Source organism: Streptomyces sp. NPDC059850 (assembly GCF_042731515.1).
Lineage (GTDB): Bacteria > Actinomycetota > Actinomycetes > Streptomycetales > Streptomycetaceae > Streptomyces.
In genome coordinates, this window is the sequence record NZ_JBHWJI010000059.1 from 1 (window position 1) to 55,765 (window position 55,765).

At 71.2% G+C, this 55,765-nt stretch carries 53 protein-coding genes (1 of these 53 cut by a window edge); 26 read left to right on the plus strand and 27 right to left on the minus strand.

What is annotated here, in order from left to right; genetic code table 11:
- Positions 1-125 precede the first annotated feature (125 nt).
- Positions 126-788 carry an endonuclease NucS gene (gene nucS / locus ACFV9T_RS34490; protein WP_039937600.1) on the minus strand — a complete coding sequence of 221 codons (663 nt, stop codon included), beginning with the start codon at positions 786-788 and terminating at the stop codon, positions 126-128.
- 211 nt (positions 789-999) lie between these two features.
- On the opposite strand from nucS, the gene ACFV9T_RS34495 reads away from it, so the two are divergent.
- Positions 1,000-1,392: an SCO5389 family protein gene (locus ACFV9T_RS34495; protein ID WP_055547655.1), complete on the plus strand. Its 393-nt coding sequence runs from the start codon at positions 1,000-1,002 to the stop codon at positions 1,390-1,392.
- Positions 1,393-1,429: 37 nt separating this feature from the next.
- Here ACFV9T_RS34495 and ACFV9T_RS34500 read toward each other — a convergent pair whose 3' ends face one another.
- Complete coding sequence (locus tag ACFV9T_RS34500; protein ID WP_385446453.1) at positions 1,430-2,461, minus strand: LLM class flavin-dependent oxidoreductase; 1,032 nt, start codon at positions 2,459-2,461, stop codon at positions 1,430-1,432.
- A gap of 203 nt (positions 2,462-2,664) precedes the next feature.
- Between ACFV9T_RS34500 and ACFV9T_RS34505 the strand changes: the two genes are divergently transcribed.
- On the plus strand, positions 2,665-2,982 hold the full coding sequence (locus ACFV9T_RS34505; protein ID WP_385446454.1) for an ATP/GTP-binding protein: 318 nt from the start codon (positions 2,665-2,667) through the stop codon (positions 2,980-2,982).
- Positions 2,983-2,990: 8 nt separating this feature from the next.
- Here ACFV9T_RS34505 and ACFV9T_RS34510 read toward each other — a convergent pair whose 3' ends face one another.
- From ACFV9T_RS34510 to mce, 7 genes are all read right to left on the minus strand, one after another.
- The gene (locus tag ACFV9T_RS34510) at positions 2,991-3,980 is read right to left on the minus strand and encodes an ABC transporter permease (protein WP_385446455.1); all 990 of its coding nucleotides are present in this window, start codon (positions 3,978-3,980) and stop codon (positions 2,991-2,993) included.
- On the minus strand, positions 3,980-5,215 hold the full coding sequence (locus tag ACFV9T_RS34515; RefSeq protein WP_385446456.1) for an ABC transporter ATP-binding protein: 1,236 nt from the start codon (positions 5,213-5,215) through the stop codon (positions 3,980-3,982). Before ACFV9T_RS34515 ends, ACFV9T_RS34510 begins: the two co-directional genes overlap by 1 nt.
- Positions 5,216-5,295: 80 nt before the next feature.
- Positions 5,296-5,883 carry a hypothetical protein gene (locus ACFV9T_RS34520; protein WP_385446457.1) on the minus strand — a complete coding sequence of 196 codons (588 nt, stop codon included), beginning with the start codon at positions 5,881-5,883 and terminating at the stop codon, positions 5,296-5,298.
- The gene (locus ACFV9T_RS34525; protein WP_385446458.1) at positions 5,880-6,047 is read right to left on the minus strand and encodes a hypothetical protein; all 168 of its coding nucleotides are present in this window, start codon (positions 6,045-6,047) and stop codon (positions 5,880-5,882) included. The genes ACFV9T_RS34520 and ACFV9T_RS34525 overlap by 4 nt, the downstream gene beginning before the upstream one ends.
- Before the next feature lie 296 nt (positions 6,048-6,343).
- Positions 6,344-7,282, minus strand: a complete 939-nt coding sequence (locus tag ACFV9T_RS34530; protein ID WP_009714987.1) for a cellulose-binding protein — start codon at positions 7,280-7,282, stop codon at positions 6,344-6,346.
- Between the two features lie 196 nt (positions 7,283-7,478).
- Entirely contained in the window at positions 7,479-11,480 is a 4,002-nt protein-coding gene (gene scy, locus ACFV9T_RS34535) for a polarized growth protein Scy (protein ID WP_385446459.1), read from the minus strand.
- A gap of 251 nt (positions 11,481-11,731) precedes the next feature.
- Complete coding sequence (gene mce, locus ACFV9T_RS34540; RefSeq protein WP_385446460.1) at positions 11,732-12,172, minus strand: methylmalonyl-CoA epimerase; 441 nt, start codon at positions 12,170-12,172, stop codon at positions 11,732-11,734.
- 154 nt (positions 12,173-12,326) lie between these two features.
- Here mce and ACFV9T_RS34545 point away from each other — a divergent pair, with 154 nt between their 5' ends.
- From ACFV9T_RS34545 to ACFV9T_RS34560, 4 genes are all read left to right on the plus strand, one after another.
- A complete protein-coding gene (locus tag ACFV9T_RS34545) occupies positions 12,327-13,508 on the plus strand; it encodes an acetyl-CoA C-acetyltransferase (RefSeq protein WP_385446504.1) in 1,182 nt (393 codons plus the stop codon).
- 76 nt (positions 13,509-13,584) lie between these two features.
- Entirely contained in the window at positions 13,585-14,550 is a 966-nt protein-coding gene (gene meaB / locus ACFV9T_RS34550; RefSeq protein WP_385446461.1) for a methylmalonyl Co-A mutase-associated GTPase MeaB, read from the plus strand.
- A gap of 57 nt (positions 14,551-14,607) precedes the next feature.
- Positions 14,608-15,264 (plus strand): response regulator transcription factor, encoded by a 657-nt coding sequence (locus tag ACFV9T_RS34555; RefSeq protein WP_385446462.1) that lies wholly within the window; start codon positions 14,608-14,610, stop codon positions 15,262-15,264.
- Positions 15,257-16,639, plus strand: a complete 1,383-nt coding sequence (locus tag ACFV9T_RS34560) for a sensor histidine kinase (protein WP_385446463.1) — start codon at positions 15,257-15,259, stop codon at positions 16,637-16,639. Before ACFV9T_RS34555 ends, ACFV9T_RS34560 begins: the two co-directional genes overlap by 8 nt.
- Before the next feature lie 31 nt (positions 16,640-16,670).
- Here the strand turns inward: ACFV9T_RS34560 and ACFV9T_RS34565 are convergent, their stop codons facing one another.
- Both ACFV9T_RS34565 and ACFV9T_RS34570 read right to left on the minus strand, forming a co-directional pair.
- Positions 16,671-17,147: a MarR family winged helix-turn-helix transcriptional regulator gene (locus ACFV9T_RS34565; RefSeq protein WP_385446464.1), complete on the minus strand. Its 477-nt coding sequence runs from the start codon at positions 17,145-17,147 to the stop codon at positions 16,671-16,673.
- A gap of 94 nt (positions 17,148-17,241) precedes the next feature.
- On the minus strand, positions 17,242-17,922 hold the full coding sequence (locus tag ACFV9T_RS34570) for an AIM24 family protein (RefSeq protein WP_385446465.1): 681 nt from the start codon (positions 17,920-17,922) through the stop codon (positions 17,242-17,244).
- Positions 17,923-18,029: 107 nt separating this feature from the next.
- Here ACFV9T_RS34570 and ACFV9T_RS34575 point away from each other — a divergent pair, with 107 nt between their 5' ends.
- A complete protein-coding gene (locus ACFV9T_RS34575; protein WP_385446466.1) occupies positions 18,030-18,962 on the plus strand; it encodes an RNA-guided endonuclease InsQ/TnpB family protein in 933 nt (310 codons plus the stop codon).
- A gap of 34 nt (positions 18,963-18,996) precedes the next feature.
- Here ACFV9T_RS34575 and ACFV9T_RS34580 read toward each other — a convergent pair whose 3' ends face one another.
- Positions 18,997-19,647: an AIM24 family protein gene (locus tag ACFV9T_RS34580; protein ID WP_385446467.1), complete on the minus strand. Its 651-nt coding sequence runs from the start codon at positions 19,645-19,647 to the stop codon at positions 18,997-18,999.
- On the minus strand, positions 19,647-20,285 hold the full coding sequence (locus ACFV9T_RS34585; RefSeq protein ID WP_385446468.1) for an AIM24 family protein: 639 nt from the start codon (positions 20,283-20,285) through the stop codon (positions 19,647-19,649). Before ACFV9T_RS34585 ends, ACFV9T_RS34580 begins: the two co-directional genes overlap by 1 nt.
- 139 nt (positions 20,286-20,424) lie before the next feature.
- Between ACFV9T_RS34585 and ACFV9T_RS34590 the strand changes: the two genes are divergently transcribed.
- From ACFV9T_RS34590 to ACFV9T_RS34610, 5 genes are all read left to right on the plus strand, one after another.
- Positions 20,425-20,769: a DUF3817 domain-containing protein gene (locus tag ACFV9T_RS34590; RefSeq protein ID WP_385446469.1), complete on the plus strand. Its 345-nt coding sequence runs from the start codon at positions 20,425-20,427 to the stop codon at positions 20,767-20,769.
- Positions 20,766-21,086 (plus strand): MTH1187 family thiamine-binding protein, encoded by a 321-nt coding sequence (locus ACFV9T_RS34595; protein WP_385446470.1) that lies wholly within the window; start codon positions 20,766-20,768, stop codon positions 21,084-21,086. The genes ACFV9T_RS34590 and ACFV9T_RS34595 overlap by 4 nt, the downstream gene beginning before the upstream one ends.
- Positions 21,087-21,129: 43 nt before the next feature.
- Positions 21,130-21,654, plus strand: a complete 525-nt coding sequence (locus ACFV9T_RS34600) for a MarR family winged helix-turn-helix transcriptional regulator (RefSeq protein WP_385446471.1) — start codon at positions 21,130-21,132, stop codon at positions 21,652-21,654.
- Between the two features lie 52 nt (positions 21,655-21,706).
- Positions 21,707-22,042 carry a DUF3817 domain-containing protein gene (locus ACFV9T_RS34605; RefSeq protein WP_385446472.1) on the plus strand — a complete coding sequence of 112 codons (336 nt, stop codon included), beginning with the start codon at positions 21,707-21,709 and terminating at the stop codon, positions 22,040-22,042.
- Positions 22,043-22,152: 110 nt separating this feature from the next.
- The gene (locus tag ACFV9T_RS34610) at positions 22,153-23,853 is read left to right on the plus strand and encodes a methylmalonyl-CoA mutase (protein ID WP_385446473.1); all 1,701 of its coding nucleotides are present in this window, start codon (positions 22,153-22,155) and stop codon (positions 23,851-23,853) included.
- Here ACFV9T_RS34610 and ACFV9T_RS34615 read toward each other — a convergent pair.
- A complete protein-coding gene (locus ACFV9T_RS34615) occupies positions 23,829-24,533 on the minus strand; it encodes a TetR/AcrR family transcriptional regulator (RefSeq protein WP_385446474.1) in 705 nt (234 codons plus the stop codon). The genes ACFV9T_RS34610 and ACFV9T_RS34615 overlap by 25 nt on opposite strands.
- A gap of 135 nt (positions 24,534-24,668) precedes the next feature.
- On the opposite strand from ACFV9T_RS34615, the gene ACFV9T_RS34620 reads away from it, so the two are divergent.
- From ACFV9T_RS34620 to ACFV9T_RS34650, 7 genes are all read left to right on the plus strand, one after another.
- A complete protein-coding gene (locus ACFV9T_RS34620; RefSeq protein WP_385446475.1) occupies positions 24,669-25,634 on the plus strand; it encodes a tetratricopeptide repeat protein in 966 nt (321 codons plus the stop codon).
- Positions 25,635-26,202: 568 nt separating this feature from the next.
- Positions 26,203-26,820, plus strand: a complete 618-nt coding sequence (locus ACFV9T_RS34625) for a DUF6230 family protein (RefSeq protein WP_063727948.1) — start codon at positions 26,203-26,205, stop codon at positions 26,818-26,820.
- A 139-nt stretch (positions 26,821-26,959) separates the two neighbouring features.
- Entirely contained in the window at positions 26,960-27,490 is a 531-nt protein-coding gene (locus ACFV9T_RS34630; protein ID WP_385446476.1) for a DUF6114 domain-containing protein, read from the plus strand.
- 73 nt (positions 27,491-27,563) lie between these two features.
- The gene (locus ACFV9T_RS34635) at positions 27,564-28,844 is read left to right on the plus strand and encodes a hydrogenase expression protein HypF (protein ID WP_385446477.1); all 1,281 of its coding nucleotides are present in this window, start codon (positions 27,564-27,566) and stop codon (positions 28,842-28,844) included.
- A gap of 191 nt (positions 28,845-29,035) precedes the next feature.
- A complete protein-coding gene (locus tag ACFV9T_RS34640; protein ID WP_385446478.1) occupies positions 29,036-29,392 on the plus strand; it encodes a hypothetical protein in 357 nt (118 codons plus the stop codon).
- A 2-nt stretch (positions 29,393-29,394) separates the two neighbouring features.
- Positions 29,395-30,699, plus strand: a complete 1,305-nt coding sequence (locus ACFV9T_RS34645; RefSeq protein WP_385446479.1) for a tetratricopeptide repeat protein — start codon at positions 29,395-29,397, stop codon at positions 30,697-30,699.
- A complete protein-coding gene (locus ACFV9T_RS34650) occupies positions 30,699-32,348 on the plus strand; it encodes a Clp protease N-terminal domain-containing protein (protein ID WP_385446480.1) in 1,650 nt (549 codons plus the stop codon). Before ACFV9T_RS34645 ends, ACFV9T_RS34650 begins: the two co-directional genes overlap by 1 nt.
- A 55-nt stretch (positions 32,349-32,403) precedes the next feature.
- Here the strand turns inward: ACFV9T_RS34650 and pyk are convergent, their stop codons facing one another.
- The 3 genes from pyk to pta form a co-directional block, all read right to left on the minus strand.
- Positions 32,404-33,831, minus strand: coding sequence for a pyruvate kinase (gene pyk, locus ACFV9T_RS34655; protein WP_385446481.1), 1,428 nt, complete (start codon positions 33,829-33,831; stop codon positions 32,404-32,406).
- Positions 33,832-33,892: 61 nt separating this feature from the next.
- A complete protein-coding gene (locus ACFV9T_RS34660; protein ID WP_385446482.1) occupies positions 33,893-35,038 on the minus strand; it encodes an acetate kinase in 1,146 nt (381 codons plus the stop codon).
- Between the two features lie 49 nt (positions 35,039-35,087).
- Positions 35,088-37,193 (minus strand): phosphate acetyltransferase, encoded by a 2,106-nt coding sequence (gene pta, locus ACFV9T_RS34665; RefSeq protein ID WP_385446483.1) that lies wholly within the window; start codon positions 37,191-37,193, stop codon positions 35,088-35,090.
- A gap of 199 nt (positions 37,194-37,392) precedes the next feature.
- On the opposite strand from pta, the gene ACFV9T_RS34670 reads away from it, so the two are divergent.
- The 3 genes from ACFV9T_RS34670 to ACFV9T_RS34680 all read left to right on the plus strand — a co-directional run bounded on the left by ACFV9T_RS34670 (position 37,393) and on the right by ACFV9T_RS34680 (position 40,893).
- Positions 37,393-38,418 carry an ATP-dependent 6-phosphofructokinase gene (locus tag ACFV9T_RS34670; protein WP_385446484.1) on the plus strand — a complete coding sequence of 342 codons (1,026 nt, stop codon included), beginning with the start codon at positions 37,393-37,395 and terminating at the stop codon, positions 38,416-38,418.
- A gap of 73 nt (positions 38,419-38,491) precedes the next feature.
- The gene (locus tag ACFV9T_RS34675) at positions 38,492-39,766 is read left to right on the plus strand and encodes a hypothetical protein (RefSeq protein WP_385446485.1); all 1,275 of its coding nucleotides are present in this window, start codon (positions 38,492-38,494) and stop codon (positions 39,764-39,766) included.
- A complete protein-coding gene (locus ACFV9T_RS34680) occupies positions 39,757-40,893 on the plus strand; it encodes a hypothetical protein (protein WP_385446486.1) in 1,137 nt (378 codons plus the stop codon). Before ACFV9T_RS34675 ends, ACFV9T_RS34680 begins: the two co-directional genes overlap by 10 nt.
- A gap of 21 nt (positions 40,894-40,914) precedes the next feature.
- Here the strand turns inward: ACFV9T_RS34680 and ACFV9T_RS34685 are convergent, their stop codons facing one another.
- The 5 genes from ACFV9T_RS34685 to ACFV9T_RS34705 all read right to left on the minus strand — a co-directional run bounded on the left by ACFV9T_RS34685 (position 40,915) and on the right by ACFV9T_RS34705 (position 47,343).
- Entirely contained in the window at positions 40,915-41,739 is an 825-nt protein-coding gene (locus tag ACFV9T_RS34685) for a carbohydrate ABC transporter permease (protein ID WP_385446487.1), read from the minus strand.
- A 76-nt stretch (positions 41,740-41,815) separates the two neighbouring features.
- Complete coding sequence (locus ACFV9T_RS34690) at positions 41,816-43,438, minus strand: LCP family protein (RefSeq protein ID WP_385446488.1); 1,623 nt, start codon at positions 43,436-43,438, stop codon at positions 41,816-41,818.
- Between the two features lie 69 nt (positions 43,439-43,507).
- Positions 43,508-45,604: a glycosyltransferase gene (locus ACFV9T_RS34695; protein WP_385446489.1), complete on the minus strand. Its 2,097-nt coding sequence runs from the start codon at positions 45,602-45,604 to the stop codon at positions 43,508-43,510.
- A 278-nt stretch (positions 45,605-45,882) separates the two neighbouring features.
- Entirely contained in the window at positions 45,883-46,281 is a 399-nt protein-coding gene (locus tag ACFV9T_RS34700; RefSeq protein WP_385446490.1) for a hypothetical protein, read from the minus strand.
- Between the two features lie 150 nt (positions 46,282-46,431).
- Entirely contained in the window at positions 46,432-47,343 is a 912-nt protein-coding gene (locus ACFV9T_RS34705) for an RNA polymerase sigma-70 factor (protein WP_385446491.1), read from the minus strand.
- Positions 47,344-47,514: 171 nt separating this feature from the next.
- On the opposite strand from ACFV9T_RS34705, the gene ACFV9T_RS34710 reads away from it, so the two are divergent.
- On the plus strand, positions 47,515-48,000 hold the full coding sequence (locus ACFV9T_RS34710) for a carboxymuconolactone decarboxylase family protein (protein WP_385446492.1): 486 nt from the start codon (positions 47,515-47,517) through the stop codon (positions 47,998-48,000).
- Between the two features lie 6 nt (positions 48,001-48,006).
- Here ACFV9T_RS34710 and ACFV9T_RS34715 read toward each other — a convergent pair whose 3' ends face one another.
- Positions 48,007-49,263 (minus strand): serine hydrolase domain-containing protein, encoded by a 1,257-nt coding sequence (locus tag ACFV9T_RS34715; protein WP_385446493.1) that lies wholly within the window; start codon positions 49,261-49,263, stop codon positions 48,007-48,009.
- A 253-nt stretch (positions 49,264-49,516) separates the two neighbouring features.
- Between ACFV9T_RS34715 and ACFV9T_RS34720 the strand changes: the two genes are divergently transcribed.
- The gene (locus ACFV9T_RS34720) at positions 49,517-50,854 is read left to right on the plus strand and encodes an SGNH/GDSL hydrolase family protein (RefSeq protein ID WP_385446494.1); all 1,338 of its coding nucleotides are present in this window, start codon (positions 49,517-49,519) and stop codon (positions 50,852-50,854) included.
- Here ACFV9T_RS34720 and ACFV9T_RS34725 read toward each other — a convergent pair.
- The 3 genes from ACFV9T_RS34725 to ACFV9T_RS34735 all read right to left on the minus strand — a co-directional run bounded on the left by ACFV9T_RS34725 (position 50,841) and on the right by ACFV9T_RS34735 (position 52,700).
- Complete coding sequence (locus tag ACFV9T_RS34725; protein WP_385446495.1) at positions 50,841-51,293, minus strand: nuclear transport factor 2 family protein; 453 nt, start codon at positions 51,291-51,293, stop codon at positions 50,841-50,843. The genes ACFV9T_RS34720 and ACFV9T_RS34725 overlap by 14 nt on opposite strands.
- Positions 51,294-51,367: 74 nt before the next feature.
- A complete protein-coding gene (locus tag ACFV9T_RS34730; protein WP_385446496.1) occupies positions 51,368-51,877 on the minus strand; it encodes a hypothetical protein in 510 nt (169 codons plus the stop codon).
- A gap of 58 nt (positions 51,878-51,935) precedes the next feature.
- Positions 51,936-52,700: a DUF1963 domain-containing protein gene (locus ACFV9T_RS34735; RefSeq protein WP_385446497.1), complete on the minus strand. Its 765-nt coding sequence runs from the start codon at positions 52,698-52,700 to the stop codon at positions 51,936-51,938.
- A 107-nt stretch (positions 52,701-52,807) separates the two neighbouring features.
- On the opposite strand from ACFV9T_RS34735, the gene ACFV9T_RS34740 reads away from it, so the two are divergent.
- Positions 52,808-54,262: a hypothetical protein gene (locus tag ACFV9T_RS34740; protein ID WP_385446498.1), complete on the plus strand. Its 1,455-nt coding sequence runs from the start codon at positions 52,808-52,810 to the stop codon at positions 54,260-54,262.
- A 9-nt stretch (positions 54,263-54,271) separates the two neighbouring features.
- Here ACFV9T_RS34740 and ACFV9T_RS34745 read toward each other — a convergent pair whose 3' ends face one another.
- Entirely contained in the window at positions 54,272-54,793 is a 522-nt protein-coding gene (locus ACFV9T_RS34745; RefSeq protein ID WP_385446499.1) for an NUDIX domain-containing protein, read from the minus strand.
- 209 nt (positions 54,794-55,002) lie between these two features.
- Between ACFV9T_RS34745 and amcB the strand changes: the two genes are divergently transcribed.
- A protein-coding gene (gene amcB, locus ACFV9T_RS34750; RefSeq protein WP_385446500.1) for a cyclophane-forming radical SAM peptide maturase AmcB crosses the window boundary here: on the plus strand, positions 55,003-55,765 show its 5' portion. 389 nt of this gene lie beyond the right edge of the window; 763 of the gene's 1,152 nt are visible here — the first part of the coding sequence; the start codon lies at positions 55,003-55,005; the stop codon falls past the right edge of the window.

The window sequence follows — 55,765 nt, forward strand, 5'->3', positions numbered from 1 at the left end:
GAGACAGGTTTGAGACACACGCCCGAAGGGCGTACGGGGTCCAGGGGCGGGGCTGGGGAACAGACCGCCGGGAACCGGCCAGCGGCAGGCGGCCGCCGTGGCGGGAAGTGGTGGGTTCCGGCGCGTCAGAAGAGGCGGAGCTTGTCGTCCTCGATGCCGCGAAGGGCGTCGTAGTCCAGGACGGCGCACCCGATGCCACGGTCAGTGGCCAGCACCCGCGCCTGCGGCTTGATCTCCTGCGCCGCGAACACACCCTTCACCGGCGCCAGGTGCGGATCCCGGTTGAGCAGTTCGAGATAGCGGGTGAGCTGCTCGACGCCGTCGATCTCACCGCGCCGCTTGATCTCGACCGCCACCGTCGTGCCGTCCGCGTCCCGGCAGAGAATGTCCACGGGGCCAATGGCAGTGGGGTATTCACGCCGAATAAGCGTCCAGCCATCGCCCAGTGTCTCGATACGATCGGCGAGCAGCTCCTGCAGATGGGCCTCGACGCCATCCTTGATCAACCCGGGGTCCACGCCGAGTTCATGCGAGGAATCATGGAGAACGTCCTCCATGGTGATGATGAGCTTCTCGCCCGCTTTGTTCACGACCGTCCACACATTGTCATCGCCTTCCTTCAGCGTGCACGGCGGAGACATCCAGTTGAGGGGTTTGTAGGCCCTGTCGTCCGCGTGAATGGACACGCTGCCGTCTGCCTTGACGAGGATCAGGCGGGGCGCCGAGGGAAGGTGGGCGGTGAGGCGGCCGGCGTAGTCGACGGAGCACCGGGCGATGACGAGACGCATGGTCCGCAACGCTACTCGACCGCGAAGGCTCCACGCGATTCGTCCGGCGATGGACCCGTTCAGCATTGGCTGGTTGTGTGCCCGTATCGGTGGTGCGCGCACAGTGGCCGGAATACCGTTGAATCGGGCGGTCGCCGGACGCGTACGCTGCGTCGCCGTCCGCCCATCCCATCCCTGAGACCCCGCATCCGGGGTCGCGAGAGGAGAACCCATGTCGCTCGACGTCTCACCGGCCCTTCTCGAACAGGCCGAGCGAGGCGAGGTCGACGAAGCCGCATTCGTCGACTGCGTCCGGAACTCCCTACCGTACGCATGGGAGATGATCAGCTCTCTGGTGGCCCAGCTGAAGGTCGACGGCGGGGAGTTCGCCGACAACCAGACGCCGCCGCCGGACGAGCAGGCCCGCGGACAGCTGCTCCGCGCGCTGGCGAGTGACGCGATACGTGGCGCGCTGCAGCGCCACTTCGGAGTGCGGCTGGCCTTCCAGAACTGCCATCGGGTGGCGGTCTTTCCGCTGGACGCGTCGTCCGATGACCGCCTGGCCCGCTTCACCTCGATCCGGGGCCAGCTGCTGAACCAGTCGCCCACCCTGCGCGACTGCTGACACGATGTCCGCTGCCGCTCCACCAGGGGGAGGTGTCTCAGCGCAGGAGCGGCAGCACTTCACCACCGAGCCGCCGCACGTTCTGCTCGGTGGCGGCCAGATCGCCCGACCCCTCCACCAGCAGCGCGAAGCGCGTGATGCCGGTGCGCTCGGCGGTCGCCGCCAGCCGGTCGGCGCACAGCCGGGGCGGGCCCACCGGGTGCAGCTCGCACAGCAGCTCCGCGTAGCGGTGCGGGTCGCGCATCCGGCGCTCCCGGCCGTCGACGGTGACATGGGCGCCCAGCCCCTGCCGTAACCATCCCGGCATCGCCTTGATCAGGGTCTCCGCCGCCGCGGGGCGCGCGTCCTCGATCTGCACCACCCCGGCCGAGACGTGCTCCGCGGCCAACGCCGCGACCTCGTCGGGGGAGTGGCCCGCGGCCAGCGCGGACTTCTTCCACAGCCCGACCGCCTCGGCCTTCTCCTCGTCCCCGCAGTGCATGCCCAGCAGCATCGGCAGCCCGCGCTCGGCGGCCAGCCGCACACTGCCGGGCGAGGTGCAGGCCATGACCACGGGCGGGGTCCCCGTCGTGGCCGGGTCGTCCGGGCGCGGTACGACGGGGACCTCGCGGAAGGCGAACCGCTCGCCGTCCGCCCCCACCCGGGGCTCCCGCAGCCAGCGCAGCAGCAGGTCGAGCGCCTCGGGGAAGCCGTGCTCGTACGCCCGCAGCCCGGCGCCGAAGACCTCCAGGTCGACCCAGGGCCCGCCACGGCCGACGCCGAGGGTGAAGCGGCCACCGGAGCTGAGATGAAGCAGTGCCGCTTGCTCACCCAGTGCGACGGGGTGCGCCGTCGGAAGTACGCTCACCGCAGTACCGACGCCTATGCGCCGGGTACGCCCCAGCAGCAGCGCGGCCAGGGTGACGGCGGACGGACAGACGCCGTACGGCACGAAGTGGTGCTCGGCGAGCCACACCGCGTCGAGCCCGGCGTCCTCGGAGAGTTCGGCCGAGCGGACCGCCCGGTGCAGCGCCTCCTCCTGTCCTTGGCCGGGAAACTGAGCGGCCAGAATGAAAGCCCCCACACGCATGCCATCTGCCTCCTTGTCGCGGCTCCATCGCCGACGCGGGCATCCCCTATTGGCATTAACGTCTGACACGTGCCAAGGGCACGGCCTGGCAAGTATTTTTCATGATGATCTGAGGGTGGGTGTGGAAGACGACTTACCAGGTGCGTGACCGCAGCGCGTACGCTGGTCACAGTCAGTAGCTCCCAGCCCTGTCGAGGTGCCCCGTGTCTCCACGCCGAAACCGTCCCCGAGGTGGCGAGAAGTCCGAAAACCGCGTGGGCACGGACCGTTACGGACTGGAGCGCACCGAGACCTGGCAGGGCGAGGAGTGGGTGGTGCGGCTGGTGGGCGGCGGGACGGGCGCCAAGCACTACCGCTGCCCCGGATGCGATCAGGAGATCCCGCCCGGGGTGCCGCATGTGGTGGCCTGGCAGCAGCACATGGGCGTGGACGACCGCCGCCACTGGCACAAGGCCTGCTGGAACGCGCGAGACCGCCGGAGCGCCAAGCTCCAGCGGTCTCGTAACGCCCCGCGGTACTGAGCGTTCCGTTACACGTCGCGCTTCTCCAGCAGGGCGTACGCCGCGACGAAGGCCGCCGCGGTGACGACCGCCAGCACGCCCAGCTGCGACCAGCCGGAGCCCACCGAGTCGTCGATCCGGAAGAGCGCGGCCAGCGCGAAGGGCGAGGAGTACTTCTGCATCTCCACGCCCAGATCCGCCAGGCTGGGCGACATCATCAGGAACGCGGGGAGGATCGACGGGAGCAGCACCACACCCAGCATCGTGGTGATCGCACCGGCCGAGTGCCGCAGCATGCTGCCGACGGCGAGCGAGAGCAGTCCGAGCAGCGAGACATACGTCCCGACGCCGACGGTCGCGCCCAGCAGCTGGTCGTTGTTCGGCTGCGTGACGTCTGGGCCGCTGTGCATCCCGGAGCTGATGAAGGCCACGAGCGCGAGCGAGAGGGTCGTGGTGACGAACGCGAGCGAGAAGAAGACCAGCGCCTTGGCGGTCAGCACGCGGGCACGGGCCGGCGAGGCGGTGAAGGTGGTGCGGATCATCCCCGTGCCGTACTCGGACGAGACCACCAGCACGCCGAGGGTGACGATGCACAGCTGGCCGAGCAGGGCGCCGAAGAACCCGGGCAGGGTGGTGGGCAGGCTGCGGTAGTCGGTGTCGCTGGTGCTGGCCGACGCCAGGAAGCCGATCCCGACGACCAGCCCGACCATGACGCTCAGCGTCCAGATCGTCGAGCGCACCGACTTGATCTTGGTCCACTCGGAGGCGATGGCGTTCCCGAGGTGGGTGCGCTGGATGGGGATCGGCGAGGTGTAGGTGCCCACGGCGGCGTACGGCTGCGCGGGGGCGCCGGGGGGCGGCGACACGTAGCCGGGCGGCAGATGCGGCGCCTGGTGCTGGGGTGCGTGTGCCTGCGGCGGTTGCTGTCCGTAAGGCTGCTGCGGCGCGTACGGCTGCTGCTGCGGCGGAGTCTGCGGCGGGACGGGCGCCTGGCCCTGCTGCTGGTACGGCGTCGTCATCAGGCGTCCTCGTTGTCGCGCTTGGTCATCGTGGCGGGTGCGGAGGCGGGCGGCTGAGCCGGTGCGGCGGGCGGCTGCGCCGGGGGAGCGGCCGGGCGCCGCGCGGGCGCGGCGACGGGCTGAGCCGGGGCGGCGCCCTGCGGCGGGGCGGGCGGATCGGCGTACCCCGGCATCACGGTCGCGGGCGGATACGGCCCGGGCGGCTGCCCCGGGACGCCCGGCGCACCTGGCGCACCCGGTGCGCCCGGCCCGTAGCCGTACGCCCCGCCCTGCGGGCCGTACCCGGCGGGCGCCTGCTGCAGCCCGGCGCGCTGGTCGGCCGTCGAGCGGTAGTCCACGGCGCCCTGCGTCATCCGCATGTACGCCTCCTCCAGCGACGCCTGGTGCGGGGACAGCTCCCACAGCCGGACGTCCGCCGTGTGCGCCACCTCGCTGATGCGCGGCAGCGGCAGCCCGGTCACCCGCAGGGCGCCGTCCTGCTCCGGCAGCACCTGGCCACCGGCCTCGCTCAGCGCGGCGGTCAGCTTCTCGCGCGCCTGCGGTTCGGCGTCGGGGGTGCGGACCCGGGCGTAGTCCGCCGAGTTGTACGAGATGAAGTCCTTGACGCTCATGTCCGCGAGCAGCTGCCCGCGGCCGATCACGATCAGCTGGTCGGCGGTGAGCGCCATCTCGCTCATGAGGTGGCTGGAGACGAAGACCGTGCGCCCCTCGGAGGCCAGCTGCTTCATGAGGTTGCGGACCCACAGGATGCCCTCGGGGTCCAGACCGTTGACCGGCTCGTCGAAGAGCAGCACCTGCGGGTCACCCAGCAGCGCGGCCGCGATGCCCAGGCGCTGGCCCATGCCGAGTGAGAAGCCCTTGGAGCGCTTGCGGGCGACGTTCTGCAGGCCGACCACGCCCAGCACCTCGTCCACGCGGCGGGCCGGGATGCCGGACAGCTGGGCGAGGCACAGCAGGTGCTGGCGGGCGCTGCGGCCACCGTGCACGGCCTTGGCGTCGAGGAGCGCGCCGACCTGGCGCGGGGCGTTGGGCAGCTTGCGGAAGGGGTAGCCGCCGACCGTGACATGTCCCGCGGTGGGCTCGTCGAGGCCGAGGATCATGCGCATCGTGGTCGATTTACCGGAGCCGTTCGGGCCCAGGAAGCCGGTGACCGCGCCGGGCCGCACCTGGAACGACAGGTTGTACACGGCCGTCTTGTCGCCATAGCGTTTCGTCAGGCCGACTGCCTCGATCATGCTCCGCCCCTCGTGCGAATGGGTCGGGGCGCCTCGCCCCCGTAGGAGTTAGGACCTTAACGGGGGATTGACGGTTCCCGTTAAGGCGGGATTGAAAGCCGATCGTAACCCTCTGACCTGGCCCAGCCCTCGTCGTGGAACACCCGGGTGCCCGCCGCCCGCACCGCCGCGTCGGCCCCCGCCCGGTCCACCCAGGCGGCGGGATCGGGGCCGAGGAGGTCCCGCAGCCGCGCGGAGGAGGCGAGCAGCCGGGACAGCAGCGCGGCCTGGTCGCCCCCGCCCGGCAGGGGCCGCCCGCCGTCGCCGGGCGCGGTGAGCACGCCGTGCGTACTGACGTAGAGGTACGCCGCCGCCAGCCGCTCCCCGGACGGCAGCACCATCGGGACGTCCGCCCCGGCCAGCCGGACCCGCCGGTAGTTGGGCACCTCGGTGCGGTCCACGGCCTCCAGCTGCTCGTCGTCGAGCCAGCTGACGACGAGGGGCGTACGGGCGGCGGGGTCGCCGTACGGGGCGGAGGCGACGTACCCGTACCGCCCGATGTGCGCCGAGCAGCCGACCGCGACGCCGTGCACCCGGACCGGCACCATGGGCACGGTCGCTGGCCGCCCGGGCAGGCTGAGCTTGTAGTGCAGCTGCGCGGGGGAGGCGTTGGACCCGACGGCGATCACGGGGTGCCGGTCCCGGAACCGGCCGTCCAGGAGCGCCGGGTCGAGGGGGTGCAGCTCGCCGCCGGTGAGCAGCGTGGGGCGGTCACGGGCCGCCCGGGATAGGTGAGCGGCGCCTCGGCGGGCACATCGCCGAAACCGAGCGCGCTGAGACTGCGGTCGTCCACCCTGCCGAGGCTACGCGAGCGGCACGCCGCCGCGTACGCCGTGGGGCGGCGCCTGTCGGCGGGCCCTGGCCACGCAGCGGTTCGGCGGGGGCGTGCGCACCGCACTGCGCAGCGTGCGCGGGGCGCCGCACCGGCCTGCGCGCCCACCGCGCCGCGCGCCCGGCGGCGGACCTGCGCCCGGTGGCGTACCCGCGGACCCGCGCCGACCGCGCAGCATGTCGGCGCACCACATGCGCGTGCCCCGCGCCGCTACTGCTGGCGGCACGGGGCACGGAGCGCTAAGCCGGGACCGAGCGTCACCGGGTCTGCTGGGCCGGGACGCCGCGGGTGGCGGCCTCTTCCTCGCCCGGGTTCCCGGCCGCGGCCACGGCCGCGCCGGTCAGCGTGGCCAGCATCTCGCGGACGTTGGTCAGCTGGGCGTTGATGCTGTCGCGGCGGTTGGTCAGCGCCGCCAGCTCGCGCTCGGATTCGCTGCGGATGCGGTCCGCCTTGGCGTTCGCGTCGGCCACGATGTCCTCGGCCTGGCGCTGCGCGGTCTCCACCGTCTGGCGGGCGCGGCGCTCGGCGTCGGTGCGCAGCTTCTCGGCCTCCAGGCGCAGCTGCTCGGCGCGGTGCTCGATCTCCGCGAGCCGCTTCTCGGCCTTGGCCTGACGGGAGGCCAGGTCGCGCTCGGACTGCTCGCGGCGCTTGGCCAGGTTCGTCTCGAAGTCGGCGGCGGCCTGCGCGGCCTTGGCGCGGGTCTCCTCGAAGAGGGAGTCCGCCTCCTCGCGCTTGGACTGGGCGTCCTTCTGCGCCTCCTGACGCAGCGTGGTGGCTTCGCCCTTCGCCTTCTCGACGATCCGCGCGCCCTCGTCCTCGGCCTTCGCCTTGCGGTCGGCGGCGAACGCCTCGGCGTCGTTACGGACCTGCTGGGCGGAGGACTCGGCCAGCTCGCGGTGCTGTTCGGCGGCCCGGCGGGCCTCCTCGCGCAGGTCCTTCGCCTCTTCCTCGGCGAGGCGGAGGATCTTCTCGACCCGGGCGCCGAGTCCCGCGTAGGACGGCTCCGCGTCGTTGATCTGGGCCTGCGCGTTCTGCGTTTCGAGGTGCAGCTCCTCGATGCGCTTCTCGAGCGAGGTGATGCGGGACAGTGCGCTGTCGCGGTCGGCGATGAGCTTGGTAATGCGGTCGTCCACCTGACCGCGGTCGTACCCACGCCGCACGAGCTCGAAGCCGAAGGGGGAGGAAGTGTCGCTCATGGGGTTCCTGTCGAAAGAGACCGGTGAGGTGATAGAGCAAATCCTAGGGGGCCGAACGGCGTGTCATCGAGTCAACGTCCGTTTGATCTGGAGAATGTCCAGCCTTTTGAGTGGACGTAAGACGGAGACCTTGTCACTCGTCGGGATGATACGGACACGACACGCCCAGTGCAGCTAGCCGTCGGACCGTGTTCCCCTACCCATCGGACCGCTTTCCACTCGACCGTGTCGATCCCGCTCCCGCCCCCGTCTTCACTGCGCCGTTCTCCTTGCCGCCCGCGCCGCCCGACGCGGGAGTCTCGAAAGATTCCAACGCTTCCAGGACGTCCTGGACACGGGTGATTTCCGCGTTGATGTCCTCGCGGCGGCGCTTGAGCAACTCCAGCTCGCGCTTGCCCTCGTCGACGATCTCCTTCGCCTCCGCCGTCGCGTCGGACTTGGTGCGCTCGGCGTCCTTCGAGGCCTCGACCCGCTTCTGCTCGGCCTCCTTGAGCAGCCCCTCGGCCTTCTTCACGGCCTGGATCCGCACCCGGCTCGCCTCGGTCTCCGCCTCCGAGACCAGCGACTTGGCCTTCTCCTCGGCCTTCATCAGCTGCGCGGTGGCCGCCGCGACGAGCTTGTCGACCCGCTCGCCGGTCGCCTTCATCTGCTCCGCCGACTCCCGGCGGGCCCGCTCGTGCAGCTCCTCCACCTCGGCCGCGGTCGTCGCCCGCAGCTCCTCGGCGCGCTCCCGGATGGCCGTCGCGTCGCCGCGGGCCTCGGACAGCATGGTGTCGGAGTCCGTACGGGCCTTCTCCACCAGGCCGTTGGACTGCGCGGTGGCCTCGGCGACCAGCCGGTCGGCCTCCTGGCGGGCCGCGCCCACCATGGCGTCCGCCTGCTCCTCGGCCGCGGCCGTCGCCTGCAGCGCCGACTCCTGCGCCTCCGTGGTGAGCCGCTCGGCCTCCGCCGCGGACTCGGTGACCAGCCGGTCCGCCTGCTCGGCCGCGTCCGAGCGGCGCTTGTTGGCGTCCTCGCGCGCCCGGTCGACCAGCCGGTCGGCCTCGTTCTGCGCCTCGGTGCGGATGCGCTCCGCCTCGGCCGCCGCGTCCGCCGCGACCCGCTCCGACTCGGCGCGGGTGCGCTGCGCGTGCTGCTGCGCCGAACCGACCGTCTCCGCCGCCTCGGTGCGCAGCCGTTCGGCCTCGGTGGTGGCCTCCCCGACCAGCCGGTCCGCCTCGTGGGACGCCTCGGAGACCAGCCGGTCGGCCTGGGCCGCCGCCTCCGAGCGGATGTTGTTGGCGTCGCTGCGGGCCTGCGCCCGGGTGCGCGCCGCGTCCTGGTCCGCGCTCGCCCGCGCGTCCGCCGCCTCCGTACGCAGCGCCTGCGACCGGGCGGTGGCCTCCGCGACGATCCGCTGGGCCTCCTCGGTGGCGCCGCTGACCAGCGTGTCGGCCTGCTCGGCGGCCTCCCCGCGGGTCTTGTTGGCGCTCCTGCGGGCCTCGTCCAGCGTCTCGTTGGCCTCCGCGCGCAGCCGCTCCGCCTCGTGGTTCGCCTCGCCGAGCAGCCGGTCCGCCTGCTCCGCGGCGTCCGAGCGGCGGCGGTTGGCCTCGTCGCGGGAGCGCGCGCCCAGCTGCTCCGCCTCGGCGATCGCCTCCGCGACCGTGCGCTCCGCGAGCGACTTGGCGGCCTCCGCCTCCTCGTGCGCCGCCCGCCGCACCCGCGAGGCGTCGACCGAGGCGCGCTCGCGCTCCGCGTACGCGTCCGCGCGGACCCGGTCGGCCTCCTCCTGCGCGTCGTGCCGGGTGCGCTCCGCCGCGTGCTCGGCGGCCTGCCGCAGCCCGGTGATCTCCGACTCGGCCTGCTCGTGCAGCCCCGCGACCGCGTCCCGTACGGACTGGGCGTGCTGCTCGGCGGCCGACACCAGGTCCTGCGCGTGCTGTTCGGCCTCGTCGGTCAGCCGCTGCGCCTCGGCCTGCGCCTCGCTCACCCGGGTCCGGGCCGCCGCCAGCAGCTCCTCGCCCTGCTCGCGCGCCGCCGTACGCTCCTGCTGCGCCTCCTCGCGGGCGTCGCCCAGCAGTTCCTCGGCCTCGCGGCGGCGCCGCGCCGCCTCCTCCTGGGAGGCGGCCAGGGCCTCGGCGGCCTCGGCGCCGATCCGCTCGGCGGCGCTCGCCGCCTCCGCCCGCACCCGGTCCGCGGTCTCCTGCGCCTCGCTCCGCAGCCGCTCGGCCTCCGCGGCGGCCTCGCCGCGCAGCCGTACCGCCACCGACTCGCCCTCGGCGCGCGCGTTGGACGCGTCCGCGGCGGCCTCGTCGCGCAGCCGGTCGGCCTCCTCCTCGGCCTGCTGGCGCAGGCTCTCCAGCCGCTCCGCGGACTCCGCGCGCTGCCGCTCGATGTCCTCGGTGGACTCCCGGCGCAGCCGCTCGGCCTCGGTCCGGGCGTCGTTCAGCTCCTGCTCGGCGGAGCTGAACCGGGCTTCCGCCTCCTCGTGCCGCCGGGTCAGCTCGGCCTCGGCCTCGCTCCGCCGCGCCTCGGCCGCCTGCTCGGCCTCCTCGCGCAGCTCCTCGGCGGTACGGGACGCCTCCTCCTTGACCCGCCCGGCCTGCTCCTCGGCCGAGGTCACCAGTTCCTCGGCCTCATTGCGGGCCCGCTTCAGCAGCTCGTCGGCCTGCCGCCGCAGCGCGTTCGCCCGCTCGATCGCCTCGGTGCGGACCCGCTCGCTCTCGGTGGTCGCGCCCGAACGCGTCTCCTCCGCGTCCTGCTTCGCCTTCGTCAGCAGTTCCTCGGCGGTGCTGGCCGCCTCCTCGATCTGCTCGACGGCCTCGCGGCGCGCCTCGGCCCGGATCCGCTCGCCCTCGGCGACCGCGTCCGACCGCTGCTGCTCGGCCTCGCCGCGCAGCCTGCGCGCCTCCTCCTGCAGCTCGGCGGTCTTGGCGCGGTACTCCTTGGTGTCGTCCTTCGCCGCGCCCTTGAGCTGGTTGGCGGTGTCGTGCGCCTCGCCGCGCAGCCGGTCGGCCTCGGTCTCGGCCTCGTGCCGGATCCGCTCCGCTTCCTCGGCCGCCGCCTTGGTGGTGGCCTGCGCCTGCTCCGAGGCCCGGGTCAGCACCTCCTCGGCGCTGCGCGCGGCCTTGGCCAGCTGCGCCGCCGAGTCCTCGGCGACCCTGGCGCGGGCGTCGTCTCCGGCTTCGGCGAGCAGCCGCTCGGCCTCGGCGCGGGCGTCCTCCCGCAGCTCCTCGGCCTCGGCGCGGATCACGTCGGCCTGCTTGGTGGCCTCGCCGACCAGCCGGGCGACCTCCGCCTTGGCGGTGCGGGCGCGCTGCTCGTTGTCCGATTCGGTGGCCGAAAGCCGCTTGGCCGCCGCGTCCTTCGCCTCGCCGAGCACCTTCTCGGCCTCGGCGCGCGCCTCGCGCAGCGCCGTCTCGGCCTCCAGCATCCGCGCCTCGGCGGCGCGGGTCTGCTCGACGGCGTGCCGGCGGGCCTGGTCCGACTCCTGGGTGGTGGAGGTGCGCAGCTGCTCGGCGTGCTCGGTGGCCTCCTGGGCCTGCGCCCCCGCCTTGGTCAGCAGCCGCTCGGCTTCGGTGCGGGCCCGGCGCAGGATCGTCTCGGCCTCGCTGCGGGCGGTCTCCGCCTCCGAACCCAGCCGGTCCCGGGCCTGGTCGGCGAGGCGCTGGGCCTCGGCGCGGGCGGCGGCCAGCGCCTGCTCGGCCTCGGTGCGGGACTCGTCCAGCAGCCTGCGGGCCTGTGCCTCGGTACGGGCGCGCAGCTGCTCGGCCCAGGCGACGTTCTCGTTGACGTGCGACTCGACGGTGGCGCGGCGCTCGGCCAGCTCCTGGTCCAGGCGCTGACGGCGGGCCACCGCCTCGGCGTGCAGCTCGGCTTCGAGCCGGGCCTGCTGCTCGGCCTGCTCCTGGAGCAGCCGCTGGGTCTGGGCACGGGTCTGCCGCAGCTCGCGCTCGGCGTCGGCGCGCACCTGCTCCGCCTGGAGCTGGGCGTCCCGCAGCAACTGCTCTGCCTGGTAGCCGACGTTGGCGCTGTCGTAGGCAGGGCGGCTCGCCAGCGCGCGCCGCACCTCGTGCAGCTTGGCGCGCAGAACCTCGACCTGGTAGCCGAGGTCGTCGGCGTGCTGGACGGCCTTCTCCCGCTCGTTCTTCAGCCGCTCCATCTCGGCCTCGAACTTCGAGAGGTGATCGTCAGGCTCGTAGCGGTCGTAGCCCCGCACTGCGCGGTCCCATCCGTCCCCTGGTCGCGGTGGCGGCCGGCTCCGTACCGCGCGGTTCCTGGCAGTCCCTTGCGGTCCCTCTCGGCCCCGCCCCGGCGTGAAGCGTGCCAGGCGGACCGGAGCTGGCCCTTCCGAAGAAATGGTGTCAGATCATCGGCTCAGCCCGGGCCGGACCCCGATCCCTCCGATTCCCGTACCCCGGCCGAGCCTGCACTCTACCGGCCGGAGAAGGGGTAGGTCAGTGGTCCGCTTCAGTGGTCCGCTTCCCCGGAGGGCGCCGCGGTCACGAGTTCGGTCAGCACCCCGTGGCAGTCCTTGGGGTGGAGGAAGGTGATGCGCGAGTCCATCGACCCACGTCGGGGCTGTTCGTACAGCACCCGGACCCCCTTGTCGCGGATGGCCTCGGAGTCGGTGTCGACGTCGGCGGTGCCGAACGCGATGTGATGGACGCCCTCACCGTTCTTCGCCAGCCACTTGCCGACCGCGGAGTCCTCCCGGGTCGGCTCCAGCAGCTGGAGGTACGAGGCCCCGCCGTCCGAGGTCTCGTTGATCTTGAGCATGGCCTCGCGGACCCCCTGCTCCTCGTTGACCTCGGAGTGGAACACCTCGAAGCCGTACGTGGCACGGTAGAACTCGACGGTCTTGTCCAGGTCGAAGCAGGCGATCCCGATGTGGTCGATTCTCGTCAGCATGGGCTTAGTGCACCGCTACACGGCCGGTTACGCAACGTGCGCGCGATCACACTGATGGGGCGGTGACCGGGCGGGTACTCGTCAGTACATTGACGATAACCCTCGTTAACTTCCTTCTCCCCGCGGAGGACGCACCATGACTCGTACGACGTCTGTGATTGTGGCCGGAGCCCGTACCCCCATGGGCCGCCTCCTCGGCAGCCTGCGCTCGTTCTCCGGATCCGACCTGGGCGGCTTCGCGATCAAGGCCGCGCTGGAGCGCGCCGGGGTCACCGGTGAGCAGGTGCAGTACGTGATCATGGGGCAGGTGCTGCAGGCCGGTGCCGGGCAGATCCCCGCACGTCAGGCGGCCGTCAAGGCCGGAATCCCGATGAGCGTCCCCGCCCTCACCGTCAACAAGGTGTGCCTGTCAGGGCTGGACGCGATCGCGCTCGCCGACCAGCTCATCCGGGCCGGGGAGTTCGACATCGTGGTGGCCGGCGGCCAGGAGTCCATGACGAACGCGCCCCATCTGCTCCCCGGCTCGCGCGACGGCCACAAATACGGCGCGATCCAGATGCTCGACGCCATGGCACACGACGGGCTGACCGACGCCTTCGACAACGTCGCCATGGGCGAGTCCACCGAGCGGCACAACACCCGCCTCGGCATCGGCCGACCCGAGCAGGACGAGATCGCCGCCCGCTCCCACCAGCGCGCCGCCGCCGCCCAGAAGAACGGCCTGTTCGACGCCGAGATCACCCCCGTCGAGGTCCCGCAGCGCAAGGGCGACCCGGTCGTCTTCACCAAGGACGAGGGCATCCGTGGCGAGACCACCGTGGAGTCCCTGGCCAAGCTGCGCCCGGCCTTCGCGGGCGACGGGAACGGGACGATCACGGCCGGTTCGGCGTCGCAGATCTCGGACGGGGCCGCCGCCGTCGTCGTCATGAGCCGGGCGAAGGCCGAGGAGCTGGGCCTGGAGTGGATCGCCGAGATCGGCGCCCACGGCAATGTGGCGGGTCCCGACAACTCGCTGCAGTCCCAGCCGTCCAACGCGATCGCGCACGCGCTGGGCAAGGAGGGGCTGACGGCGGACGACCTCGACCTGATCGAGATCAACGAGGCGTTCGCGGCGGTCGCCGTGCAGTCAATGAAGGACCTCGGCCTTTCCGCCGAAAAGGTGAACGTGAACGGTGGCGCGATCGCTCTCGGCCACCCCATCGGCATGTCCGGCGCCCGCATCGTGCTGCACCTGGCGCTGGAGCTGCGGCGGCGCGGCGGCGGCGTCGGGGCGGCGGCGCTGTGCGGCGGAGGCGGCCAGGGCGACGCGCTGATCGTCCGCGTCCCCGGGGAATGACCACGGCAGCGGTCCGTCCGTACGAGTGACGTCCGCCCGAGTGATGTCCGTACGAGTGATGAGGAGCGCGGCACCCATGGCTGACGCTGATGTGCCCACGCTGGTGGAGCAGGCCCGGCAGGGGCGGCCGCGCGCGGTCGCCCGGCTGATCTCGCTGATCGAGGGCGACTCCCCGCGGCTGCGCGAGGTCATGGCCGCGCTGGCGGCGCTCGCTCAGGGCGCGTACGTGGTCGGGGTGACCGGCTCGCCGGGGGTCGGCAAGTCCACGTCGACCTCCGCGCTCGTCTCGGCGTACCGCAGGGCGGGGAAGCGGGTCGGGGTGCTCGCCGTCGACCCCTCCTCGCCCTTCTCGGGCGGCGCGCTCCTCGGTGACCGGATCCGGATGTCCGAGCACGCCTCGGACCCCGGCGTCTACATCCGCTCCATGGCCACCCGCGGCCATCTCGGCGGCCTCGCCTGGGCCGCCCCGCAGGCCATCCGGGTGCTGGACGTGGCCGGATGCGAGGTGGTGATCGTGGAGACGGTCGGCGTCGGCCAGTCCGAGGTGGAGATCGCCGCCCAGGCCGATACGACGATGGTGCTGCTCGCCCCGGGCATGGGCGACGGCATCCAAGCGGCCAAGGCCGGAATCCTGGAGATCGGCGATGTGTACGTGGTCAACAAGGCCGACCGGGACGGCGCCGACGCCACCGCCCGCGAGCTGAACCACATGCTGGGCCTCGGCGAGGCCCGCTCGCCCGGGGACTGGCGGCCGCCGATCGTGAAGACCGTGGCGGCGCGCGGCGAGGGCACCGACGAGGTCGTCCAGGCCCTGGAGAAGCACCGGGCGTGGATGGAGGAGCACGGAGTGCTCGCCGAGCGCCGGATGCGCCGCGCGGCGGGCGAGGTCGAGACGATCGCGGTGACCGCGCTGCGCGCCCGCATCGGCGATCTGCACGGCGACCGCCGCCTGGGCGCGCTCGCGGAGCGCGTGGTGGCGGGCGAGCTGGACCCGTACACGGCGGCGGACGAGCTGGTGGCTGGGGTCACGGAGGGGCCGTAACGGGGGCGGGGCGGTACCTGAAGAGTTCTTCAGGCGGGCTCTGCGACGCTTGGCCCCATGCGTTTGCTGATTGTGGAGGACGAGCGGCGGCTCGCCCTGTCGCTCGCCAAGGGACTGCGGGCCGAGGGGTTCGCCGTCGACGTGGTGCACGACGGACGGGAAGGGCTGCACCGGGCCCAGGAGGGCACGTACGACCTGATCGTCCTCGACATCATGCTGCCCGGGATGAACGGCTACCGCGTCTGTGGCGCCCTGCGGGCGGCCGGGAGCGAGGTGCCGATCCTGATGCTCACGGCGAAGGACGGCGAGTACGACGAGGCGGAGGGTCTGGACACCGGCGCCGACGACTATCTGACCAAGCCGTTCTCGTACGTCGTGCTGGTCGCCCGGGTGCGCGCGCTGCTGCGGCGGCGCGGCGCCGGGGCCTCGCCCGTGGTGCGGGTGGGGGCGCTCGCGGTGGACCGGGGCGCGCGCCGGGTGGAGCGGGACGGGGACGAGGTGTCCCTGACCGCCAAGGAGTTCTCGGTGCTGGAGCACCTGGCGATGAACGGCGGGGACGTCTGCTCCAAGGCGGACATCCTGGAGCACGTCTGGGACTTCGCGTACGACGGCGACCCCAACATCGTCGAGGTGTACGTGAGCGCGCTGCGCCGCAAGCTGGGGCCCGGCTTCATCGAGACCGTGCGGGGAGCGGGGTACCGGCTCCGTGGGTAGGGCGTTCGGTTCGGTACGGGCACGGGCCGCGCTGGGCGCGACCGTGGTGGTGGCCGTCGCGCTGGTGGCCGCCGGGCTCGCGGTGCTGCGGGTGCTGAGCGGCAACCTGGCCGACCAGGCCGGGCTGCACGCCCAGGTGCAGGCGCGCGACGTGGCCTCGAAGATCGCCGCCGGGACCGCCTTCCGCGATCTCGACGTGGACGACGACACCCCGGTGCAGGTGGTGGACGAACAGCGCCGGGTGCGGGCGGTCAGCGAGGATCTGCAGGCCGTGACGGGGACGCCGAGCCCGTCGGTGCGCCCGGTCTCGGTGGCGCCGGACGGCGAGCGCGAGGAGGGCGAGGTCGACGGGGACGTGCGGTACGTCAACGGGTCGGCCCGGATCGACGGCACGACGGCCGAATACCGCTGGGCGGCCGTGGAGGCCACCAGCCCGCGCGGCGAGGACGTCACCGTCTACGCGGGCGCCCCGCTAGCCACCGAGCGCGACGCGGTCGGCACCGTACGGCAGGCCATGCTCATCGGGCTGCCGCTGCTGCTGCTCGTGGTGGCCGGGGTGACCTGGCTGGTGACGCGGCGCGCGCTGCGCCCTGTGGAGGGCATACGGCAGGAGATGGCCGCGATCACGGCGAGTACGGATCTGTCCCGGCGGGTGCCCGAGCCCGGCTCGCACGACGAGGTGGCGCGGCTGGCCCGCACGACGAATGAGACGCTCACCGCGCTGGAGGCGTCGGTGGAGCGGCAGCGGGCCTTCGTGGCCGACGCCTCGCACGAGCTGCGCTCCCCGGTGGCCTCGCTCCGTACCCAGCTGGAGGTGGGCGTGGCCCACCCCGAACTGCTGGATCTGCCGGGCGCGGTGGAGGACGTGGTGCGGCTCCAGCGGCTGGCGGCCGATCTGCTGCTGCTGGCCCGGCTGGACGCGGGGGAGCGCCCCCGCGCGGACAGCAGGGTGGCGCTGGACGCGCTGGTGCGCGAGACGGTCGAGCAGCGGACCGGGGACCGGGTGCCGGTCCGTACCGACCTGGCGGAGGTGGCCACCTCGGGCTCCCGTGGGCAGCTCACCCAGGTGCTGGGCAACCTGGTCGACAACGCGCAGCGGCACGCGCGGGGCGAGGTGCGGGTGTCGGTGCGGGCGGACGGCGCCGAGGGCGTGGTCGCGGTCGCGGACGACGGCGCGGGGGTGCCGGAGGCCGAACGGGAGCGGATCTTCGAGCGGTTCGTACGGCTCGACGACGCCCGCAGCCGCGACGATGGCGGGGCCGGGCTCGGCCTCGCCATCGCGCGCGACGTGGTGGTGCGGCACGGCGGCGCGCTCACCGTCGGTGAGGCGCCGGGGGGCGGCGCCCTGTTCGAGGTGCGGCTGCCGCTGAAGTGAGCTGCACCCGGCCGCGCTACACCCGGCCGCGCTACACCCGGCCGCGCTGGACGCGCAGATGGTCGGCGACGGGCACCAGCGACCCGTACAGCGACTCCAGATCGGCCGGGGAGAGCAGGTCGATGAAGTGCTTGCGCACCGATTCGACATGATGGGGCGCGACCTTGCGCATGGTGTCCCAGCCGTGCTCGGTGAGGACCGCGTACAGCCCGCGCCGGTCGGATTCGCAGTTCTCGCGGCGGACCAGCCCGGCGTTCTCCATCCGGGTGATCTGATGGGACAGACGGCTCTTGGACTGCAGCGTCGCGGACGCGAGGTCGCTCATCCGCATCCGGTGCTCTTCCGACTCCGAGAGGTTGACCAGGATCTCGTAGTCGTTCATGGTCAGGCCGAACGGCTGGAGGTCCCGTTCGAGCTGGTAGGTCAGCAGGCGGCTGACGTCCAGGTGGGTGCGCCAGGCGCGCTGTTCCTCATCGCTGAGCCAGCGCGTGCCGTTCTCGGTCTCCATGGGATGCATTCTACCTATAGAAGTTGAATTCCGAACCAATGCGTCTATCGGGGTAGAGGTCACCTGTTCGACGTTACACTCCGCACCTTCGTGCTCACGAACCGGTACCCCCGCTCTCGCCGACGGCTATCTCCGCCAGCACCTCCTCCGTGGACTGGAGCAGCACCGTCCCGGCCCCCACGAACTCGAACTGGTGCTCCTCGCCCGACGTCCCCCCGAGCCCGGTGTGCGCCCGGATGCCGCCCATGACCCCGCGCAGATACTCGTGGTCGTAGTGGTGGTTGGGCGTGGGGCAGTCCGCCCAGCCGACCAGCGCCTGCGGATCGACCCGGATCGGCGGCTCCATGAAGACCACGGGACCGTTCGAGGCGGCGACGAACTTCCCCGTCCCGATGAGCGTCAGAAAGCCCGGCACGATCGACTGCTTCAGCGCCAGCGATGGCTGGAAAGCGAGCAGATTGCCCGACCGGATGGTGAGGTTCCCGTCGTCCAGGTCAAAGGAGTTGACGTCGAATGCCCGGTCCGCGAGCACCATCTTGCCCTTGCCCTGGGCCACCACCCACTCGGCGGCGTGCAGCGGCGAGTGGAAACTCGTCGCGATGAGCCGGTCGAGGGGGCCGAGCCCTATGCCCTGGAAGTCGATCTGCCCGTAGTAGGCGACCATCTTCCCCTTCTGCAGGAACCACTGCCCGTCCAGCTCCACACCGAAGGCGTACGGATTGATGTTGTCGTCGGCCGGGAGCGTGTACGCGTCGTGGATGACGGGGCCGTTCACCTGGGTCCTCCGAGGCTGTCCCGACCTTCAGGCCGAGGGGAAATCGGACTCCTGCCGAAAAGGCCAGGAAGGCTCAACTGTCGTACCTCCCGTTTAGATTGGCGGTTGTGACGGCGGAAGCGAAGACCAGCGAGGACACCGGGCATGCCCGGTGGACCTATCGGCTTCGTGTGTCCGCCGGTGCTCGCGCGGTGCTTGAGGCGGAGTGGGGCCGGTGCCGGTGGGTGTGGAACGAGTGCGTGGCCCGCTCGAAGAGGGCCCACCAGGGCGGTGAGAGGTGCGGTCCGGCCGCGCTGGACAAGATGCTTACCGAGGCTCGCCGTATCACTCCCTGGCTGAGGGAGGGCTCTTCGGTGCCTCAGCAGCAGGTTGTACGTGACTTCGGCAGGTTCCGTGCGAGGGAGGATGGCCGCCTGCACTTGGCGGGGGGCATCGTGGTGACGGTGGTGTGGTCGCGCGAGCTTCCGGCCGAGCCGTCCAGTGTGCGCGTCTACCGGGACAGCGTCGGTCATTGGTACGCGTCGTTCGTCGTCCCCGCCCAAGTCGAGCCGCTTCCCCGAACCGGGCTGGTGCTGGGCGTGGACTGGGGCGTGCGCGAGACCGCCACCACCACCTCCGACGCCCACGACCTTCCGCACGCCGAACATGGCCGGAAGGCTGCGGCGATGTTGGGCCGCTACCAGCGGATGATGGCCCGCCGCCGCGCGCCGAAGGGCACGCCGCAGTCGAAGGGCTACCGCGCCGCGAAGCGGCAGGCGGCGAAACTGCACCAGAAGATCGCCCGGCAGCGGCAGGACACCGCCCGTAAATGGGCGAAGAGGTTGCATCCTGCGCACACCACGATGGACTGTGCGCGGTGCGGAGCGAGAACCAAGCACGCGCTACCTCTCTCGGAACGTACCTACACCTGCGTCGCGTGCGGCGTCATATCCCCCAGGGACAAGAACTCCGCCCGCGTGATGCTCGTCCGGGCTGGTCTGAACCCGGCTGGTGCCGAGGGCGTAAGACCGTCCGGACCGCCGGTCCGGAAGGCGGCCTGAGCCAGGATTCTGCCGCCGAAAGGCGGGAGAGCAGTCAAAGCTTCTCCTCCGATGCCTGGACATAGACCGTGCCGGTGCCGGACAGCTCCAGTTGGAAGGCCTCGCCCGAGCCGCGGCCCACCATGTCGCGCCAGCCGAGGGCCGTCGAGAGCTTATTGCGAACATCACCCCGGTGGGCTACATATGCCTGCGGATCGACATGGACCGGACGCCCCGGCTGTATCGGCAGCTCGATCACTCCGCCGTGCGCCATCACCGCGGCCGAACCCCGCCCCTCCAGCGTGGTGGTGAACAGCCCCTGGCCGGTGGCCTGGCCGCGCACCATGCCCATCACCCCGCCCTGCGACCCCAGGAACATCGTGCCCTGGCGCAGTGAGCCGTCGAACGCCAGCAGCCGGTCCGCCTCCACGTACAGCGTGTCGCCGACCAGGTCGATCACGTGCACCTCGTGTCCGCCGTGCCCGAACATCACGGTGCCCTGACCCTCGACGGTCATCAGCGGCGTCGCCTCGTCGGCCACCCGCCGCCCGATCATGCCCATCACTCCGCGCTGGCCGCCGGTGATGCTCGGGGTGAACCGCACCTGGCCGCGGTACGCCAGCATCGCGCCGCGCTGGCTGAACAGCGTCTGGCCGGGCATCACCTGGGCCTCCACCATGCGGGAGGTGAGGTTGGTGAACGGCATCAGTCGTCGCCCCCGATCGTGTCGCGCTCGCTGGGCTGTACGTACACCAGGCCCTCGCCCTCGAAGCGGATCTGGAAGCTCTCGCCCCCGCTCTCGCCTATCAGCGCGCGGAAGTTCACCCCCGACTGGAAGTGCTGCTTGAGGTTACCGGTGTGCGCTACATACGCGCCGGGGTCGACCTGGAGCGGGGTCTGAGGGGTCACGCGCAGCACGATCGCCGTGCCGTGCGAGACGAGCGCCGCCTGGCCGGTGCCCTCCACGGTCGTGGTGAACAGCCCGTTGCCCTGCGCGGAGCCGCGCAGCCCGGTGAAGGAGGTGCCGGTGCGCAGGGCGGCGTCCGTGCACAGCAGGTTCCCGGCCTCGACGTACAGCTTCTCGCCGTGCAGCGACACCAGGTTGATCTCGCTGGCCCGGTCGGCGAAGTAGCACGTGCCGTGCCCCTTCACCTCCATGACCGCCATCTGCTCGCCGGTGAGCCGCCGGGTCACCATGCCCCGCAACCCTTCCCCGCCGCCCGTCCTCTTCTTGAAGGTCATGTCCCCCTCGTACGCGACCATCGCGCCGTTCTTCGCCTTCACGGAGTCGCCGGTCAGGTCGACGGCGAGCACCCTGGATCCCTGGAGCCGAAAGTGAGCCACGGAGCCGACGGTATCGGTACCGCCACCCTGGAGAAATGATCGCGGTCGGGGCTGCAACAATAGGAAGCGCTTGTGCACAGCTTCACAAGCGCTCTTTTCCCGTTCTCTCGTCCGTGTCTCCTCATGCGAAGGTGCTCTCGTGGAACTCAAGACCGCCACCGCGCTGCGCCGGCTCCGCCTGGTCTCCGCGCCTGAGGCCGTGTCCTTCCTGCTGCTGCTCGTCTGCTCGGTGCTCAAGCGCACCACGGACTTCAACGGTGTGCCGGTGATGGGCATGGTGCACGGCGTCCTCTTCATCCTCTACGTGGTCTTCTGGGCGGACGCCTGGAACCGCGCCAAGTGGGGCTGGAAGACCGCCGCGCTGTACTTCGTCCTCTCCGTCCTGCCCACCGGCGGCTTCTTCGCCGAGCGGATGCTCAAGCGTGAGACCGAGGCCGGTGTGATCGCGGCCCGCGCCCGCCGCGAGGGCGTGGTCAACACATGATCGTCGCCTTCTCGGTGACCCCGCTGGGCGTCGGCGAGGACGTGGGGGAGTACGTCGCGGACGCGGTGCGGGTGGTGCGGGAGTCGGGCCTGCCCAACCGCACCGACGCGATGTTCACCTCGGTCGAAGGTGAGTGGGATGAGGTCATGGCCGTGGTCAAGCGCGCCGTGGCGGCGGTGGAGGCGCGCGCTCCGCGCGTCTCCGTCGTGCTGAAGGCCGACATCCGCCCGGGGGTGACGGACGGCCTCACCTCGAAGGTGGACACGGTGGAGCGCCATCTGTCCCAGGAGGGCGCCGCGGCCCGTTTTGAAGGGTGAGACCGGGCTGACCTCGATATGACCGGCCGGTAGGGTCGGTACCGTGCCGAAGCCGCTCAGCCTGCCGTTCGACCCCATCGCCCGCGCCGACGAGCGCTGGAAGCAGCGATGGGGTTCCGTACCCTCGATGGCCGCGATCACCTCGATCATGCGGGCCCACCAGATTCTGCTCGGCCAGGTCGACGCGGTCGTCAAGCCGTACGGGCTGACCTTCGCGCGCTACGAGGCGCTGGTGCTGCTCACCTTCTCCAAGTCGGGTGAGCTGCCCATGTCCAAGATCGGCGAGCGGCTGATGGTGCACCCGACCTCGGTCACCAACACGGTGGATCGCCTGGTCAAGTCGGGTCTGGTCGACAAGCGGCCCAATCCAGCCGACGGGCGCGGCACCCTCGCCTCCATCACCGGGCAGGGCCGTGAGGTGGTCGAGTCGGCCACCCGCGACCTGATGGCGATGGACTTCGGGCTCGGGGTGTACGACGCCGAGGGGTGCGGGGAGATCTTCCGGATGCTGCGCCCGCTGCGGATCGCCGCGGAGGACTTCGAGGACACCGGCGACGAGGGCGAGTGACGGCCCGGGGGCGGCGAAGATCGCCCCGGAACGGACGGTTACGCTCAACCGCATGAAGAAGAGCGTCCTGACCCGCTATCGGGTGATGGCCTACGTCACCGGTGTGCTGCTGATCCTGCTGACCATCGGTGTGATCGCCAAGTATCTGCTGGACGTGAGCGGGGCGTCCGGGTTCACCAGCGTCGTCGGCATCGCGCACGGCTGGCTGTACGTCCTCTACCTGGTCTTCGCGTTCGACGTGGGCTCCAAGGCGAAGTGGCCGTTCGGCAAGCTGGCCTGGGTGCTGCTCGCCGGGACGATCCCGACCGCGGCCTTCTTCGTCGAGCGCAAGGTCTCCCGCGAGCTGGAGCCGCTGGTCAGCGGCGAGCCGCAGACCGCGCGAGCCTGAACCCCGCCGCCCCCTCCGACCTGCGGATACGGGTCGACCGGCCACTCGGTCGGCCCGGTGGAGACCGTCAGCCGTCGACAATTACTTGGACGTCCTAGTAAATTTGAACCATGGACGCCGAAGGCATTGAGGCAGGCCGCCGCCGCTGGCAGGCCCGGTACGACGCGGCGCACAAGCGCGACGCCGACTTCAGCACCTTGTCCGGTGACCCGGTCGAGCCGGTTTACGGTCCCGCGCCGGGTGACACGGTCGAGGGATTCGAGCGGATCGGCTGGCCCGGGGAGTATCCGTACACCCGCGGCCTCTACGCCACCGGCTACCGGGGCCGCGCCTGGACCATCCGCCAGTTCGCGGGCTTCGGCAACGCCGAGCAGACCAACGAGCGCTACAAGATGATCCTCAAGGCGGGCGGCGGCGGGCTGTCGGTCGCCTTCGACATGCCGACGCTCATGGGCCGCGACTCCGACGATCCGCGCTCGCTCGGCGAGGTCGGCCACTGTGGCGTCGCCATCGACTCCGCGGCCGACATGGAGATCCTCTTCAAGGACATCCCGCTCGGCGACGTCACCACCTCGATGACGATCAGCGGCCCGGCCGTCCCGGTCTTCTGCATGTACCTGGTCGCCGCCGAACGGCAGGGCGTGGACCCCGCCGCGCTCAACGGCACGCTGCAGACGGACATCTTCAAGGAGTACATCGCGCAGAAGGAGTGGCTCTTCCCGCCCGAGCCCCATCTGCGGCTGATCGGCGACCTGATGGAGCACTGCGCGCGCGGCATCCCCGCGTACAAGCCGCTCTCGGTCTCCGGCTACCACATCCGCGAGGCGGGGGCGACGGCCGCGCAGGAGCTGGCGTACACCCTCGCCGACGGCTTCGGCTACGTCGAACTGGGCCTCTCCCGGGGCCTGGACGTCAACGCCTTCGCGCCCGGCCTGTCCTTCTTCTTCGACGCCCATCTCGACTTCTTCGAGGAGATCGCCAAGTTCCGGGCGGCCCGCCGCATCTGGGCCCGCTGGATGCGCGACGTCTACGGGGCGACGTCCGAGAAGGCGCAGTGGCTGCGCTTCCACACCCAGACCGCCGGGGTCTCGCTCACCGCCCAGCAGCCGTACAACAACGTCGTACGGACCGCCGTGGAGGCGCTGTCCGCCGTGCTCGGCGGCACCAACTCGCTGCACACCAACGCCCTGGACGAGACCCTCGCGCTGCCCAGCGAGCAGGCCGCCGAGATCGCCCTGCGCACCCAGCAGGTGCTGATGGAGGAGACCGGCATCCTCAACGTGGCTGATCCGCTGGGCGGGTCCTGGTACGTCGAGGCGCTCACCGACCGGATCGAGGCCGACGCCGAGAAGATCTTCGAGCAGATCAAGGAGCGCGGCCGCCGGGCCGTACCGGACGGGCGGCATCCGATCGGGCCGATCACCTCCGGCATCCTGCGCGGCATCGAGGACGGCTGGTTCACCGGGGAGATCGCCGAGTCCGCCTTCCTGTACCAGCGGGCGCTGGAGAAGGGCGACAAGAAGGTCGTCGGCGTCAACTGCCACCACGGCTCGGTCACCGGCGATCTGGAGATCCTGCGGGTCAGCCATGAGGTCGAGCGCGAGCAGGTACGGGAGCTGGGTACCCGCCGGACCGGACGGGACGAGGCCGGGGTCGCCGAGGGGCTGAAGGCGATGGTGGCGGCCGCGCGGGACGGCTCCAACATGATCGAGCCGATGCTGACGGCGGTGCGCGCCGAGGCGACGCTCGGCGAGATCTGCGACGCGCTGCGCGAGGAGTGGGGGATCTACACCGAACCCGCCGGGTTCTGACCGCTCTCGCCCCGTTCACCGCCCGGACCCCGCTCACCGCCCCCGCCCCGCTCATCGCTCTCGGAGAGCGCCGCCGAGGCCAGCCCGTGCAGCAGGAGCGTCGAGAAGCCCTGGGCCCACTCCGTGTCCACGGGCTCCGCGCTGACCAGCAGCCGGTGCACCACCGAGCCCGCGATCACGTCGAAGATCAGATCCGCGTTACGGGCGGCCGTGCCCGGGTCCTCCTCGCGCGGGAGTTCGCCGCGCAGCTGCGCGCGCTCCCGGCCGATCAGCACCAGCCGCTTCTGCCGGTCCACGATCGCGGACCGGACCCGGGCCCCCAGCGCCTGGTCGTGGGTGGCCTCGGCGACCACGGCCATCAGCGCCGTCTTGGTCTCGGGCCGCTCCAGCAGCTCGGCGAAGCGCACCACCACGTTCTCGATGTCCGCCCGCAGGCTGCCGCAGTCGGCCGACATCAGATGCTCGTCGAAGACCGCCGCCACCGCGTCCACGACCAGCTCGTTCTTGCCCGCCCAGCGGCGGTAGAGGGTCGTCTTGGCGACTCCGGCGCGGGCCGCCACGTCACTCATCGTGAGCTTTCCCCAGCCCAGCTCGACCAGCGCGGCACGCGTCGCGCCGAGGATGGCACGGTCGGCCTCGACGCTGCGGGGGCGCCCGGTGCGCCGGCTGGGCGGGCTCATGGCGCACGACCCTACTCGCAGGTAGACGCGGGTGTCCCGGCCAGTTACGCTACGGCTCGTAGCGTAAGACCGGCCTGTCCGCGCATCGGCCGACGCGCTTTTCCATTCACCGCGCCGAGAGGGGAGGATAGGACCATGCAGCCACGGAACATGTCCATGAGTGGAGTGGTCGACCTCGCCGCGGTGAAGGCGGCCGGGGAAGCGAAGCAGAAGGCGGAGAAGGCGCGGGCCGACGCGGCCCGTACCGGCGCGCCCGCGCCCACGCGTCTGGTCTTCGACGTCGACGAGGCGGGTTTTCAGCAGGAGGTCCTGCAGCGCTCCACCGAAGTGCCGGTCGTCATCGACTTCTGGGCCGAGTGGTGCGAGCCGTGCAAGCAGCTCGGTCCGATCCTGGAGAAGCTGGCCGGGGAGTACGCGGGGAAGTTCGTCCTCGCGAAGATCGACGTCGATGCCAACCAGATGCTCTTCCAGCAGTTCGGCGTGCAGGGGATCCCCGCGGTGTTCGCGGTGGTCGCCGGGCAGCCGGTGCCGCTGTTCCAGGGCGCGGCGCCGGAGGCGCAGATCCGCCAGGTGCTTGACCAGCTGGTGCAGGCCGCGGAGCAGCAGTTCGGCATCGTCGGCGCCCCGGCCGAGGCGGCGGGCGCGGAGGACGCGGAGCAGGAGGCCCCGGAGGCCCCCGCGGGTCCGTACGACAGCGCGCTGGCCGCGGCCCACGAGGCGCTGGACGCGGGCGACCTGGGCGGTGCCGTCCGCGCGTACCAGAACGTGCTGAACGACGACCCGGCCAACGCGGAGGCCAAGCTCGGTCTGGCCCAGGCCCAGTTGCTGGAGCGGGTGCAGGGTCTTGACGCGCAGCAGGTGCGCAAGGAGGCCGCCGACAGCCCGGCGGACCCGGCGGCCCAGATCGCGGCGGCCGACCTGGATCTGGTGGGCGGTCATGTGGAGGACGCCTTCGGTCGCTTGGTCGACACGGTGCGGCGCACGGTGGGTGAGGACCGCGAGGCGGCCCGGCTCCATCTGCTCAGCCTGTTCGATGTGATCGGCGGTGACGATCCCCGAGTGGTCACGGCGCGTAGCGCGTTGGCGCGCGTCCTGTTCTGACCTCACGGGTCTCAAACGGAACAGCGGCCGCGCTTTACTAAAACTTGGTAAACGCGGCTGCTGTTACTGCCAGTAAGTGAGTGCTCGGGCTTTGTCCGTTCTTGCCGTCAAATCTCCCCGTCTTTCCGGGCGTCGGGCGGCGACCCTGCGTGCCCGGCCTCGACCGACCCGCCGCTGATCGGTTATCGCGCCGTTACTCGCTAGTAACGAACCCCTTGTGTCGAAGCCGTGAATGGACCACGATCAGCCAAGCTCGGTCCATCCTCATCGAAGCCCGGCAACCGGTCGGCGCGGTGCTGCGGGTGGGTCCCCACCGAGCAGGCCGGCGGCAGTGGCGCCGGCCGTGGACAGGGGGGTCTCTGCCCAACAGGCAGGGCCTGTCCAGGAGGTTGCGCGAGAAGCGTGGCCAGTGGTTGTCGCTCGGGGGTGATCGCCGGTGTTTCGGCGGGTGCAGTTTCGCGCCTGTGAGACGTGGGCGCTCTCCTTCCCGAGGACGTAGCACTTCTCCCATCCCAGTCCTGGGCCGCGGCCCAGGTCCGGAGATGTACGTCCGAGAAGGAGGAAAGTCATGGAGTCCCTGGCTCGTGGCGGGACCAGATGGAAGCGGTTCGCCGTTGTCATGGTCCCGAGCGTTGCTGCCACGGCCGCGATCGGCGTCGCCCTGTCACAGGGTGCGCTCGCGGCCTCGTTCAACGTGTCCGGCCAGCAGTTCAAGGTCGCGGTCGACCGGCTCGACGGTACGGGCTTCGCCCAGTACGGCGCGATAGACACCCAGCACGGCGGGAAGAACATCCCCGTCGCGGTGTCCGCGTTCAAGAGCGCCAAGCTCAAGGGTCTGTGCCAGTCGGTGGTCGTCCCGGTCCCGGTCTTCGGCGATGTGTCGCTGAAGCTGTCGGCCGGTAACGGCGCCAAGACGGTCGAGGCGAAGAACCTCTTCATCGACCTTGACCAGCTGGACGCCGACGCGACGTTCCGCGGCATCGACATCGGTGTGGCCGCGGGCGACGCGAACAAGGGTCCCGGCATCAACAAGGGCGACAAGGCCCTTCCGGGCTCGTTCGCCCAGCAGGCCGATTCGGCGACGCTGACTGGTGTGAAGCAGACCGCATGGGCGACCAGTGCGGGCACGTTCAAGCTCTCCGGCCTTTCGATGAAGGTCAGCAAGGGCAAGAACGAGTGCTTCTGAGGCGCTGAGCTGGAAGGGTGGGGGGCCGCGGCGCTGCCCCTCACCCGGCAACGCCCAGAGGCGCCAAGGCGCCGCGCAGTTGAGTACCGCAGTAGAACGTGCGATCGCCGAGATCGCCAGCCCCAGGGAGCTGTTTTCAATGAGTGCCGAGTCGCCGGGGGCGCGTGACCGTATCAGCCATTGGCGGGAGGCCTTCCGGGCGTGGCGCTGGCAGCGCCCGTTCTGGGCGGGGCTGCTCACCACCTTGGCCGGGCTGCCGATCATGTACTTCCCGTACAACAGCCTGAACGCGGGCGGGTTCACGATCAACCTGTCCACCACCGCCGGATCCGCCTCGCTCATCATCGGCGTACTGCTGGTGATGCTGGGTCTGACCATGTGGTTCCAGCCCATGGTGCGGACGTTCGCCGGGGTCGCCTCGATCCTGCTCGGCCTGGTGTCGCTGCCCGTGTCCAACATCGGCGGCTTCCTGGTCGGATTCCTGCTCGCCCTCTTCGGCGGCGGCATGGGGGTCGCCTGGGCGCCGGGCGAGGCTCCCGCGGCACAGCCGGCCGGGGGCCCGGGAACCGCGCCCAAGGACGGCGCTGACGATGGCGGTGTGCCGGAGCCGGCGGGGGCCGGACCCGCACCGGACCAGGAAGCCACGAATGGGAGGCACCGTGCGGGGTGAAGAGGAGCAGGCCGCGGACGGAAGTCCGCGCCGGGCGAGAACCGGACCGCGGCACGCGGCGCCGAGGAAGTCGATGCTCACTCGCCTTCAGGTGCCCGCGGGCAAAGCGATAGCGCTGGCCGCCATGCCGACGGCCGTACTCATGGGCATGGGGCTGACCCCGCAGCTCGCGTCGGCGAACACGCGGGCCGAGGACCGTTACAAGGCCGGGCCGTGTGTCTCCCAGCCGGACGAGGCCGACAAGGACGACGCCGAGGGCAAGAAGGGCTCGCCCGAGGAGAAGGACAAGGACGGCGGCAAGGACGCGGACGCCAAGGACCCGAGTTCCGGGGACAAGGGTGCCGGGGACAAGGGCTCCGGGGACCAGGACGGTACGTCCGGTTCCGCCCCCTCCACGGGTGGCGACACCGCGCCGTCGAAGCCGACCCCGACCCCGAGCCCGTCCGGTTCGTCGGACACCGGGGACGACGAGGAGTCCGGTGAGCCCAGCGCGTCGCCGAGCCCGTCGGAGTCCGAGAGCAAGAACCCGCTGGACCCGCTGGGCATCGGGGACAAGCTGCACGACATCTTCACCCCGGACGAGGCCGACAAGGCCGACGACGCCGACACGGGCGACGACGCCTCGGCCGAGCCGAGCGCCACGCCCAGCCCGTCGCAGTCCTCCGCCACGCCCAGCCCCTCCCCGTCCACCGGGAAGGAGACCGACAACCCGGTCAAGGACACGGTGGACAAGGTCGGCGACGGCGTGAAGGACACCGTCGACAAGGCCGGGAAGGCCGCCGAGGACGCCAAGGACAAGGCCGACAAGGCCCTGCCGAAGCCCTCCGGTTCCCCGTCCGAGGGCGCGGACGACAGCGGCAAGGTGGGCTACCCCTGCCCCGAGTTCGACGCCGACGCGTACAAGAACGCGAAGGACGAGCCGACCGCCAGCCTGCTGCCCGACGACCCGTGGGTCCTCAAGACCACGATGCTCTCCCTGCACGGACTGGACTACAAGGGCATCGTCGACGTCCGGACGCACAACGGCCAGTCGAAGAAGGTCCTCAAGTTCACCGCCGAGGGCGTGGACATCAAGGATCTGCACCAGCTGGTCAAGGGCCCGGGCGGGACCACCACCAACGTGGCGGCGCGCGAGGGTTCCACCTCGGAGTTCCGCAACGGCACGGTGACCATGTACACCGAGGAGCTGAAGGGCAACCTCCTGGGGATCATCCCGATCACCTTCAGCCCGAAGACCCCGCCGCCGGTGAACATCCCCGAGGTGTTCTTCACCGACGTGACGGTCACCCAGGCCGGACAGTTCGGTGGCGAACTGACCATCCCGGGAATGCACGTGTACACGACCGGGGAATAACCCCGGAAAACCACATACCTGTTCGGGAGCCGCAAGGCCCTCCTCGGAGGGCACCGCCCGCGGGCACCAGGCCGATCGCCCGGTGCTCGCGGGCGCGTTTGTCCGCGCCGGGCTCTATCATTACCTTGAGTGTTCGCGTGGACGCGCACCATGCCGCTTGGCGCGCGCCGGGGGAAAAACGGGGGGCAGCGGTGGAGAGCCATATTTCGGTCGACGGCCCGGAGCCGGACGAAAGCCTTGCGCAGCTCGCCGAGTGGCTGCGCGGTGAACCCGAACTCGCCGGGCGGGTGAAACCGAAGGCGGCACCGCCGCGCGAGGGCGAGATGGGGGCGGCCGCGGAGCTGCTCGTGGTCTCGCTGGGCGCGGGTGGCGCCCTCTCCGTCCTGGCGTCCTCGCTGCGGGCCTGGCTGTCCCAGCCGCGCCGCTCCGGCATCAAGGTCACGGTCCACCGCGCGGACGGCCAGCGGCTGGAGATCGACGCCCGGCATGTGACCAAGGATTCCGTCGAGGAGATTCTCCGGCAGGCGCTGCGCGCAGAAGAGGAATAGCCATGCGGTTGCCCGATTCCGAGCGTTCCCGGGCGGTCCTGATCGGCACAAGTCGCTATTCCGACCCGAACCTTCCGGACCTTCCCGCTGTCCGCGACACCATCCAGGATCTGGCCGCCGCTCTCACCGATCCCGCGTACGGAGCGGTCCCGGACCGGCATTGCACCGTGCTGCTGGACGACGGCGACATTCAGCGGGTGGGCCGCGCCTTACGGGCGACGGCGGCCGAGGCGGAGGACCTGCTGCTGGTTCATTACGTCGGCCACGGCCTCATCGCGCCCCGGCGGCAGGACTTGTATCTGTCGCTGACCGACAGCGAATGGGAGGATCCCGAGTTCGACTCCCTGGAATACCGCAAGCTGCGCGATGTCGTCCTCGGCAGCCGCGCCACCTCGAAGGTCATCATCCTGGACTGCTGCTTCTCCGGCCGCGCGCTCAGCGGCACCATGGCCGGGCCGAAGGCCGCCGTGATGGGGCAGGTCGATGTGGAGGGCACGTATGTGATGGCGTCCTCCCAGGGCAACGAGGTCTCCCTGATCCAGGACGGCGAGAAGACCACGGCGTTCACCGGACGGCTGATCCGGCTGCTGCGGGACGGTGTGACGGGCGGGCCCGAACTGCTCAGCATCGACGAGGTCTACCGGCGGCTCCAGGCCACCATGACCGCCGAGGGCCTGCCCGCCCCCCTCCAGCGCGGCTCGCGGAACGCCGCCCTCCTCGCCCTCGCCCGCAACCGCGCCCACCGGATCCCCGACGACCCCGCCCGCCAGGAGGCCGCGGTGGCGCTGTGCGAGGCGGGTAAGTACGGGGAGGCGGCGGAGGCGTTCAGCGCACTGCTGGAGGAGCAGGAGAGCCTGCTCGGCGCCGACCACGTGGCGACGCTGCGCACCCGTCAGTGGCTCGCCCATACGCGCGGCGCGACCGGTGCGCCCGGCGAGTCGGTGGACCGGCTGCGGGAGGTCCACGACCGGCAGACCCGGCTGCTGGGCCCCGACCACCCGGACACCCTGCGCAGCCGCCAGTTCCTCGCCGTCAACCTGGGCGAGTCGGGGCGGCGGCCGGAGGCGATACGGATGCTGCGGCTGCTCCTGTTCGACCGGCGGCGCGTCCTGGGCGCGGACGACGCCGCGACGCTGCGCACCCGCCATGTCCTCGCCCACAACCTGGCCCGCACCGGCGAGCGCGACGAGGCGGTGGCGCTGCTGCGCGAGCTGATCGCGGACCGGGAGCGGGTGCTGGGCCCGGACCATCCGCATACGCTGCGGGCCCACCGGGATCTGTCCGTACTGCTGGCCGGGGGTGAGTGATGTTCGAGCGCTTCACCGACCGGGCGCGGCGGGTGGTGGTGATAGCCCAGGAAGTGGCCCGGGAGTACAACCACCACTACATCGGCACGGAGCACATGCTGCTCGGCCTGCTCCGTGAGGAGCAGGGCCCCGGCGCCGAGGTCCTGAAGAGCCTCGGTGTGTCCGCGGCCGGGGTGCGCGCGCAGGTGGAGCGCACCTTTTCCCGGGGCACGGAGGCCCAGAGCGGGCACATCCCGTTCACCCCGGCGGCCCGGCGGGCGCTGGAGGACGCGCTCCGGGAATCCATCCAGCTCGGCGTGAACTACATCGGTCCGGAGCACCTGTTGCTCGCCCTCATGCGGGAGCGGGACGGCATCGCCCCCCGGGCCCTGGGGGCCTACGGCGTCCAGCTGGAGGCCATGCGGGAGAAGGTCCGCGATCCCGCCGCCGGGGGGACCGCGCCCACCACCGCGCCCGCCCAGGGGAACGAGTTCTTCGAGCGGTTCACCGACCGGGCGCGCCAGGCCCTGGTGGAGGGCCAGGAGGCCGCGCGGAAGCTCAGCCACAACCACCTGGGGACCGAGCACATCCTGCTGGGTCTCTTCCCGGCGGAGGGGGTCGCCGCCGCCGCGCTCAACAACCTCGGCATCTCGCATGACGCGGTCCGCGAGCGGCTGATCCGGAGTGCCGGTTTCGGCACGAAGCCCCCGACCGGCTATATCCCGTTCACGCCGAGGGCCAAGAAGGCGCTGGAGCTGGCCCTGCGGGACGCGCTGTCGCTCGGCCACAACTACATCGGTACGGAGCATCTGCTGTTGGGGCTGATGCGCGAGAGCGACGGGGACGGGGCGCAGCTGCTGCGCGCGTTCGCCACTCCGGAGCGGGTGCGGGCCGAGGTCATCCGCATCCTCACCACCCCTGAACCGGAACCGCAACCGGAACCGCAACCAGGACCGGGCCCCGTACCGCCCCCTGAGTCGCCGCCCGTGGTCGTCGGGCGCGAGCGGGAGATCCAGCGCGTCATGCAGATCCTGATGCGCAAGTCCCGTAGCAACGCCCTGCTGGTGGGGGAGGTGGGCACCGGGCGCACGTCGATCGTCTCGGGGCTGGCCGAGCGCATCGCCCGGGGCGACGTACCGGCGGCCCTGGCCGAGGTGCGGCTGCTGGCCGTCGACGTCGCGAAGGTCACCCGGGAGACGGTGGGGGACCTGGACCGCACGGTGCTGTTCGTGGACAACGTGCGGGCGGGCGACGTCGACGCGCTGTGCGTGCTCGCGTGGCACAAGACGCGGATCATCGCCGTCACCGACCCGGAGACCTACGCGGCATTCCCGGAGATCGGCGAGTACTTCCAGACCGTTCCGGTGCACGAGCCCAGCCATGACGAGGCCGTCGGCATCCTCAAGCTGCTGCGCGGCGAGTACGAGGCCCACCACCAGGTCACCATCACCGACGACGCCCTCGACGCCGCCGTGCGCCTCTCCGCGCGGCACATCACCGACCGCGTGCTGCCCGGGAAGGCGGTGGAGGTCCTGGACGAGGCGGGGTCCAGGGTGCGGATGACGGACGGGGCGCAGACCGTGACCGCGCGGCACATCGCGGAGCTGTTCGCGGACCAGACCGCGAGCGAACCCGTCGTGGACGACCGCTATATCTGGGCCATGAGCTGAGCAGCCGGGCCCCGTGAAGGAGCCCGGCCGCCCTATAGCTCGACCACCGCGGTGGTTAGCGGCTCTCGCCGCCCATGTGGTGCACCCGGACCATGTTGGTGGTGCCGGGGACGCCGGGGGGCGAACCCGCCGTCATGATCATGATGTCGCCCGAGGAGTAGCGGCCCAGCTTCGACAGCTCGGCGTCCACGAGGTCCACCATCGCGTCGGTGTGCTCCACGTACGGCACCACGAAGGACTCCACGCCCCAGCTCAGCGACAGCTGGTTGCGGGTGTCGGGGTCCGTGGTGAAGGCCAGGATGGGCTGCTGGGCGCGGTAGCGGGAGAGCCGCCGCGCGGTGTCGCCGGACTGGGTGAAGGCGACCAGCGACTTGGCGCCCAGGAAGTCGGCGATCTCGCACGCCGCACGGGCCACGGAACCGCCCTGGGTACGCGGCTTCTTGCCGGGCACCAGCGGCTGGAGGCCGCGCGACAGCAGCTCCTCCTCGGCGGCCTGGACGATGCGGGACATCACCTTGACCGTCTCGATCGGGTACGAGCCGACCGACGACTCGGCGGAGAGCATGACCGCGTCCGCGCCGTCCAGGATCGCGTTGGCGACGTCGGACGCCTCGGCGCGGGTCGGCCGGGAGTTCTCGATCATCGACTCCATCATCTGGGTCGCGACGATCACCGGCTTGGCGTTGCGGCGGCACAGCTCGATCAGCCGCTTCTGCACCATCGGGACCTTCTCCAGCGGGTATTCCACCGCCAGGTCACCGCGGGCCACCATGACGCCGTCGAACGCCGCGACGACGTCCGCCATGTTGGCGACCGCCTGCGGCTTCTCGACCTTGGCGATCACCGGCACCCGGCGGCCGACCTCGTCCATGATCCGGTGCACATCGCGGACGTCGGCCGCGTCCCGGACGAAGGACAGCGCGACCATGTCGCAGCCCATCGTCAGTGCGAACTTCAGGTCGTCGATGTCCTTCTCGGACAGCGCGGGCACGTTGACCGCGGCGCCCGGCAGGTTGATCCCCTTGTGGTCGGAGATCACCCCGCCCTCGATGACGATCGTCCGGACCCGGGGGCCCTCGACCGCGGTGACCCGCAGCTCGACGTTGCCGTCGTTGATCAGGATCTGGTCGCCCTTGGAGACATCGCCGGGCAGCCCCTTGTAGGTGGTGCCGCAGATGGTCCGGTCGCCGTCGACGTCCTCGGTGGTGATGATGAACTCGTCCCCGCGGACCAGCTCCACCGGGCCGTCCGCGAAGGTCTCCAGCCGGATCTTGGGGCCCTGGAGGTCGGCGAGGACGCCGACCGCGCGCCCCGTCTCCTCGGACGCCTTGCGAACGCGGTGGTAGCGCTCCTCGTGCTCCGGGTGGCTTCCGTGGCTCATGTTGAAACGGGCCACGTTCATCCCGGCCTCGATCAGCGACTTGAGCTGGTCGTAGGAGTCGACGGCGGGGCCCAGTGTGCAGACGATTTTGGAACGGCGCATGAGGCTGATCCTATCGGTTTGTTTCGGAGCGGAATATTTCAAGTCGAAGCCGAGCCGAAGGCTAGTCGCTGACCAGGTCGTACGTCTGGCTGGCGATCTCCAGCTCCTCGTCGGTCGGCACCACGGCCACCGCGACCCGGCTGGTCTCGGCGGAGATCAGCCGCGCCGCGGCGCCGCGCACGGCGTTGCGCACCGCGTCCACCTCGATGCCGAACGCGGGCAGGTCGCGCAGCGCGGCCTCCCGTACCGCCGCGGAGTTCTCCCCGACTCCGGCCGTGAACGCGATGGCGTCCACCCGCCCCAGCACCGCGGTGTACGCGCCCACGTACTTCCGCAGCCGGTGGATGTAGATGTCGAACGCGAGCTGCGCGGCCGGATCGCCCTCGCCCATCCGGCGGCCGATCTCGCGCATGTCGTTGTCCCCGCACAGCCCGATCAGCCCGCTGCGCTTGTTCAGCAGGGTGTCGATCTCGTCCGTCGACATCTCGCCCACCCGGGACAGGTGGAAGATCGCCGCCGGGTCGAGGTCACCGGAGCGGGTACCCATCACCAGGCCTTCCAAGGGGGTCAGTCCCATGGAGGTGTCCACGCACACCCCGCCGCGCACGGCGGAGGCGCTGGCGCCGTTGCCCAGGTGCAGCACGATCGTGTTCAGCTCGGCGACGTCCTTGCCCAGCAGCTTCGCCGTCGCCCGGGAGACGAACGCGTGCGAGGTGCCGTGGAAGCCGTACCGCCGCACCCCGTACCGGTCGGCGGTCTCGGTGTCGATCGCGTACCGGGCCGCCGACTCCGGCATCGTGGAGTGGAACGCGGTGTCGAAGACCGCGACCTGCGGCAGGTCCGGGCGCAGGGCCCGGGCCACCTTGATGCCGGTGACGTTCGCCGGGTTGTGCAGCGGGGCCAGCGGGACCAGCTTCTCGATCTCCTCGACCACCTCGTCGGTGATCAGGGTGGGTTCGGTGAACCGGGTGCCGCCGTGCACCACCCGGTGGCCGATCGCCGCCAGCTCGGGCGAGTCGAGGCCGAGACCCTGCCCGGCCAGCTCCTCGGCGACCTGCTTGAGCGCGGCCGTGTGATCGGCGACCGGGCCGTTCCCGATCCGCTCCACCAGGCCGGAGGAGAGCCGGGCGCCGTCCGCCATGTCCAGCAGCTGGTACTTGACGGACGAGGAGCCGGAGTTGAGGACGAGGACGCGGGAGCCGTTCACGCGGTCTGCACTTTCTGTAGCGGGGCTATCGGTACGTGGCGCGCCGGTGTCACCGGGGCGCCGGGGTGGTCGGAGTGGTCGGGGGCGTCTGGGACTGGGCCTGGATGGCGGTGATCGAGACGGTGTTCACGATGTCCTGCACCAGCGCCCCGCGGGACAGGTCGTTGACCGGCTTGCGCAGACCCTGCAGCACCGGGCCGACCGCGACGGCGCCCGCCGAGCGCTGCACGGCCTTGTAGGTGTTGTTGCCGGTGTTGAGGTCCGGGAAGATCAGCACGGTGGCCTTGCCCGCCACCTCGGAGTCCGGCAGCTTCGTCGCCGCGACCGCCGCGTCCACCGCCGCGTCGTACTGGATCGGGCCCTCGACCAGCAGGTCCGGGCGGCGCTCGCGCACCAGCTCGGTCGCCTTGCGCACCTTGTCGACGTCCGCGCCGGACCCGGAGGTGCCGGTGGAGTACGACAGCATCGCGATCCTCGGCTCCACCCCGAACTGGGCGGCCGTGGTCGCCGACTGGATGGCGATGTCGGCCAGCTGCTCGGCGTTCGGGTCCGGGTTGACCGCGCAGTCGCCGTACACCAGCACCCGGTCGGCCAGGCACATGAAGAAGACGGACGAGACGATGTGCGCGCCCGGCGCGGTCTTGATGATCTCGAACGCGGGCCGGATGGTGGCCGCGGTGGAGTGCACCGCGCCCGAGACCATGCCGTCGGCCAGGCCCTCCTGGACCATCAGCGTGCCGAAGTACGAGACGTCGGCCACCACGTCGTACGCCTCCTCGTAGGAGACGCCCTTGTGGGCGCGCAGCTTCGCGTAGCTCTCCGCGAAGCGGTCCCGCAGCGGCGAGGTCTCCGGGTCGACGATCTGCGCCTCGGCGAGCTGGATGCCCAGCTCGGCGGCGCGCTTGCGGACCGCGTCCTCGCCGCCCAGCAGTGTGAGGTCGCACACATCGCGGCGCAGCAGGACGTCGGCGGCGCGCAGCACCCGCTCCTCGGTGCCCTCGGGCAGCACCACCCGGCGGCGGCCGGACCGGGACCGCTCGATCAGCTCGTGCTCGAACATCATCGGGGTGACCCGGCCGGAGCGGGCCACCGCGACGCGGTCGGTCAGCGCGGCGGTGTCCACATGGCGCTCGAAGAGGCCGAGGGCGGTCTCGGCCTTGCGCGGCGCGCCCGCGTTCAGCTTGCCCTCGATGGCGAACAGCTCGGCCGCCGTGGGGAACGAGCCGCCCGCCACCGCCACCACCGGGGTGCCGGGGGCCAGCCGGGACGCCAGCGCCAGGATGTCGGGTCCTGGCCGCTCGTCCAGGGTGAGCAGCACTCCGGCGATGGCGGGGGAGCCCGCGCTGTGCGCGGCGAGCGCGCCGACGATCAGGTCCGCGCGGTCGCCGGGCGTCACGACCAGACAGCCCTCGGTGAGGGCGGGCAGGAAGGTGGGCAGCATGGCGCCGCCGAAGACGAAGCCCCGCACGTCGCGGGAGAGTCCGGCGTGGTCGCCGAGCAGCACGTCGGCGCCGAGGGTGCGCACGATCTGCGAGACGGTGGGCGCCGACAGCGCCCCGTCCTCGGGGAGTACGTAGCCGGGCACCGGGAGCCGGGCGGCCAGCCGCTCGGCGATCTCCGCGCGGTCGTCCGGCACGGCCCGGTTGACGGCGACGGCGACGACGTCGCAGCCCTGCGCCTCGTACGCGCGGTAGGCGTTGTGGGCCTCGGCGACGACGGCCTCGGCGTTCTGGTCCTGACCGCCGACGACCGTGATCACCGAGGCGCCGAACTCGTTCGCCAGCCGGGCGTTCAGCCCCAGCTCGTCCGGGAGGCTGGTGTCGGCGTAGTCGCTGCCCAGGACGAGGACGTACTCGAAGTCGCGGGCCACCTCGTGGAAGCGGTCGACCAGCCGCGAGACCAGCTCGTCGGAGCCCTTCTCGGCCTGGAGGGCGGTCGCCTCCTCGTAGCTCATCCCGCTCGCCGAGGCGGGCGGCTGGCTGAGCCGGTAGCGGGCCCGCAGCAGATCGAAGAGGCGGTCGGGGTCGTCGTGCACCAGGGGACGGAAGACGCCGACCCGGTCGACATGGCGGGTCAGCAACTCCATGACCCCCAGCTCGACGACCTGGCGGCCGTCCCCCCGTTCGATCCCGGTCACGTACACGCTGCGCGTCACGCGTGCTCTCCGTTTCCTCGGCGTTTTCCTTACATGCATCCTTCGGACACAAATTGGCCGTTTTCGGTGGCCCAGTCCTCTTGACAATACCTTTGGCCATGGCTAGGGCGCTCAGCGGTATAGGGACACAGCATCACCCTGCCCATGAAACAATCGGACTGGCTCACATCTACCCGTAGGGAGCAGGAGACACAGCACGATGCGCATCGGAGTTCTCACCGCAGGCGGCGACTGCCCCGGCCTCAACGCTGTGATCCGGTCGGTGGTGCACCGTGCGGTCGCCGGCCACGGGGACGAGGTGATCGGCTTCGAAGACGGCTTCAAGGGACTCCTCGACGGCCGACACCGCAAGCTCGACCTGGACGACGTGAGCGGCATCCTGGCCCGCGGCGGCACCATCCTCGGCTCCTCCCGCCTGGAGCGCGCCCGGCTGCGCGAGGCGTGCGAGACCTCCCGGGACCACGCCCGCGACTACGGCATAGATGTGCTGATCCCCATCGGCGGCGAGGGCACCCTGACCGCCGCCCGTATGCTGTCGGACGCGGGGCTGCCGATCGTCGGCGTCCCCAAGACCATCGACAACGACATCTCCTCCACCGACCGCACCTTCGGCTTCGACACCGCCGTCGGCGTCGCCACCGAGGCCATGGACCGGCTCAAGACCACCGCCGAGTCGCACCAGCGGGTCATGGTGGTCGAGGTCATGGGGCGGCACGCGGGCTGGATCGCGCTGGAGTCCGGCATGGCGGGCGGCGCCCACGGCATCTGCCTCCCGGAGCGCCCCTTCGAGGTCGACGGGCTGGTCAAGATGGTCGAGGAGCGCTTCTCGCGCGGCAAGAAGTTCGCCGTGATCTGCGTCGCCGAGGGCGCGCACCCCGCCGAGGGCGCGATGGACTACCAGAAGGGCGCGATCGACCAGTACGGGCACGAGCGGTTCGCCGGGATCGGCAACCGGCTCGCGGCCGAGCTGGAGCGGCGGCTCGGCAAGGAGGCCCGCCCGGTCATCCTCGGCCACGTCCAGCGCGGCGGCACGCCCACCGCGTACGACCGCGTGCTGGCCACCCGCTTCGGCTGGCACGCCGTCGAGGCCGCCCACCGCGGCGACTTCGGCATGATGACGGCGCTGCGCGGCACCGACATCGCCATGGTGCCGATCGCCGAGGCGGTCACCGAGCTGAAGACCGTCCCGGCCCACCGCATGGACGAGGCCGAGTCCGTCTTCTAAGGCAGCTCCTGTACGGTCCCCGCCTGATCCGCGGGGACGGAGACGATCAGGGGGGGCGAGGGAGACCGGCGGGATGGGCGGGTTAACGGACCGTGTGTGGCTGCGCTACGCGCTCCTCTTCGTACTGATCACAGCACTGGTCACCGGTGCCGTCATCGCGATCGGCAGCCAGGGCGGCGGCCATCTCGCCGCCAACCGCGACCAGTTACGGAAGGCCTGCGACGGCGCCCTGCCGTACGACGACCTCCAGCGGCTGGTGCGCGACGCCCGCCCCGGTGAGCTGCGCCAGCACGGCACCATGCTCGCCCCCGGCCAGGAGAGCCGCTCCCTGCTCGACTGCTCGCTCTCCTGGGGCGGCGGCAACGGCGTCACCGTCCACGCCGAGGCGCTGGTCTCGGACGTGCCCCAGGGCATGGAGACCCGCGAGATCCTGAACCCGGGCCCCGGCGGTGCTTTCACGGCGCCCGGCACCACCGGCCGCTACGGCGCGCGCGGCGCCTGGCTGGTCGCCGACTGCCAGGGCGGGCTGGGCGGCCGGGTCCGGCCGACGACCGATCTGTACGTGACGGCCAAGGTCCGCGACGGAAGCGCCGGGGCGGCGGGCGGCGCCGACCGTACGACCGCGCTCACCGGCTTCCGCACCGCCGTCCACGTCGCCAACACCATCACCCGGGCGCAGCGCTGCGGCGGCCCCGCGCTGGACCCGCCGACCCAGGTCGTGCCCATGGCGGGGGACCGGACCGGGGATTCCGCTTCGCGGAGCTGCGACTGGATCAGCCCGTCCTCGGTCCCGGGGCTCAGGCCCGGAGCCTGGGCCACCCGAGGCGACGCCCAGGACTCCACCTCCCTGAACGCCTGCACCGGCGACTGGGACCCGGACGCCCGGCCCAACACGGGCGTGACCCCGCAGGAGTGGCAGATCACCGGCGTCGAGGCGGCCAGTTGGGCGGGGATCCTGGGCCGGTCCGCGTACGACTCGTACGAACGCGAGGGCCATGTGCCCGGCTGGGGCGCGGGCGAGGAGAACCGGCTCGCGAACGCCGGACCCGAGGACGTGGGTGCGGCGGACCAGGTGGACCGTGTCCCCTCCTACCTCACCCACCCCCAACTCGCCCTGTGGGCCCGGTCGGTGTGCGGCGGCCGGGTCACCTACCACCGGGTCTCCGTCCTGCCCCGGCTGCACATCCCGGACGGCGAGACGGTCCCGCTCGGCCCCGCGCGGCGCGCCGCGCTCTCCGAGACCGCGCACACCCTGCTCTCCCGCTACCTCGGCGCCGAGGACGGCTGGCCGAAGACGGCGGGCTGCCACGCCACCAAGGTGCTCGGAGAGGTGGAGGAATGGCACTGATGACCGGGCCGCGCTCGCCGTTCACCCAGCTGGTCACCCGGCGCCAGGTGCGGGGCATCACGGCCGCCGCCATCGTCCTGGCCGTCCTCACCGGCCTGGTCGCCTGGTTCGCGGGCAGCGACGACCGGGCCCTCGACGAGGCGTGCGGCGGGGCGCTCGCGGCGGACGAGGTCCGTACGGTGCTCGGCGACCGCGAAATGGACGTCACCAGCAGCGCCCAAGGCACCTTCGGCGACGGCCGCGACACCTCCCTGGCCGTGCGCTGCGAGGCGATCGCCGAGGGCCGGGGCCGGGTGCGCGTCACCATCGCCGGGGCGCCCCGCCCCCGCGCCGAGTACGGCACCGGCGAGCTGCCCACCGCCGTACCCGCCCACGACACCCTCCCCGTACCCATCGGCCACGGCTGGTCCGGCGTCCTCGCCACCGACAACGCCCGCCAGGGCGACCCCGGAGACGGCAAGGCCACCGCGGCCGTGCTGCTCGACTGCGCCCGGGGCGGCCGGAGTCTGCTGATCACCGTCGAGACCGCGCTCGGCGGCGCCACCCTGGACGACCCCGCCACCCGCCCCTCCTTCGTCCGCACCGCCACCGCCACCGCCCAGCGGGCCGACGACCGCTGGGGCTGCGGCGCCCGGCTGGGCACCCCGGTCCGCGGCGTGGGCCTGCCGGTGAACAAGGACGAGTACGAACCGCTGCTCGGCGCCACCGGCACCTGCGCGGCCGTCCCCACCGCCGCCCGCTCCGCCGTCTCCACGGCCCGCGAGACCGCCAGGGCCCGCGCCCCGCGCGAGATCTGCGCCCTCGGCGCCCGCGACGGCGCGCCCCGCTACCGGCTCGACGCGTACTACGGGCCGTACGCGGAGGACGCCCGCGCCCAGTACACCCGCAACGACGGCGAGGGCGTGACCCCCGCCGAGAAGCCCGCCGGGCGGCTCGGCCAGAGCGCGTACTGGGCCGGTGCGGACTGCCCGGGCGGCGCCCCGCGCGCCCTGTATCTGATCCGCGCCGACGACGCCGACGGCGAGGCCCGCGCCCGCCCCGACCTCGGCTACGAACGCACGGCGCTGTCCGCGTTCGCCGCCCGCTCGGCCGAGGACCACGGCTGCGCGGCGCCGGACACTCCCTGACGATCCGTCACACGCTGCGGGTCATCCCTTCACCGCGCCGCCGAGCGCGAAGCCGCCGCCCAGCCGCCGGGAGATGAGCACGTACAGCAGCACCACCGGGGTCGAGTAGAGGATCGAGAACGCGGCGAGCTGCCCGTAGACGATCTGCCCGTGGTTGCCGAAGAAGGTGAAGATGGAGACGGACGCCGGGAGTTGTTCGGGGGAGAGCAGCAGCATGAAGGGGACGAAGAAGTTGCCCCACATCATGATGAAGCTGTAGATCGTCACGACCGTGATGCCCGGCCCCATCAGCGGCAGGATGACCCGCGCCAGGCCCTGCGCCCAGGACGCGCCGTCCGTCCAGGCCGCCTCCTCCAGGATCACCGGGACGCCGTCCATGAAGTTCTTCATCAGCCAGATCGCGAAGGGGAGTTGCGAGGCGGCGAGGAAGAGCGCGGTGCCGGACATGGTGTCGATCAGGTCGACCTGGACGAAGAGCCCGTAGACCGGGACCATGATCGCGGTGATCGGCAGACAGGTCGTGAACAGCACGGTCATCAGATACGGCCGCACCACTCCCGACCGGAACCGGGACAGCGGATACGCGGCGAGCGCCGCGCACGCGACGGTCAGCGCGGTGGCGCTGCCGCACAGCAGCAGGCTGTTGAGCATCGGCGTGAACGTGATCTCGTCCGTCCACACCGCCGAGAAGTTGTCGAGCGTCGGGCTGCCGGGCGCCGACACCCGTAACGTCGCCTCGCCGTCGACCGAGGCGAGCAGCAGCCAGGCCAGCGGGAGGACGAAGGCCGCCGCGACGACCAGCAGCGCGGCATCGGCCGCCAGGCGGCGGCGTGAGAACACGGACACCGGTCCATGAAACCGTCCGCCCGGCCGGGAGGGGAAGACGGAGGTGCCACCGAAAACCCCCACCCGGCCTGTCGTTCTATTGCGCCGCCGCTGCCGGCTGCCCGGGGAGGGACGCGGGCACGTCCACCGGCTGGTCGCCCCGCAGCTGCTCGAAGAGCCGCTTCGCCTGCGCGTCGTCCCACTGCACGGCGCTGCCCTTGGAGGTGCGCAGATTGGTGTTGGACACCGGGACGTTGAGCCGCTTGCCGTTGCCGGACGTCGCGCCCTTCATCGCCTGGAACAGCGACATCAGCTTCTGCAGGTTCATCTGCTTGTCCACGATGAGCGTGTCGAGGCCCGCGCTGACGGTCGGGAACGCCGCGAAGGGGTTGGCCAGCACGCCCGGGGTGGCGGCCTTCTCCGCGAGGGCGGCCAGGAACTTCTGCTGGTTCTGGGTGCGCCCCAGGTCGCCGTTGGCCTCCTGCTTGCGCTGCCGTACGAACGACAGCGCCTTGCCGCCGTCGAGCACCTGGCAGCCCTTCTTGAGGTCCAGGCCGGACTTCTCGTCCTTGATGTCGCGGTCCACGCACATCCGTACGCCGCCGACCGCGTCCACGATGTCCACGAAGCCGCCGAAGCCGATCTCCGCGTAGTGGTTGATGTGCAGCCCGGTGTTGCGCTCGATGGTCTGGACGAGCAGATCGGGGCCGCCCCGCGAATAGGCCGCGTTGAGCTTGTTCTGCTCCTCGCCGTAGCGCTTGCCGGTCTCGGGGCGTACGTACGAGGGGACCCGCACCCAGGAGTCGCGCGGCAGGCTCAGCATCGTGGTGCCGTTGGCGCCCGTGTGCAGCACCATCATCGAGTCGGTACGGCCGCCCTCGGCCGAGCCGGTACGGAGCGTCTGCTTGGCCTCGGCGGACAGGCCCGCGCGGCTGTCGGAGCCCACGATGAGGTAGTTGGTGCCCTTGCCGAGCGGCGGGCGGTTCGCCGCCTTGTTGAGGTCGACCTCGCGGTTCATCTGGGTGTCGACCCAGATGTAGGCGCTGCCGGACGCGACCAGCAGCGCCGAGACCATGACGATCGCCAGGCGGGTGACCTTGCGGCGGCGGCTGAGCGGTTCTCTGGGCGCGCGCCGCCGCAGCACGGGCGGCTCGGGGTCGTCCTCGTACGGGGCCCGCTGGGCGGACGGGGTCCGGGGCGCGGGGGTGTCCGGGCGCCACAGCCCGGCCTCGGTCCGGACCGGCTGGGTGAGGCCGGGGATCGACTGGGTGGCTCCCGGCCCCGGCTGTCCGGCGCGCGGCATCGGCGGGGTGATGCCCGGGACTTGCTGGGTGGCTCCCGGGCCCGGCGCGGCGAGGCCCGGCACCTGCTGGGTGGCTCCCGGACCCGGCGGGGCGGCGCCCCGTCCCTGCGGCGCGAGGCCCGGGACCTGCTGCGTCGCCCCCAGGCCCGGCCCGGGTGCGCCCGGGGTCGGTGGCGGCGGAGGCGGCGGCGCCGGAGAGGGCGGCACCACGGGGAACGACTCGGTCGGCGCGTTGGCCGTCTCCCGCGCCCACGCGCCCTGTCCCGGCTCGCCCGGTCCTCTGGTCTCCCGCGTGGGCTGCTGCTGGAGGTACGCCGCCGTGCCCCGCTGCGGCTGCTCGTCCGGGGTGTTGTGGCTCGGTGGCATCCCGCCGCCGTGCCCGTTCGCGTCTGCCCGCCCGTCCCGCCGGTCACTCATGGGGGCAGCCTCCCTTCGCATGGAAACGTCCGTATGCCTGCTGACTACTGATACGGTCGCGGGCGCCCGTTATCTCGATGTCAGGCTCTGGTATGCGGGCGCTGTGCCGAGCGTCTCCCCGGCCGTCCCCGAACGCTGGATCCGGTGCCACTTCAGCCGGGCGCCGAGCAGCAGGGCGACCACGGACTGGATGACCACCAGATACATCAACTGCCGGTAGGCGAAGAGCTGGAAGGGCAGGGACCACAGGGTCCGCATCCGCTCCCCGTCCAGCCGCAGCGCGTACCCGGCGCACACCACCTGGATGGCGAGGTACGTCAGCCACACCCCGGCCGACTCGGTGGGGTTCTGGAAGAGGATCCCGTACAGCGCGAACAGGTCGATCACGGGCGCGAGCAGCGGCAGCACGACCTGGAACAGCGCGAGATACGTGAGCCCACGGCGGCCGAAGCGCCCGTCCGAGCCCCGCGCGACGACCGCGCGCCGGTGCTTCCACATGGCCTGCAGGGTGCCGTAGCCCCAGCGGTAGCGCTGCCGCCACAGCTGGCGCAGCGAGGTGGGCACCTCGGTCCAGGCGACGGCCGTCTCCTCGTACACCACGCGCCAACCGGCCCGCCACAGGGCCATGGTCAGGTCGGTGTCCTCGGCGAGGGTGTCCTCGCTGACCCCGCCGACCTCCTCCAGCGCCTCCCGCCGGAAGGCGCCGATGGCGCCCGGGACGGTCGGCATGCACTCCAGCACCTCGAACATCCGGCGGTCGAGGTTGAACCCGAAGACGTACTCCAGGTGCTGCCATCTGCCGAGCAGGCTGCGCCGGTTGCCGACCTTGGTGTTCCCGCTCACCGCGCCGATCTCCGGCTGGGCGAGCGGCTGGATGAGCTGGCGGATGGCGTCCGGTTCGAAGACGGTGTCGGCGTCGACCATGACCACGATGTCGTGCTTGGCGTGCGCCAGGCCGGTGTTGAGCGCGGTCGGCTTGCCCGAGTTGGGCTGACGGATCACCAGCACCCGGGAGTCGTTGCTCGCGGCGGCGATCTCGGCCGTACGGTCCGTCGACCCGTCGTCGATCACGATGACCTGGAGCTTCTGGTGGGTGGAGGCCAGCAGCGAGCGGATGGTGCCCTCGATGCCCGCCTCCTCGTTGTACGCGGGCACCAGCACCGTGACCGGCTCGTTGACCACCGGGGGCGGCGGATCGCCGGGCCGGTAGCGGGTGATCCGCCGGACATGGGCGCGGGCGAACACGACGAGCAGCACCAGCCGCAGCACGCCCAGCGCGCCCGCGATGCCCAGCACCCACGTCATGATGGTCACGAAGGCGCGGCCGATCGCCGCGAGCCAGATCAGGGCGTTGCCCTGCCAGCGCTCCAGGGCCGACGACCGGGTCTCCACCGGAGGCACCCCGAGCCCGCCGGTCACGGTGGTGAACCGTTGCACCCGCGGGTTCTTCAGCAGCTTCTCGGTCTCCTGGTACGCGGTGTCCGTCTGCGACAGCTGCCGGATCAGCCCCTGCGAGGGCGCCTTCGACGGCTTGTCGGCGGCGACCAGCGCGTACCCCTTCGCGGCGACCTTGCGCGCCGCCTGCCACTCGACGCCGCACAGCGTCTCCACGTCGGTGGTCAGCGGCATCCGTATCAGCCGCGGTTCGGCGCCCACGGTGCCCGCGAGCGCCGACTCGGTGAGCGACAGCTCCATCGAGGAGCGGACGGAGGAGGCGGTGCCCATGTCGGCGCCGGTGTAGGTGTTCGACCCGATCTCATGGCCCTCGGCCCGGATCCGCCGCACCAGCTCCGGCCACCGGGCCGCCTTGGCGCCGTTGAGGAAGAACGTCGCGCGCGCCTTGTTCTGGCGCAGCAGGTCGAGGATGCGCGGCGTCCACTCGGGGTCGGGCCCGCCGTCGTACGTGAGCGCCACCGTCCCCGGCGGCATGCTCACCGTCTTGACCTGGCCGTTGTTGATCTGCACCACCGGGCCGCCGCCGACGATGTCCTTCGGCACCGGGGTGGTGCACGCGGGCCGCGACTTCGCGGCGTCGACCTCGTGGGTGGTCCAGCCCTGGAACATCAGCAGGCCGAACATGAGCGGGAGGCTGAGGGAAAGCAGCAGCCAGTGCGCGCGCGGGTCACGGGACCGCTTGTGTCGGCCTCCTCGGATCGGGTGGCTCATCGGCTGGATCGTCCCCCAGGGTCAGGGTCGCATGAGCCACGGCCGCCGTGGCACGTCTTCGGTCGGTGGTGGTCGGGCCGCCCCACGCGGCTCGGACGGTCTCACCGTAATGACGCGCGATCAGCGCCCACGCCGAACCGGCGGCAACGGATAAGAAACCGCCGACGCCGCCCTCCGGGACGGTCCGATCACGTATCGTCTGTCGGCGGCCGAGACGACAGCCGAGACGACAACGGTCCGCCGACAGAGTCGGCGGACCGTCATGCGCGCGATCGGGGTCAGGCGACGGCTGTGCCGGTCGCCTTGTGGGCGGTGTTGTCCCCCCAGTATTCGTAGACCACGACGCCGACGGCCGTGTCCTCCAGGAAGAAGTTGCCCTGAATGGATTCGCAGCGTCCGTTGTTGGAGGGGTCGGACTTGAAGATCCACACCGAGCCGGAGCCGTCCCGACCGCTGACCTCGACCCTGACCCCGCGGCCGTCGGACCTGTTGTCGCACACGGTGATCTTTTCCACGCCGGGCTGACCGTTCAAGTCGGCGTCGAAGAAGGCGGCGCCGCTCTGATTGCTGGTGTAGATCCAGCCGCTGTTCTTCGACGCCTGTGCCTGGGTGGCGAGGCCCATCGTCGCTATCACCGCGATGCCGGCCACGATCGAGGCCTTACGTAAAGCTCGCATGGTTCCCTCCCGTTACGGCCGCCCCTTCAGTCGGGGCGCGCCAGCGAGTCACTTTATGGAGCGGTTTCCCCAAGGGCAAGATTATTTTTCCCAACTTGGACGACAGAGCGGCCAGTTCGGGCAGATCCCCCTCGCGATCACTTCCTGGGATCAGCGGCGCAGGGCCGTCTCCTGACGCATATGGGACAGCTTCTCGGGGTTGCGCACCGCGTAGAACCCGGTGATGAGGCCGTCGTCGATGCGCACCGCCATGACGGTGTCGACCGCGCCGCCCTGCTGTTCGTCCTGCTGGAGGATCAGCGCCGGATGGCCGTTGACCTGCGCGGGACGCAGCGTTCCCACGGTGGCCATCCGGCCCAGCCCGGCGGCCAGCAGACGGCCCACCTTGTCGGCGCCCACGACGGGCCGTGGGACGGCCTGCTTGATGCCGCCGCCGTCGCCCAGGAAGACGACATCCGGCGCGAGGATGTCCAACAGGCCCTGCAGGTCGCCCGTTTCGGCCGCCCGCTGGAACGCGTCGAGCGCGTCCCGGGACTCGGCCGGGGACACGGCCCCGCGCGGGCGGCGCGCCGCGACGTGCGCCCGGGCCCGGTGGGCGATCTGGCGGACCGCCGCCGCGCTCTTGCCGACGGCGTCGGCGATCTCGTCGTACCCGAGGTCGAACACCTCGCGCAGCACGAACACCGCCCGCTCGGTCGGCGCCAGCGTCTCCAGCACCAGCAGCATCGCCATCGACACGCTTTCGGCCAGCTCGACGTCCTCGGCCACGTCCGGGGCGGTCAGCAGCGGTTCGGGCAGCCAGGGGCCGACGTACGACTCCTTGCGGCGGCCCAGCGTACGGAGGCGGCTCAGCGCCTGGCGCGTGGCGATCCGTACCAGGTACGCCCGCTGGTCCCGCACCGCGCCGAGGTCGACGCCCGCCCACCGCAGCCAGGTCTCCTGCAGCACGTCCTCCGCGTCGGCGGCCGAGCCGAGCATCTCGTAGGCGACCGTGAACAGCAGATTGCGATGGGCGACGAACGCCTCGGTCGCCGTGTCCTGTGGTGCGCTCTCGCTCTTCACCGGCTGCTCCCGCCTGCTCGCTCTCGACGATGCCACGCGCACAAGACGCCGCTCCCCGTCGCTCTGTGACACCCCCGGGCGGTGGCGCACGTCACACGGCCGACCCGTCACAGGGCGCGGCGCGGCGGCATCTCATGTTCGTCCCGTACGACACGACGAGAGGTCCACACCATGGAAACCCGACTCAACCTGTTCGAGAACACCTTCGGCGCCACCTTCGCCAGGCGGTTCGCGGGGGCCGGACTGCTGATCCACCAGTCGTCGCTGCCGAAATCCACCCAGGAGCTGGTGTCGCTGCGCGCCAGCCAGATCAACGGCTGCGGCTGGTGCGTCGACATGCACACCAAGGAGGCGGCGGCCGCCGGAGAGACCGCGGTCCGGCTGGGCCTGGTCGCCGTGTGGCGCGAGTCGACCGTCTTCACCGACGCCGAGCAGGCCGCGCTGGCCCTGGCCGAAGAGGGCACCCGGCTCGCCGACGCCTACGAGGGGGTGTCCGACGAGACCTGGGCGCGGGTGCGGGCGCACTACGACGACGATCAGATCGCCGCGCTGGTCTCGCTGGTCGCCCTGATCAACGCGGCCAACCGGCTGGCGGTGATCGTGCACCAGCGGGGCGGCTCGTACGAGGCGGGCATGTTCGCCGCCGCGACCAGCTGACACCCCTTAGGCGGGCAGGGGCTTGCCCAGCATGGTGCAGACGGCGGTGTCCACCAGGGCCTTGTTGGCGGTGGCGGCCTTCGCCTCCTTGCTGCCGAAGTTGGTGGTGGTCAGGACCGCGACGCTGCGGCGGCCGCTCGTATCGGTGTAGACCTCGCTGGCGTAGCCGGGCTCGCCACCGGTGTGGCCCCAGACGGTGCCGCAGGGGCTGTCCACCTTCATCAGCCCCAGCCCGTAGCCGCCGCCCTCCTCCGGTGCGGTGACCATCGTCCGCATCTGCTCCAGCTGGGCCTTGGGCAGGAGCTTGCCCGACATCAGCGCGGTCTGGAACCGCTGCCAGTCCCGCGCGGTGGAGACCATGCCGCCCGCCGCCCACGCCCAGCTCGGGTCGAGGTCGGTGGTGTCGACGTTGTCGTACGGCCGCTCGGGACCCGCGAACCCGGTGCCCTCGGGCAGTTCCACCGCCGGGGCGAGGATGCGCCGGAGCCGTTCGGAGCCCGGCTCGTAGCCGGTCGCGTGCGTCTTCCCCGCGCCGAAACCGGCGTCGCTGGCCAGGAAGGAGTCGTTCATCTCCAGCGGACCCGTGATCCGCTGCTCGATCAGCCGGGTCAGGCTCTCCCCGGTGGCCTTCTCCAGGATCAGCCCGAGGGCCGCGTAGTTGGCGTTGCTGTACGCGTACTTCTCGCCGGGAGCGGACGGGGGCTCCTGCGGCGGGGTGATCGCGAGAAGCTCGCCGGGCCGCCACGCGCGCGGCTTCTGGCCGGTCAGGGTGGGCAGGAACTCCGGTGTCAGCAGATAGTCGCCCAGCCCGCTGGTGTGGTTGAGCAGCATCTTCACCGTGATGTCCCGCCCACCCCCGACCGCCCCCGGCAGCCACGTCTCCACCGGATCGGCCAGCTCGACCTCGCCCTCGGCGACCAGCTGGAGGATGAGGGTCGCGACGACCGTCTTGGTGTTGGACGCCATCCGGAACCGATCGTTCACGCCGAGCCGGTGATCGGCCTTGGTCCACTCTGCCTGCCGCGCGATCTCCACGGGCTTCCCGCTGCCCCGGTCCACGCGGACGATCACTCCCAGGGACCCGGTGTCCGCCGCGGTCTGCGCAAGCTCCCCCAACCTCGTGTCGGTCGACGCCGCCACCCTCGTACCCGCATCCGCGTCCGCTGACGAACAGCTGCTAAGTAACCCACCGACCCCGCTCACCAGCGTCAGCGCGAGCACCCCACGCAGGATCCGGCGGCCCGATGCCCTGTACGACGACACAGTCGTCCTCCCTCGCGGCTCTCGCCTGCTTGCCGATGGCGGTGCCGCCCATCCTTCTCCGCGAGAGATCACCACACGATCCGGCCACCCCGCCGACCCACCGGGGGTTATCCCCCCGCCTTACCCCCGACCGGCCGCGGGTCCGGTTCTTGGGTGGGGCCAGCCCGATGACGGATTCGGGGGACAGCCCCGGTGATCTCGCGCTCGAAGGACGCTGGAATCTCCTCACCACGCTTCACCGAGGAGATCCCTGATGCATTCAGCGAAGCCACGACCGTGGAAGAAGGCGGGACGCCACGGCATGCTCGCCGCCACCACGGCGGTGCTCACCGCCCTCACCGCCCTCGTCGTCTCGGCGACAGCGGTGGCACAGGCGGCACACGAGGACGCGCGGCAGCGACCGCGCGCCGCCGAAGGGCCGGTGTGGACCGGGGCCTGGGGCACGGCCGTGCAGCGGCCCATCGAGGGCAGCGAGGACTGGGGGCCCAACTGGTCGCGGCAGGGATTCGCCGACCAGTCCGTACGCCAAGTGGTCCGCGTCGCGACCGGAGGTTCGACGTTAAGGATCAGACTGTCCAACGCGTACGGCACCACACCACTGCGCATCACCGGCGCGACCGTCGGACGGTCCGCCGGTGACGCCCAGGTCTGGCCCGGCACGGCACGCACGCTGACGTTCGGCGATCACGAGGGCACCACCGTCGCTCCCGGGCGTGACATCGTGAGCGACGCCGCGGACCTGAACACCTCCCCGCTGGAGAAACTGACCGTCACTCTGTACGTCGCGGACCCCACCGGCCCGGCCACCTTCCACCGGTTCACCACCGCCACCTCGTACCGCGCCTCGGGCCGCCATCTGACCGACTCCGGCGGCGACGCGTTCAAGGAGTCCACGAACGCCTGGTACTTCCTGAGCGGTGTGGAGGTGTCCGGTGCCGCTTCCCCACGGCGCGGCACCGTCGTCGCCTTCGGTGACTCGCTCATCGACGGGACAGGGGCCACGCCCGGCGCCGACAACCGCTTCACGGACAAGCTCGCCGAACGCCTCGTCGCCGCCCGCCGCCCCCTGGACGTGGTCAACGCGGGCATCGGCGGCAACCGGATCCTCAACGGCTCCCCCTGCTACGGGGACAAGGCCACCGACCGCTTCCAGCGTGACGCACTCGACCGCCCCGGCGTGCGCTCGGTGATCATCCACCTGGGCGCCAACGACATCGGCGCCCCCGAGACGGGCGACCCTTGCATGGGCTCAGCGCCCCGCGTGACCGCACGCCAGCTCATCGATGCCCACAAACAGCTGATCCGCGCCGCCCACGCCCGCGGCGTCACGGCCGTGGGCGCGACCATCCTGCCCATGAAGGGCGCCCTCTTCCCCCTGTACAGCGAGCGGGGCGAGAGGGTCCGGACCGCTGTCAACCACTGGATCCGCACCAGCGGCGCGTACGACGCCGTCCTCGACGTCGACCGTGCCCTCGCGAACCCCGCCGACGCCGCCCTGCCCCGCCCCGGCTACGTCTTCCAGGACGGCCTGCACCCCAACGAAGCCGGGTTCCACGCCATCGCCTCCGCCGTGGACCTCAACGCCCTCTGAGGCGTGTTGGCCCGCAGGCCTCGGCTATCGCGGCGGTGTCCCAGTAGAAGGGACGGACCTCGGCGATCCGCCCGTCCCTGAACTCGATCGTCTGCAGGATGGGGAAGGTGAGCTTCCGGCCGGTCGCACGTGCGCTCGCACTGACCTGGGTGAGCACCACCGTGGTCTCGCCGGTGGCGAGGAACTCCTGCTTCACCATCTCGAACGACTTCCACGTCCGGCTCATCGCGAGGAAGAACTGTTCCATGCCCGCATGCCCACGCCAGGTGCCCCCGAAGGGCAGGGCATCGGCCTGGTGAAGGACGACATCGGGAGCGAAGAACGGAGCGAGAAGATCGAACGAGGCCTCACCTGGACCACCGGCCGCCAGGTACTCCGCTTCGGCCGCGTACATGAGGGTGAGGAGGGCCACCGAGTCCGCTTTGAACGAATCAGTCATGCCCGCAAGGATCCATCGACCTCATCACGGAGCGCTGGCGGTAATCAGACGTCGCGATCTTGCCGCAGCCAGCGCTAGGACCTGTCCTCGATCGATCCCCAGGCCCGGTAGGGCCGTTGCGGGGCGGGGGTGTTCCGGACCGCGGCGGGTCCGTGCCGCCTGCGGGAGCGGTATCGGCGAGGAGCGACCAGACCCGCTACGAGCCCTGCGGCGAACGGCAAGAAGAGCAGGCCGCCCATCACCAGCATGCCAATGGCCTCCGCCTTCTTCCCGTCCTGCAGCGCGCGGATGCCGGAGACGGTGAAGATCACGATGAATACGAGCGCAGGCAGGATCAATGGCCACGCATGGGGCTCAGGGGTCTCCCGGAGGGCTGCGTACCAGTAGCGGGCGGACCACCAGGCGACCGCGAAGGCCGAAAGCGCACATGCGGCGAAGGCGCTCATGGGCAGAGGGCGGTCGGTCGTGTTCGCGGCCAGGATGGAGAGCGTCACCCCCATCAGGGCCATGAAGGGCGTCAGCATCCCTCCCATGACGAGGCGGTGACGGCGGGAGCCATTGAGCGCGCTGGACGGGATGAACATGATCAAACATCCTAAGGACAGTCGCGCGGATCACGAGCGCGGCCAGAGACGAAGAGCTTCACCAGATGTCGGGGGTGGGGATCGCCCGGGTGAAGTCTCCGGTCCGTAGCGCCTCGGTGGGGATCGACCAGTGCATCCAGCCGCCGTCGCCGCCGATGGACCAGTCGTCCCGGCCGGACAGCTGGAGCAGGTGGTGGTAGTGGTTCGGGTCTTCGCCGTCCGGCAGGAACGGGGAGCTGCCGGTGGGGAATTCGGGTCGGCCGAAGGCGACGTCCTCGGAGTCGAGGGCGCCTGGCCGCTGCGACCACTCGGTCAGCAGGCCCTCCAGATATATGGCGGGCATGGCCCGCGCCATGTCGTCGGCGTCGGGCCCCAGGTCGAGGGCGTCCCAGGCGGGATCGAAGCGGTCGGGAAAGGCGAACCCGGGCACCGCCGCCCACGGCACCGGCTCGAAGACGCTCGCCCGGGCGGGCGGGGCCGTCTCGACGGCATGTGCGGAGCGGGCCGCGATCACCTGCCCCACCTGTGGGTCGGTGCAGTCGTACTTCAGCGACAGCTCCATGGCGGCCGGGTCGGCGTCCTCGGAGTCGCTGTCGAGGGCGAAGAAGTTGAGCAGCCCCGTCCCGGCCGGGAGGACGCCGTCGAGCCAGGGGGCCAGGGCGTCGGTATCGAGGACGGCGAGCAGGCTCAGCGGAAGCCCGTCGCAGGTCGGCCAGACCGTGCCGGGTTCGAGCACCGCCCGCCCCCCGAACCGGCTCCGCCCGAGGTCGGCGCCGAGACGTTCGGCGCAGAAGTCGCGCAGGGCGGTGAGCGTGGCGTTCAACCAGCCCCGGTGAGGAGGCCACCCCAGGCAATGAGAACGCGCGTCCAATAAGGGCGAGTTGGGTACCTTTCCGATCGGGTCATCGGTGCCGGGAGCGGAGGCGAAGCATGAAGAGTTCGTGTGCTGGGCTCGCGGCGTTCGAGGCGAGAGTGGGTGAGGCCGCCCGGACTTTGCTGCACAACCAGGGCTACGACGGTGGGTGGGGCCTGACGCTCACCTCGGTGTCGTCGATCGTCAACACCAGTGAGGTCCTGCCGATTCTGCGGGTCGCCGGTATCGGCGGCCAACCGGTACGTCAGGCGCTCGGCTTCCTGGCCCGCGCCATCGTGGAGCACTGCCAGCCCCGGCACAAGGGGGGCCGTGGCGAGCACACCCGGTTCATCGCCTTCGGCCTGGCCGGGCTGCTCTCCCACCCGCGCTTCTTCCACCACGACGGTGTCGGGGAAGCGGCGGCCTGGTGCGTCGGCTGGTTCGAGGACCATCAGGTCGACCATGGCTGGCCCGAAGTCCTCGGGCTCGACGACACCTCGCTGCACCAGACTGCCCTGACCGTTCACGCGCTCGCCCAACTCCGGGACGCCCTCAATGAGGTCGGCCCCGGGCTCCTCCTTCCGGGCGGGGTGGAGACCAGCAGCCTGTTGGAACGGGTCGAGCCGTTGATCGACCACGGCGTGCACGGGCTGCTCTATCACCGGCGCCCCAGTGGGGCCTGGGGATGGCGTACGTACGTCGACACCGCCCCGAGCCCGAGCAAGACAGCCCTGTGCCTGCTGGCGCTGTCCGTTGTGTGCGCGGGCACCAGATCCGACGGCGGGCCCGCGTACCGGGACGTCCCGCAGGAGGCGGGTGGCGTGCACGCAATGGTGCAGATGAAGCGAGTTTCCGAGGTGGTTGCCGAGGCTGGTCAGTGGCTACTGCGCAACCACCACCGCTGGGAGACGTTCGTCGAGGATGACAAGGACGTGCAGGGCACCGCGTGGGAGCATATGGCGTATGCGCTGTGCGCCCAGGCCGCCATCCGGGCCGGGGCCAGCCCGCGCGATCCCCGGCTCGCCAAGGCGTGGCGCTTGATGAATGATCTGTGGGATCCGGAGGCCGGACTGTGGAACGAACCGGGAGCCTCGGGTAAGCGGGCCACCATCCGGGCCGCGTACTACACAGTGTCGGTCCATGAGGAAGCGATGCGACGCCTGACGCGGCTGAGTTTTGAAAGCAACCCTCCGAAGGACGTGGACGAGGGCTCGGCCGAGCTGATCATCGAGCACGTCGCGCTCGATTCGGGCCGCCGGATCGTCGTCGGCGCACGGGACAGCGCAGGGGAGGTGGTGTGCGCACTGTCGGAACGCTTATTCGACCTCCTAAAGGTCGTGTACGAGGCGCCCGAGGGCGGCCTCTCGACCGACCAGATCGCGGGTGCGCTCTACATCGCGCCCTCCTCGGTGCCCAAATACGTCCAGCGCCTGAACCGGGCGATCTCCGCCGCCTTCGGCGGCGCCCCGACCCGGTTGCTGCTGGCCGCCACGATTGACGGGGCCAGCGGCTATCGCCTCGCAGGGCGATAGAGCAGCCGCCTAGGACATGGCGCGTTCAGCGACCAGCGGGTAGTTCAGCAGGGCAAAGCGGGCCAAGGAACGCACCTGGTCGAAGGTCTTGAGGTCGTCGAGTTCTGCCAGGCCGAACCAGGCCGCCCCGTGAACCTCTTCGAGCTGGGCCTCTACGGCCTGCTCGCGGATGCCTCGCTGCCGTTGGACGTAGAAGAACTGCACCAGCGCCGGGGTCGGGAACCCTTCGCGCTCGATGTCCACGTAGAACGGGACGGCTTCGGGAGTCGCGTTGTGGTCGGCGGGGTGGACGGCAGGCTGGCTGGAGATCGCCTCCACCAGCAGCCCTGTCTCCTCCATGAACTCACGCACCGCGGTTCCGGCAAAGGACTCCCCGGGCTCGATGTGGCCGCCCGGCGGAACCCACTTGTCGAAGCGGTTGTGATGGACGAGTAGCACTTTGCCGTGCTCGACCAGGTAACCCGAGCAGCAGTACACCAGACCGACATCGCGGGAGGTCTGGCCGTCGTGGATCAGAATCGAGCGAGGCACGTCCGTCACGATAGCCCAGCGAACGTGATCCGAACTGCTGTGCAAATGGCCAGAGTTCGAGTGCCTCCCGCATGGATGACATGTCATCGGTGATGACAGCGCGATGTCATCACGACCCCGTCCCGGTGGGCCGGATGGTGGTCGTATCCCGCTCTTGCGGCCCCCGTTCGCGGTCGGCGACGACCCTCCCCGTTGAGGAGAGGATCACGATGCACTCTCGTTCGTCCCCCTGGCGTGCCCGGTACCAGCAGCGGTTCGCGGACCCGCACACCGTTGTGGCCCAGCCCACGACCTGGTGCAATCTGGATTGCCGGTACTGCTACCTCCCGTTCCGCAAGCTCAAGCATCAGATGCCTGGGGAGGTGGCAGGGGCTCTGGCGAAGTCAGTGGCCCAGTTCGAGGACAGCGGCCATCCCATCGGCATCGTGTGGCATGGCGGGGAACCGCTCGCCGTGGGCCAGCAGAAGTTCCAGGGTCTGCTCGCGCCGTTCGAGGCCCTGCGCCAAGAGGGCCGGGTCCATCACTACGTGCAGACCAACGCGACGCTCCTTACCGAGACGTGGTGTGACCTTCTGATCGCGTACGACGTCCGTGTCGGCGTGAGCATCGACGGGCCTGCCGCTTTGAACGTCGAGCGCGTCGACCTTCGGGGCAAGCCTGCCTTCGACCGGACCCTGCGTGGCATCACACGGCTGCGTGAGCGCGGCATTCCGTTCTCCGTGATCTCAGTGGTCGGCACCGAGGGCATTGCAATGCCGGAGGAGCTGCTGGAGTACCTGGACACGTTGGGAAGTCACTCGGTGGGTTTCAACATCGAGGAGATCGAAGGGGCCAATACCGACCGGCAGCCACCCACCGAGGTCCAGGCCCAGGAGTTCTGGTGCCGCGTCCTCTCGTGGGCCCGCGAGCACCCCGGCGCCCCGTCGGTGAGGGAAGTCGAACGCCTCGCCGAGTACCTCCAGCTGATTCGTT

Coding starts and splice junctions, on each gene's coding strand:
- ACFV9T_RS34565 (WP_385446464.1), bottom strand. CDS start 17,147: ATGGAGACCGAGAACGGCACGCGCTGGCTCAGCGATGAGGAACAGCGC.
- ACFV9T_RS34530 (WP_009714987.1), bottom strand. CDS start 7,282: ATGAGCGACACTTCCTCCCCCTTCGGCTTCGAGCTCGTGCGGCGTGGG.
- ACFV9T_RS34630 (WP_385446476.1), top strand. CDS start 26,960: ATGAGTGCCGAGTCGCCGGGGGCGCGTGACCGTATCAGCCATTGGCGG.
- ACFV9T_RS34650 (WP_385446480.1), top strand. CDS start 30,699: ATGTTCGAGCGCTTCACCGACCGGGCGCGGCGGGTGGTGGTGATAGCC.
- ACFV9T_RS34680 (WP_385446486.1), top strand. CDS start 39,757: ATGGCACTGATGACCGGGCCGCGCTCGCCGTTCACCCAGCTGGTCACC.
- ACFV9T_RS34710 (WP_385446492.1), top strand. CDS start 47,515: ATGGAAACCCGACTCAACCTGTTCGAGAACACCTTCGGCGCCACCTTC.
- ACFV9T_RS34670 (WP_385446484.1), top strand. CDS start 37,393: ATGCGCATCGGAGTTCTCACCGCAGGCGGCGACTGCCCCGGCCTCAAC.
- ACFV9T_RS34690 (WP_385446488.1), bottom strand. CDS start 43,438: ATGAGTGACCGGCGGGACGGGCGGGCAGACGCGAACGGGCACGGCGGC.
- ACFV9T_RS34495 (WP_055547655.1), top strand. CDS start 1,000: ATGTCGCTCGACGTCTCACCGGCCCTTCTCGAACAGGCCGAGCGAGGC.
- mce (WP_385446460.1), bottom strand. CDS start 12,172: ATGCTGACGAGAATCGACCACATCGGGATCGCCTGCTTCGACCTGGAC.
- ACFV9T_RS34515 (WP_385446456.1), bottom strand. CDS start 5,215: ATGATCGAGGCAGTCGGCCTGACGAAACGCTATGGCGACAAGACGGCC.
- ACFV9T_RS34620 (WP_385446475.1), top strand. CDS start 24,669: ATGCAGCCACGGAACATGTCCATGAGTGGAGTGGTCGACCTCGCCGCG.
- ACFV9T_RS34725 (WP_385446495.1), bottom strand. CDS start 51,293: ATGACTGATTCGTTCAAAGCGGACTCGGTGGCCCTCCTCACCCTCATG.
- ACFV9T_RS34625 (WP_063727948.1), top strand. CDS start 26,203: ATGGAGTCCCTGGCTCGTGGCGGGACCAGATGGAAGCGGTTCGCCGTT.
- ACFV9T_RS34580 (WP_385446467.1), bottom strand. CDS start 19,647: ATGCCGTTCACCAACCTCACCTCCCGCATGGTGGAGGCCCAGGTGATG.
- ACFV9T_RS34595 (WP_385446470.1), top strand. CDS start 20,766: ATGATCGTCGCCTTCTCGGTGACCCCGCTGGGCGTCGGCGAGGACGTG.
- ACFV9T_RS34740 (WP_385446498.1), top strand. CDS start 52,808: ATGAAGAGTTCGTGTGCTGGGCTCGCGGCGTTCGAGGCGAGAGTGGGT.
- ACFV9T_RS34635 (WP_385446477.1), top strand. CDS start 27,564: ATGCTCACTCGCCTTCAGGTGCCCGCGGGCAAAGCGATAGCGCTGGCC.
- ACFV9T_RS34555 (WP_385446462.1), top strand. CDS start 14,608: ATGCGTTTGCTGATTGTGGAGGACGAGCGGCGGCTCGCCCTGTCGCTC.
- ACFV9T_RS34720 (WP_385446494.1), top strand. CDS start 49,517: ATGCATTCAGCGAAGCCACGACCGTGGAAGAAGGCGGGACGCCACGGC.
- ACFV9T_RS34610 (WP_385446473.1), top strand. CDS start 22,153: ATGGACGCCGAAGGCATTGAGGCAGGCCGCCGCCGCTGGCAGGCCCGG.
- ACFV9T_RS34700 (WP_385446490.1), bottom strand. CDS start 46,281: ATGCGAGCTTTACGTAAGGCCTCGATCGTGGCCGGCATCGCGGTGATA.
- ACFV9T_RS34615 (WP_385446474.1), bottom strand. CDS start 24,533: ATGAGCCCGCCCAGCCGGCGCACCGGGCGCCCCCGCAGCGTCGAGGCC.
- pyk (WP_385446481.1), bottom strand. CDS start 33,831: ATGCGCCGTTCCAAAATCGTCTGCACACTGGGCCCCGCCGTCGACTCC.
- ACFV9T_RS34675 (WP_385446485.1), top strand. CDS start 38,492: ATGGGCGGGTTAACGGACCGTGTGTGGCTGCGCTACGCGCTCCTCTTC.
- ACFV9T_RS34730 (WP_385446496.1), bottom strand. CDS start 51,877: ATGTTCATCCCGTCCAGCGCGCTCAATGGCTCCCGCCGTCACCGCCTC.
- ACFV9T_RS34645 (WP_385446479.1), top strand. CDS start 29,395: ATGCGGTTGCCCGATTCCGAGCGTTCCCGGGCGGTCCTGATCGGCACA.
- meaB (WP_385446461.1), top strand. CDS start 13,585: ATGGCTGACGCTGATGTGCCCACGCTGGTGGAGCAGGCCCGGCAGGGG.
- ACFV9T_RS34500 (WP_385446453.1), bottom strand. CDS start 2,461: ATGCGTGTGGGGGCTTTCATTCTGGCCGCTCAGTTTCCCGGCCAAGGA.
- ACFV9T_RS34605 (WP_385446472.1), top strand. CDS start 21,707: ATGAAGAAGAGCGTCCTGACCCGCTATCGGGTGATGGCCTACGTCACC.
- ACFV9T_RS34510 (WP_385446455.1), bottom strand. CDS start 3,980: ATGACGACGCCGTACCAGCAGCAGGGCCAGGCGCCCGTCCCGCCGCAG.
- ACFV9T_RS34695 (WP_385446489.1), bottom strand. CDS start 45,604: ATGAGCCACCCGATCCGAGGAGGCCGACACAAGCGGTCCCGTGACCCG.
- nucS (WP_039937600.1), bottom strand. CDS start 788: ATGCGTCTCGTCATCGCCCGGTGCTCCGTCGACTACGCCGGCCGCCTC.